This window comes from Proteiniphilum sp. UBA5384, assembly GCF_002410825.1.
GTDB lineage: Bacteria > Bacteroidota > Bacteroidia > Bacteroidales > Dysgonomonadaceae > Proteiniphilum.
In genome coordinates this window covers 40,270-97,940 of record NZ_DHOS01000010.1, presented here as the reverse complement: position 1 = coordinate 97,940, position 57,671 = coordinate 40,270, and the positions used below count along the sequence as shown (strand labels likewise).

Below are 57,671 nucleotides of genomic sequence, written 5' to 3'. Positions count from 1 at the left end.
CGAAGCACAAATAGTCCCGGCTCTTATTTAAAACAAATGAAAAAATTATTTCTCCTCTTATGTATCATCACGGCTTTTGCCGTCCAGGGACAGCCATACGCACGTATAGTGTCATTGGCACCTTCATTTACCCAAAGTCTTTATGATCTGGAAGCGCAGGATAATCTGGTGGGATGCACCAACTATTGTACGGCAGGCAAAAAAGATAATAAAGAGATTGTCTCTTCGGCCATAAAAGCCAACGTAGAAAAGATTATCAGCCTAAAACCAGATCTGGTACTGGCATCTGGACTGACCGATCCCAAAGATATAGAATTACTGAAAAAGGTTGGAATAAAAGTGGAAATCTTCCAGACTCCAAAAACTTTTCAGGAAATATGCAACCAGTTCATCGAATTGGGAGAATGGGTCGGCAAAAAAGAAAAAGCCAATGCAATCGTAATGGAAAGCAAACATACCATTGATAAGATAGCCGAAAAGAATAAACGATATACAAACCGGACAATGTTTTTCCAAATTGGAACAAATCCTATCTTTGCTGTCCTTTCCAATACCTTTATGGACGATTATATGACGCTGCTGGGAGTCCGGAATATAGCAGGCACGCTGACACAAGGCACCGTTACTCGGGAATTTGTTATCGTTAACAATCCCGATTATATTTTTATTGCTACCATGGGTGTCGAAGGAGAAGAAGAAATAAAGGTATGGAACAGATACGCCAGTCTTGAGGCTACTAAAAACAAACATATTTATACCATCGACTCGGATATCGCCTGTCAACCAACCCCTATCACCTTTGCAGAAACAATAAGGATAATGGATCAATTGATGGGAGAATGATTTGATGATGTGTGAATGATGAAAACGATGGAACAAAAACAATGGATTTGGAGCCTTTATGTCCTTCTACTTCTGGTGGGAGTCGTAACTGTGTTCATGTTATCATTGGGAATGGGTGAAATCCCCATACGAATAGGGGATTTGCCCCATATTCTTTCAGAGAAGGATAGTGTGGAATATGGCGTATTGGCATATATCCGTATTCCTCGCACATTACTGGGCTTGACCATAGGTGGAAGCCTTAGCCTGGCAGGTACTATATTACAAGGTATTTACCGGAATCCGCTGGTGGAACCCTATACCCTTGGAATTTCAGGCGGCGCATCATTGGGTATTACCTTTGCCATCGTAGCAGGAATACATCTGATCAATATACTGTTTCTGCCGTTGGCCGGATTTATCGGTGCCTTCGCGACCATCTTCCTCGTGTATACCCTCAGCCTTGGAAAAGGAGGACTCAGCATCAATCGGATGTTGCTTATCGGTGTCATGATCAGTTTCATCGCCTCCTCATTAATGATGTTCCTTATGTCCATCACGTCCACCGACAATGTTCACGGTATTATTTTCTGGATGATGGGATCACTCAATGAACCGAACAATACCCTGATCACAGTAATGGTCATACTGTCGCTATTTTGCCTGATCCTCTCTTATCTGTTCGTGATGCCTCTCAATGCACTGCGCCTGGGTGAAGAAAAAGCGAAACATCTGGGATTTAACGCCAACAGCGTAGTCCGGGTCCTGTTCATCATTACCTCATTGCTTACCGGAGCTTGCATTGCCGTGGCGGGAATCATTGGTTTCGTGGGGCTGGTCATCCCGCATATCGTACGGCTGTGGGTAGGCACGGATTACCGCATTTTGCTTATCACTTCCTTTCTGAGTGGCGGTATATTCCTGATCCTGTGCGACGTGATGGCACGCACAATCATCTCACCCAACGAGCTGCCTATCGGGGTAATTACCGGTATCCTTGGAGGTATTTTGTTTATACTATTGTTAAGTAGATCAAGACGAAAAGAAGTTAGTTGATTTACTGATGATGAATAATATATTCAATTCCGTCGATTTGCAATTCATTGTCCATTTTCAATTTTCAATTAAAAAAGATGATTTCTTTCCTTGACATACAAAATCTCTCCTGCGGGTATAGCAGTGGCTTTCGGGTACACGACATCAATCTGTCGCTTGACGAAGGATCGTTTGCCGGAATCATCGGACCCAACGGATCGGGGAAAACCACGCTGTTCAGGGGGATATCGGGAACATTACCATTAAAAGAGGGGCATATCCTGCTTGATGGAGCTGACCTGTCGAAACTTACCTGGAGGGAGAAAGCACAAAAACTCGCTATCGTCTCGCAATTCTCTGAAACAGCAGAACTATCGGTAGAGGAATATGTGTTAATGGGAAGACTTCCCTACCGTCGGCAGTTCCAATTCTTCGACAGGAAAGAAGATATTGAAATAGCGCATCACTACATGCATCTGACCAACACCTATCGTCTGCGTAATAAGTCGATGACAGAGTTAAGCGGCGGTGAGCAACAAATGGCCAATATCGCCTGTGCCCTATCGCAACACCCGCGCCTGTTACTGCTCGATGAACCAACATCGCATCTTGACATTACCCACCAGATACGGTTTATGAATCTGATCCAACGTCTGAACGAAGAGATGAAACTAAGCGTGATGATGATCATACATGATCTCTCACTCGCCGCCGAATATTGCGACTTCCTGCTGATGATGAAAGAAGGGACACCCTTCTGCCAGGGAACACCCGAAGAAGTAATAACTTATGAACATATAGAAAGTGTATACGATACGGTGGTAATCGTAAAAACCAATCCGGTGTCGGGCAAACCGGTGGTCTTTCCCGTATCCGAACAACGATTGAAGAACGGTAAGAGATAATTACACACTTTAGTTTCAAACTCTTCAGTAGCATACCATTTGGTAACATACTTTTTGATAACAGATTTTTTTATATCTTTATAAAGTATATCTGTATATATTTGTAGTTAGAAATTATACATCATTTTCCTGAGCTCAGGAAAATGAGTTTAAATAAAAAGTAATTAAAGGCAAGTAGCATCAACAAAAAAACATACACAACATGTCACAAAAGAAAAAAAACAAGCGGAATATATATCTGGTAATCTTATTGATTGTCATCGTTGGCCTAACGGTATACTACACACAAAGGGGTAATGGCGATACAGAAATATTTACCGAGTCCGGAGTAATGGATATTCCTTTTAACAAGCAGGGGGAACTCTTCTTTACAAACCAACAGAATAGAGACACACTGACCGTGATCGACATCGAAGTGGCTGACAGCGACCAATTACGTGCCCGTGGATTGATGTATCGGCGCTCCTTACCTGAAAATGCAGGGATGCTGTTTATCCAAACCCGGGCAGAGATGCAAAGCTTCTGGATGAAAAACACCTATATTCCCCTAGATATCCTTTTTGTAAATGCCGGTAAGGAAATTGTAACTATACACGCAAATACCACTCCGTTAAAGGAGTGGAATTATGCATCCACCCAGCCGGCCCTCTATGTAGTGGAAGTAAATGCGGGTTTTGCCGACCGGTACGGCATCAGCATCAACGACAAGATTGAATTCTCCATCGCAAAATAATCACTCACTGCCTAAACACTTATTCACTCTTCAAATATTTCTCCAGCCACTGATCCTGTTCCCACAGCAGGTGCAGTACATTTTCCCTAGCGGCATACCCATGGCTCTCCTTCGGTAGAATTACCAAACGGACAGGCGCACCAAAACTTTTCAGCGCCTGGAAGTAGCGTTCGCTCTGCATCGTATGGGTACCGGAATTATTGTCACTCTCACCATGGATAAGCAGCATGGGTGTTTTCATCTTATCGGCATGCATAAACGGCGACATCGCATTATAGGTCTCGGAGGCCATCCAGTAATTACGCTCTTCCGCCTGAAACCCAAATGGGGTAAGTGTCCGGTTATATGCACCACTACGGGCGATACCCGCGGCAAACAAGTCGGAATGTGTGAGCAGGTTTGCCGTCATAAATGCGCCATAAGAGTGGCCACCTACAGCAACCCGTTTCCGATCGATATACCCCAGTGCATCCACGGCATCTATCGCTGCCTTGGCATTAGCCACCAGCTGTTCCACAAAAGTATCATTGGGTTGTTCGTCCCCCTCTCCCACAATGGGAAAGGCAGCATCATCGAGGATCGCATAACCGCGTGTCACCCAGTAAACGGGGTTTCCATACGACAGGTAGGTGAATGAATTGGGGTTTGCCGTGGATTGCCCCGCGCTGCTCCGATCTTTGTACTCAGTAGGATATGCCCACATGATCATCGGAAGTTTCTCTTTCTTCTCCCTGTCGTAACCGGCGGGCAAATACAAGGTAGCGGTAAGCTCTACGCCATCTTCCCGTGTATAATTAATTACTTTCTTATATACCTTTTCAATACTTTTGAAAGGATTTTCGAAAGTGGTCAAAGGTACCGGTAGACGTTTATTGCGAATATTGCGGATATAATAATTGGGATACTCGGTAGGTGACTCGATCCGGGTGATGACCACTCCTTTTTTACTATCCACAAATGTGATCAATTCTTCTACTTTGTCGGTATACGCGGATTGATAGATCCGTTTCTTTTTCAGCGTCTTTAAATCCAGCTCGTCGATGAACGGAAACTGCCCTTCTGCCGTAAATCCGTCTCCAAAGAAGTAAATCGAATTTCCATCCATTTGCAACGTATAGGTTCCCATTGCATTCTTTGCTGTTTGCGGAAAACCAGGATCGTCATAGACATTCTGGTAGTTGCGGTCGACAAGGATACGGGGCTCCCGGGTGTTATCAGACGGATTAAAAACATACATCTTCTGATTCCGGGTATTCCACCATTGATCATGGAGGATGGCGTATTCATCATTTCCCCAAGTAATGCCGGCGTAACGGTTGACAGTTTTCACTAACGAACGGGGAGTACCGGAGAAGGGAGCATCGAGTTGGAATACCTCATCACGGAAATCAACTTTTACCTTCGGATCGCCTTTGTCGAGCGCCTCCACCCAACAGAGGGTCGACGGCTTGTCGGAGCGCCAGTAGATATTCCGTTTTCCCTCCTGTGTGGCCATAAATCCTATCGGAAGGTTATCCAGCAATGGCTGTTCGTTGAATTTCATCAGGAAATCCCCATCGGCAGTATAGATCTCTGTCATGCTCGGGAAACTATAATAAGGCACAGTATAGGAAAACGGGCGGGAGAGCATTGTCAGCAAGAGGTATTTTCCATCCGGTGAAAACGATTGCTCTGTGTACATTCCGGTCTCTTTCCATCGTACTTTCGATCCGTCGAACCCGATCTTATAAAGTTCCGAGGTTATCAGCATTTCGAAATTAGCCTCATCGACCGGATTTTTCAATAGATCCTGATAGGTGCGGTTTTGCGATATCTGGCCGTCACTGACCGACACAATCGGTCCTTCCGGCAAAGCCTTTTGGGTATCGACCAGGCCGGGGTGGCCTTCGGGAAGCATCCTTACAAGCAATCCCGACCCATCGGTAAACCAACTGTAGGGAAATCCGGCATTGGCATTCACAATACCCTTCGTCACTCTCCTTGCCTGCAAGTCCCTCAGGTCAACAATCCATAGCTCAACCCCCTTTTCCACCGTATTGGTAAAAGCCAATTTTGTATCATCAGGCGAAAAAGAGAGGTATGCGATACGAGGATCAGAAGGTAAGCCTTCTATTTGCCTCACAGTTGCATCATTTGTCTTTTTATAGCGTATATTATTGATATAGGTTACCGTGCTCGATATGTTGGCATCGGGATTGATACGCAGTCCGGCCAACCGCACTTCAGGTTGGTTCAGATCCGACAATGTTTTAAAGGTATTCCGGTAAAGGAACAGTATCTGCTCCCCTTTGCTGTCCATATTGACGGATGGCGCTCTCTCGATATCGACCAGTTCCAAGATCTCAGCCGGCGGTACCTGATAAGTGATATTTTCCTGCGATTCAACAAACCGAGTTGTCATAAGCAAAACCAATAAAATGATAGAAACTCGTTTCATGATGGATATATTTCTTTTTGAAAAACGGAAGCCGAGGCCTGCGCGGTAGGCATTACAACCATATCGTTAATATTCACATGCGACGGGCGGGAAACGGCAAACCAAATGCATTCCGCGATATCATCGGCCACTAAACACTCATATCCTTCATACACTTTATCCGCACGATGCTTATCCCCATGAAAACGGACAACGGAGAATTCTGTTTCCACCGCCCCCGGACAGATCTGGGTAACTTTTATATTATATGGGAGCAAATCAAAACGCATCCCTTTTGTCAAAGCATCTACGGCATGTTTGGTAGCACAATATACATTTCCGTTGGGATAGGCCTCTTTTCCGGCGATGGATCCGATATTGATGATATGTCCCTTCTTACGGACAACCATACTTTGCGAAACAAAGCGGGTAACAAATAATAAACCCTTTAAATTGGTATCAATCATCCGGTTCCAGTCCACGCTATCACCCTGTTGAAACGGCTCCATACCCGCAGCAAGCCCGGCATTATTCACCAATACATCAATATCCTGCCATTCCGGGGGCAAATTTTCCAAAGAATTATTTACTTCTTCTTCATTCCGCACATCGAAACAGAGAGTAAAAACAGAAGAACCACCTCGTTCCAGTTTATGCTTCAATACATTCAATCTATCCTGCCGCCTGCCGGTAATTATCACAGCGAAACCCTCTTCGGCCAGTTTCAGAGCTGTAGCCTCTCCTATTCCGGAAGTGGCACCCGTAACCAATGCTATTTTTTCCATACAATTCAATTTCAGGACCAAGAACCAAGAGCTAAACACCCCAGAACATTTTTCTTTGTCCACAAATGGGATGAAAAACAGTTGGACTTATAATTTAATCGCAACACTTAAAAGAATTATCAAAAATACTGTAAAAAACCCATATCCCCTCATTTTAATAAACAAAATCTCGTTTCTATAAACAAAAAACTATATCTTTACGTTAATCTAAAAATAAGATCCTATAACAAAAACATCACCTATGGAGGAACATTTTATTACGGTGAAAACATTTACTTATCCCGCCGACATACCCATCGTACAATCATTTATGGAAATGAGGGGTATTGAGATCTATATGAAAAATCTCACCTCCAACAGGATAGCTTACACTATTGGGGATATAGAAATGCAGGTTAAAAGCTCCGACTATGAAAATGCCAAAGAGGCACTGATTGAAGGCGGATTTTCTAAACCGGAAGATTTCCTATAATTTCAATAATCTTCATGTAGAGGTTTAATTTGAGAGTAAGAATAATGGAGCAATGAGGTTGAGTAAAAAATTGTATTTCCTATGTCAATAGAGCTAGAAAAAAAAGAAACACGCCACAAATACATCCTGATTGGATTTCTTATCCTGTTGGGATTGATCATTTTCAGGTATACACGTCCCTATATGAGTGGATTCCTGGGGGCAGCCACCTTATATGTGCTTGTGAAAGGGCAACAGAAATACCTGACACAGAAGCTCAATTTCAAAAAGGCGATCAGTGCATTGCTAATCGTATTGGAAGTTCTTTTCTTTATTCTTCTTCCCCTCACAGGACTCACTTTTCTGGTCATCGACACTGTTTCAGAAATCTCCATCAATCCCGAGGCTATCCTGAGACAGTTTAATGAATTTGTCGATAACCTGGAAGAACGATTGGGTTTTAATATATTCACGCCTGAAAATCTGGCAGCACTGCCGAGGGCAGGATCTAATATATTACAGGTATTGGGGAACGGTGTCTATTCATTTGTGATCAATGTTATTGTGATCCTCTTCGTACTTTATTACATGCTTTTCAATAGCAATGATTTTGAAACAGCCATCCGGGAAATCCTTCCCTTCAAAGAGGAAAACAAACAAATCCTGGCGGAGGAAACGCGTATGATCATTCAGGCAAACGCTGTTGGGATACCGCTTATGGCTATTATCCAAGGATTCTTCGCCTATTTGGGTTATCTCTTTTTCGGGATAGACAGTGCGGTTCTATATGCCATTCTTACCGCTTTCGCCACTATCCTACCTATTGTAGGCACCATGATTGTATGGGTGCCATTAGGAATTTCACTGCTGATTGGAGGTGATTACGTGAACGGTGTCGCATTACTTGTCTATGGCATGTTTATTATCGGAGGCGTGGACAATGTAGCCCGCTTCCTGTTGCAAAAAAAACTGGCCGATATCCACCCGTTGATCACTGTTTTTGGAGTGCTAATAGGAATTCCCATGTTCGGTTTTTGGGGTGTCATCTTCGGACCACTCATACTCTCGCTGTTCATTTTATTTTTCAACATGTTCCGTCACGAATATGTACCGGGATCAAAAGCTGAACCGCGTGTTACCACACGTATAAAAGCGAACAAAATGGAAATACCCCTTATTGAACCGGAGGAAAACGAATCGAATAAACACCGAATAAACACCGAATAACTATCAAACATCCATCGAACACATTTTGGCATTATTTTTGCATTATCTTTCAAACGATCCTCTAAGTGAACGTTTTCGTTAAGTCAGATGAATAGAGGAACAAAAGATAACTAAAAAAAATTTTTTATTCGATTTAAAATAAAAGATTATATTTGTAGTCGATACACAGCAAAAATAAGAAGGAGTTAATAGATGGATAGTAACTTTTCACAACGAGTCAGAGACATCATGGCATATAGCCGTGAAGAAGCAGGAAGACTCCAGAATAATTATATAGGACCGGAACACCTTATGCTCGGCATACTCCGGGATGGCGACGGATTAGCTATCCAGGTGCTTCAGGACTTTGATATCGATCTGCATGTGTTGAAAGATTATATCGATTCGCACGTGCGTGCCACCCAAGAGCATTATGATGGAGCCAATGAACTGGTAATCAATAAAAATACGGAAAAAGCTTTAAAAATGAGTATACTGGAAGCGCGTCTCACCAAGAGTCAGGAGACCGATTCCGAGCATTTATTATTGGCGTTACTGAAAGAAAAAAGCACATTGATCAATGATATTCTCACGCAGTTTCAGCTCGATTATTCGAGTGCTTTTCTTTATATAAAGAGCATCCTCGACAACCGGACAGAAGATGAAGATATGCAATTTCCTGCTGGAGGTCCCAACTTTACCGACGACGAAGATGAAGATGCGAACGAGAAATATCCGTTCAATCCGGGAGGTGGGCAAAGTTCATCCTCTCAGCAGACAAAAACCAGCGGATCAGATACCCCCGTACTCGATAATTTTGGGACAGATATCACCCGTGCCGCATTGGAAAACCGTCTTGATCCGGTAGTAGGACGAGAAAAAGAGATCGAACGCATTGCACAGATACTCAGCCGCCGTAAGAAAAATAATCCGGTACTTATTGGTGATCCGGGTGTAGGTAAATCAGCTATTGTAGACGGACTTGCCCTGCGCATCACGCAGAAGAAAGTATCCCGTGCCCTGTTCGACAAACGGGTGATTGCTCTTGATATGGCATCGATCGTAGCAGGCACCAAATACCGCGGTCAGTTCGAAGAGCGTATCAAGGCAATCTTGAATGAATTGTCGAAGAATCCGAATATCATCCTCTTCATCGATGAGATACATACTATCGTAGGTGCAGGCGGTGCTGCCGGATCACTGGATGCAGCCAATATGTTGAAACCGGCACTGGCAAGAGGTGAGATACAATGTATCGGAGCCACTACACTGGATGAATACCGGAAAAATATTGAGAAAGACGGTGCACTGGAACGCCGTTTCCAGAAAGTGATCGTAGATCCTACCACCCCTGAAGAGACATTGCAGATTCTGCGTAATATCAAAGAGCGGTATGAAGAGCATCACAATGTACGGTATACCGATGAAGCGCTGGATGCGTGCGTGAAGCTGACGGACCGTTATGTTTCAGACCGTACTTTTCCTGACAAGGCGATTGACGCACTCGATGAAGCCGGTGCCCGGGTACATATCTCCAATATAGTGATTCCGAAGACCATTGAACAACTCGAAGAGGAGTTAAAGGAGGTAGAACAGCAGAAGACCGATGCGGTAAAAGCGCAGAAATATGAATTAGCAGCCAGTTACCGCGATAAACAACGCCAGCTATTACTGGCGCTTGAAGCGGAAGAAGAACGCTGGCAAAAGGAGATCAAGGAAAAGCCGGAGATCGTTGATGAAGAGAAAATCGCCGAAGTGGTCGCCATGATCTCAGGTGTTCCCGTACAACGTATTGCACAGGCTGAAGGGCAGCGGTTGCTGGAAATGCGTGATGAGCTGAAGAGCAAAGTAATCGGGCAGGACGAAGCGGTGGACAAGATCGTCAAAGCTATCCAGCGTAACCGGGTAGGACTAAAAGATCCCAACAAACCCATCGGCACCTTTATGTTCCTCGGCCCGACAGGGGTAGGTAAAACGCATCTCGCCAAGAAACTGGCAGAATTCCTGTTCGATTCGTCCGAAAACCTTATCCGCATCGATATGAGCGAATACATGGAAAAATTCAATGTATCGCGACTGGTGGGAGCACCTCCGGGATATGTGGGCTACGAAGAGGGCGGACAGCTCACCGAAAAAGTACGCCGCAGACCCTACTCGGTCGTGTTACTCGACGAGATCGAAAAAGCACATCCCGATGTATTCAATATTCTGCTTCAAATACTGGACGAGGGACATGTGACCGACAGCCTCGGACGGAAGATCGATTTCAAGAATACAATCCTGATCATGACTTCCAATATCGGTACACGGCAGTTAAAGGATTTCGGACGTGGTATCGGGTTCAATACGAACCATGATGTGACAGATGCAGAATACTCACGTAACATTATCCAGAAAGCGCTGAACAAAGCGTTTGCACCCGAGTTTCTGAACCGTGTGGATGACATCGTGATGTTCGACCAGTTGAGTAAAGAATCGATTTACAAGATCATCGATCTCGAATTGAAAGGCCTTTACAAACGGATCGGAGACCTGGGATATAATGTCATCCTCACTGAACCGGCAAAAGAATTCATTGCCAATAAGGGATATGACGTACAATTTGGAGCACGTCCATTAAAGCGGGCCATCCAGAAATATATCGAAGACGAAATGGCAGAAATGATCATCCGTACCGGTATGAAAGAAGGCGACACCGTCCTGGTAGATTTTGACAATGAAAAGCAGAACGTGGTAATGAAAATCGAAGAAAAAGAATCTGTGTGATAAATCATATGTTTTCAACCATTATACACACCCCAAAAAAACATCAAAAATTTTGGGGTGTTATTTTAATATATTCACCTGAATTGTTATAGAGATGGCATCTATCGATGTGAGTTGGGGAAACTTTGTGGAAAAAGGGGATGAGTCCTCTTTTTCCATCATTTATAATACTCATGCGGATGATTTATATTCCTATGGAATCAACCTGGGTTTTCAGGAAGAAATGTGTAAGGATGCCATACAAGACACATTTTATAAACTCTATGTATCCAAGGATAATCTAATTCATATAAAAAATATTACCGGCTATATTTTCAAATCATTTAAGCACCGTCTTATTGACCTTTCCAGAAAAAATATACGGAAAGAGACTCTTGAATCTGTTGCTGACTCCTTTACAGTGCAGGTAACTGTACTTGACAACATAATCGACAGCGAGAAGGCTGAAATTTTACGAAAAAAGGTTGCTTCACTCCTTAACGAACTAACACCCAATCAGCGGGAAGTTGTCTATCTGAAATATATGATAGGACTGGAACATAAGGAAATAGCCGATCTATTGGATATACGAGAAGAGTCCGCCAGAAAATTACTGTACAGAACAATGGAAAAACTACGACAAACAATATCCGAAAAAGATTTTCCGGATGCTTTAAGCATGTTATTGACCCTGGTTCCCTTTCAGAGATTTTTCTAATAAAAGATAAAAGAATGTACTTTTCCGCCAAACTGTTTCAATTCAGTAGATTTTATGGTGATTTCGGATGAAATTATTATCTTTCCACCCATAAAGATGTTAAATTTTTAATTTTTTCATTTATTTATGTCCACGTCGGCGAAGTAAATCCGTCATTATTATAAAAGGAGTTATTGTGGACAATATAGAGGTCAATAAAAACCAATCTTTTAAACCCGATCATGACTTTCTTCTCGATGAAGATTTCATTCAATGGAGGCTTTTCCGGACGGAAGAGTTGGATAAATATTGGATGAATATCATAAAAGAAAGACCATACCTTGAAAAAGCATTTCGCGAAGCAATCAGCCAATTCAGAGCCATACAGATCAATCAGGATCAACTACCGCAAGAAGATAAGAAAGAGATTTACAAAACCGTTCTGTTAAACATACATCGTTATAAGAGACAAAAACTATTACGGAGAATCGGATCGGTTGCAGCAGTGTTGATAATAGTTTTTTTATCTACCTTATTAACTCTCCATCAGAAAAATAGTCATCCGGTCAGGACCACTTCGGAGAAGGAAGTCATCATAGGGCAAACGCTTCCCGAAGAAGAGATCTATCTTTTATCCGGAGAAGAAAAAATCAATATATCCCAGAAGTCCCATATTGGGCTCACCGGTGATGGCAAAGCGCTGGTGACTGATAGTACGGATTCAACAAAAGAATTGTCGCTGGTCACCACACAACTGAATAAACTGGTTGTTCCATATGGTAAAAGAGCAAACCTGACGCTTCCGGATGGAACGGAAGTCTGGTTGAATTCAGGGACCCAGCTCGATTTCCCCACAAAGTTTACGGGAAGCAGCAGAGAGATATATGTAAATGGTGAGATTTTCATTGATGTGGCACATAATCCGCAACAACCGTTTGTCGTACATGCGCACGATATGGATATTTATGTACATGGTACCTCTTTCAATATTTCTGCATACCATGATGATAACCAAAGAACCGTAGTATTGGTCGAGGGAAGAGTGAAAGTAGAAACATCCGGAAATCATACAGCCGAGTTATTACCCAATGAAAAAATTGAGATAACAGAAAACGGGATGACAAAAGAACATGTGGATGTATCGGAATACATTAGTTGGACAAAGGGTGTATTGGAATTTGATGAAACAACCATCTCCGAGATACTCAAAAAAATAGGACGATACTATAATGTGCAGTTTGAGAGCAGTCCCGACATAAAAATGAATGATAAGACCTGTTCCGGCAAATTGTTTCTTTCGAACAACCTGGATAGCGTAATGACTTCTGTTTCAGTAATTTCATCCACTGTGTATCAAAGGGAAAACAATATCATCCATATTACAAAAAAATAGAGAAAAGCCTATGGGAGGAAACAAGCGAAATAAAAATCGGACAGTGCGGCCACACTGTCCGATAGAAACGAAAAATAATCTACAACTAACTCTTAATTAATTATGTAAACTAAAATTCATTACAAATGTATGAAAGAAAAAATTAAATACAACTTGATTGCAGATAAAAAATGCAACAGTCCCCTCAAAATCATGAAGATTTCAATTCTACTTTCTTTCCTCTGTTTGTTTTCTCTTGCAGCGGAAAATATACATTCCCAACAGTTAAAACTCTCGTTGGAACTGAAGAATGTGACCATTAGAGAGGCTATTTCGGAAATTGAGAAGACGAGTGATTACGTTTTTCTTATCACAGATGAGGCACGACTTGAACTCAATAAGAAAACCAGTTTACATGCAAAAAAAGAATCCATCCATGCGATTTTAGGAACAATCCTGAAAAACACGGACTTAAGGTATAAGATAGTAGAACGACAAGTGTCGTTGTATAAAATTGCGTCAGCCAATAGTGTTACGGATATAGAACAAGTACCTGTTCCAACAGCAAAGACAATGATAAGGGGCGTGGTTGTGGATAGCGACCAACTACCATTACCGGGCGTGAATATTGTATTGAAATCCAATAAATCTACAGGGACGACTTCTGATGCCAATGGCAATTTTGCCTTGGGAGTATATTTTTCTGAAAACGAATCATTGATATTTTCTTTTATCGGAATGAAAAATAAGGAGGTTCCCTTATCCTCGTTCCGGCAAGGACCGGTTATCGTTATACTGGAAGCAGATGACAAGGAGTTGGGAGAAGTAGTGGTCACCGGAGTCTTTAATAAGTCAAGGGAAAGTTATACCGGTGCGGCTAAAACCATCACCTCCAAAGAGATTCAGGAAGTGGGGAACCGCAATATCCTCACCTCTATCCGCAATATCGACCCCAGTTTCAATATAATGCAAGACATCTCCTTGGGATCAAACCCCAACGCGCTTCCTTCAATCACTATCCGCGGCAATTCAAGTCTGAATACCAGTGTGCGTGATTTGCAGGATGATAACCGGAACTTAGGGGCAGCCAATCTCCCGCTGTTTATCATGGACGGATTCGAAATTTCCCTACAGCGGTTTATGGATATGGATGAGAACCAGATTGAATCGTACACGCTGTTAAAAGACAACAGCGCCACTTCGTTATATGGTTCACGAGGCGCCAATGGCGTGGTAGTACTCACTACCAAGAGACCAGAAACAGGCAAGTTGCGGATCACATACCGTGGAAATCTGAGTATCGAGGCACCCGACCTTACCTCATACAATTTGATGAACGCACAAGAGAAATTAGCCTTTGAGAAGGCAGCGGGATTATACAAATCTATAAGTGCCTTGATAGAAAAAGAGTTACTCGATTTGTATAATGAACGGAAATTGGATGCTGAACGGGGTGTGGACACCTATTGGTTGAAATATCCGGTACGCACGGGTATAGGACACAAGCACAGCCTCCGTCTGGAGGGAGGGGACGAATCGATCCTCTATGCTGCGGGATTGTCGTATGACAATATTGCCGGTGCGATGAAAGGATCCGACAGGAATACGTTCAACGGAAATGTGTTGTTACAGTACCGTGTCAACAATTTCACCTTCCTGAACAATTTGGAAATAACTTCCAATAAAGCGTTCAACTCGCCATACGGCAACTTCTATACATATGCAGCTGCCAACTCCTATTGGACACCTTATAACGAGGACGGAAGTCCAAAGAAGGTATTGGAAGACTATTACTATACGAATATTCAAAGAAGAAACCGCATCTATAATCCACTCTACAATGCATCGCTTCCCCAAAGGAATGAGAGCAGGTATCAGCTGGTGACCAATAATTTTTCGGTTGAGTGGTATATTGTACCTGAACTTATCTTCCGGGGACGGCTTAGTGTCTCATCCGAGAACAACCGCTCCGATGTGTATGTCTCTGCCAAGGACACCCGGTTTGAGAATTTTACCGGTGACGATGTTGCGCGGAAAGGAACGTATGATTATGGTACCGGCAACAGTTTTTCCTATGATGCCGATTTAACGATGAACTATACCAATACATTTGCGGACAAACACCAATTATTTGCCGGATTGGGATATAACATCGCGGAATCAACCGGTGAATCCTATATGATCAATGCCGAAGGGATAAGTAATATCAATATGGACTTCTTAGGAATGGCCGGTTATTACAGGAAAGGCGGATCACCGGGTGGCAGTGAGAGTATCACGCGACGTGTGGGAGGAATGGGCACAGTGAACTATACATACGACAATCGCTATTTTGCCGATTTCTCGGGTAGGGTGGAAGGTTCATCCCGATTTGGCGCCGATAGCAGGTATGCCCCTTTCTGGTCCGCCGGATTAGGATGGAACCTGCACCGCGAATCTTTCCTTCTTGACAACAAGGCGTTAGACATAGCCCGGCTACGGTTCTCGTACGGGACCTCCGGTTCACAAAACTTCAGCCCCTACCAAGCATTGACCACCTTTGGAACCAATACTGAAAGTAACTATAGGGGTTGGTACGGTGTTTATTTGCGGGGAATAGGTAACCGTGACTTGGGATGGCAAACCACCCGCCAGTACAATATAGGGGCCGATGTGGAGATATTCGACCGGCGCATCCGATTGAATGTGGACCTCTATAATAAATATACAATCGACATGTTGACTGACATCAATATGCCTTCGGCCGGAGGATTCGATACCTACAGGGCCAATGTGGGCAATGTGGCAAATACGGGAGTAGAACTCACCCTCAATGCTTTTATTATACGTGATCAGGCTAGGGGATTGACCTGGTCTGTAGGGGGATCTTTGATGCATAACAAGAATGAACTCAAGAAGATTTCCAACTCGTTGCAATTCCTGAATGAAGAGTTGCGGAAGCAGTCCAATGTAAACCCCAGTTTCATGTTCGAGGAGGGTCAATCAATCAATACCATTTATGCCGTACAATCGAAAGGGATAGACCCAAGTAACGGCAAAGAGATTTTTATCAAAGCAGATGGTACCGAGACCTATACTTGGGATCCAAAGGACAAGACAGCTGTGGGGATAAACGAACCGAAATTTTTCGGGAACCTCAACAGCACACTCCGTTACAAAGGATTCACTTTCAATACGGTATTTGGCTACAGGTACGGTGGACAGATGTATAACCATACATTGGTAAGCAAGGTTGAGAACATATATCCGTTCAACAATGCTGATAAACGTGCTTATTATGAAAGATGGAAAGAGCCCGGTGATGTAGTTTTCTTCAGAAGCCTTGTCGATTATTATTCCGTGACAAATGCCACAAGTCGCTTTGTAATGGATGAAAATACGCTGGAGTGCCGCTCCATATCGTTAGGATACGAAGTGCCGGTAGGCTGGTTGAAAAAACAAAACCTGCCTATCCAATACCTCTCCGTGACGGGATACGGTGAAGACCTGTTCCAAGCCTCTTCGATAAAGGTGGAGAGAGGATTAAACTATCCCTACGCAAGGAAGTTTTCAATGGCTGTAACGGTAAGATTTTAATTCAAAAAAAACAATCATATGAAAATAAAAATATATATCGCAGTATTCATGGCGGTTGCTCTGACTGGTTGCAACGACTGGTTGGATGTGAATCCCCGGCAGGAGATGAAAGAAAACCAACTTTTTTCTATCGAAGATGGATTTAAAAGTTCGTTGACCGGAGTGTATATACAACTTGCAAATCCTTCCCTTTATGGCAGGAATACAAGTATATACCTTCCGGACATGCTTTCCCGGAATTGGATATTCCCCCCTTTAACATCTAACCGGCTAACAGATTACGCCTTGGGCAACTATAATTTCACAGACTCTGGCGTGGAAGCATTGATTGAAGTTATATGGAAAAGCTATTACCAAAGTATCGCGCAACTAAATAATATCCTGACCGCATTGGAGGAAAATGAAATCAATTTTTCCTATGACAATGACAAGCTGATCAAAGGTGAGGCACTCGGATTACGCGCTTTCCTCCACTTTGAAGTGTTGCGTTATTTTGGGGAGGTGCCGTCGAAAGCGTCACCCGGTAATCGCGCTATCCCCTACGTGACCCAAATGACCAAGGATGCCAATCTATTAGTCTCCACAACATGGGAAGAGGTGATAAAATCTATTGAGGAGGACCTCAATAAAGCAGAAAAGCTCTTAGGAGAGTCTGACCCCATCCTTACCTATCCGAATACACGGTTAAACAACCCACAATCTTATACGGAAAATATTCCTGAGGATGAATGGCATTTTTACCGTCAAAACCGGTTTAACTATTATGCCGTATTGGGAGCAAAAGCCCGTTTTTATCAGTGGATTGGCAACAAGAGTGAGGCATCTAAATATGCCAAACAGGTAATTGATGCGGTGAATGAAGATGAGACCCCGAAATTCAGGTTAAACACGGATCCGGACTACTCCGGTAGCGCCCCTCTTACTGCGAGTTTGGTATTCCCATCAGAACACCTCTTCAGCATACACAACCCGCAACACCAAAGAATTGTAGAACCTTTGTTTAAGGAGGAAAATGCCACATTGACACAAAGTATGGCAAAATTGCGTGAAGCTTACGAAAACAGCACGAATCCCAGCGACATCCGTTTTGCCGACCGCAGGTACTGGGAACAAAAAAGCTATCAACATTCTGCTACTGTCGTCCACTTCTATAAATATATCGGGAACGATTTGGGAAACAGCCCCGGCAATATAGTACCGATAATGCGCCTTTCGGAAATGTACTTTATACTGGTAGAGAGCCTTCCGCTTCAGGAAGCAATACCCTATTTTGAAAAATACCGGATCGCCAGGGGGTTGGAGAATTATATGACTGGTGAACTGACAAATGAGGTTGCGGTGAAAAGCCGGTTGGAGAAAGAATACCGGAAAGAGTTTTTTGGAGAAGGACAGATGTTTTTCTTTTACAAGCGGTTTAATTACACTTCAGTTTCATGGCCGGATGCTTACATGTTTCCTGCCAACCCTTATAAACTACCTATACCCAAAAGTCAATCGGTTTTCGAATAATATTATTAAACAGAAGAATAATGAAAAATATAGTATCATTTACCCTATTTCTCCTTATCCTCTCAGGGATATCGTGCAAAGAGAATGTTGCGTTGGAATATGAGAATGACCCGGCTATCTATTTTGTGCATGACGAGTACGGTCAACGGGATAGTATCAGCCACAGCTTCTTCATTGTGCCGGGAGATGGTCCCGACACGGTCTATATAGAAATTCATACCATGGGTATGACTTCCAATGTCGACCGCCCTTTCGTGCTGGAACAAAGCAATATAGGAAAACCGGATGCCGCCGTTGCGGGAGTCCATTATGTGCCTTTCGATAATGCCCAGGTAGCGAAATATTTCGTGATACCGGCCAACCAGGTGATGATAAGGCTGCCAATCATCCTGCTACGGGATGAAAGCCTTAAGACCGGCAAGGTACGGCTGGAATTGAAATTCGCGTCCAATGAATATTTTCGTCCGGGAATACCGGGATGGACTCATTTTTTGGTGACAACCACTGCCGAAGCAGTTAAGCCGACAATTTGGGATTCATATTGGAAGAGTTATTTCGGCCTCAGTTGGGGATCGGTGAAAATGAAATTTATTATTGATGTAACCGGATTTACCGACTGGGAAAGCCGTATTGATGATTATGCATATAAAGCCTATTTAGTGGACAAGGTGCTTGCTGCATTTCAGAAATACAATGAAGAAAACCCTAACAATCCACTGAAGGAAGCAGATGATAAAGAGGTCTCATTTACGAACTGATCACAATGTATCACAAAACAACATAATTTCACATTTATGAAGATAACACATTTACTATATAGCTTACTATTGACCATCCTCTCTTTTTCCTGTGTGAATGATCTGGGAAACTACGACTACCTGCCGGCCGAAGAGGTAATGGGGATTGGCATTTCAGGGATTAAAGACACCACGGTGGTGATCGGAGATGAATTAGTGATAAAACCGATTCTAAAGAATATGGACGACGAGAGCCGCTATGAATACCTTTGGTATGCAGTGAGGCAATTGGCGGGTGGTTTTTTACCTACACGGGATACGCTGGCGCAAACCAGGGACCTCTCGGCTGTAATCCAAATGGAAGCAAACGATTATTACCTTGTATATATTATCCGGGATCCGGCAACCGATCTGTTTGTCAGCGAACAGGTTGAAATGAAGGTGCAGGGATCTAAAATAGGTGCCGGTTGGTACATATTGAAAGAGATTGACAACGAAACCGACTTTGATTATATCAATCCGAATGAAGATCCCATCTTGGAAATCCCGAATGTGTTGAGAACACAGGCGACACGCCAGGATTTTATCGATGCCCCGGCTACTGTGGGCGATCTGCAACTAAAGGGAAAACCGAGACAGATATCGTATCAGGGAGGAAGATACATGCATGAATTTTTTCGGCAAGATGGTAGCATAGCGCAGACCCTGAGCGGTCAAGCAATCCATATAATCAGTGACCAAGAAATCAAGACATTCAACGCCAGCAATTTTTACCTGTTTAAAGATATAAATAATTTTTTTTACGGGATGCCGGAAACAGTACAACCTCAAAAAATATATGGTGATGCTTTTGGCGATGTATATTTTCTCAATGCGGGGAAATTATACACCATATACGGTATGTCGGGGAATATAGGGAAATTTGGCTATTACAAGACTGCTGACGATATCCCCAATTATAAGTTGTTCGGCGAAATAGTTCCTGCAATCATGGGAGCTATGGTTTTTGATATGGAAACCAATAGTTTCTTAGTAGGAACTTCTTCGGGTAACACATTGAATTTCCTCGAAGACCAAGGTGCCGCCCTCTCCCCATCGAGGAATATGAACTACAAGTTGGCGCATCTTCTTCAAAGAGGAGCCTTTTTTATTGACTGCTACGTAATATTGCAAGATAAAAATGATCCACAACAATACTATTTGGCCTATGGCCAAAGCTATATGGGTGAGGCCTCTAATCCTTTCGTCTCTTTTCGAGAAATCCCCAAAAGTGCCCAAATGCCCACTGCCGATGTGTTTGGTTTACCGGGAGCCGGCAGGTCAATCTATTTTGCGAAAGGAAATATCTTGAATGTCTATATTGATGCGGAGAATCCGGAGAAAAGAGAGATAGAGGTCTATAGATTCCCTGACGGTGAAACTATAAGCTATATCACCCGGCCAAACAGTAATACATTGGCCATCCTCACCAATAGTAGCAACGGCTGGAAGCTGTATGGCTTTAAGCCTGTAGGAAGTTCATGGGAAATCGAAACTGAAGAACCCACATTCGTCTATACCGGAGAAGGGCGTGGACATAGCGTGATATTACGATAAAAAATAATATATTGAAAATAAATAGTTTTAATCATATGAAAAAATCATTTTTAATATTGTTTCTCTTCATCTTTGGCACAATATTGTTGCAAGCAGAAAATCCGGTTATCATTAAAGGTAAATGGGAAAGAAGCGGGAAAGAGGTCAATCTCTATAAAGTTATTTCCGGCAGGTTGGAACCTGTTTCAACTTATAACCTCGATGAAGAACGGGATTTCGGATTTATCTTCACGCCGAAATATGAGGGATTTTATGCGATCGGCAACGGATATCCCGGCGCCAAGAACAATAAATTCCTGTTCTATTTCGAACCGGGAGATCAACTCAATATTGAGGTCAACGACTCCACCTACCGGCTTGTAGGTGAAAACACGGCAGAGAACAAGATGATGACCGAATGGTACTATTGGTCCTTTCCAATGTATTCTATGGCCGTCTATTTCGACTGGATGGTTAATGCTACCGCGACCTATGTTGATTTCTTTCCATTGTTGGAAGAAGCGATCGCCAATCCTTTTGTAATACGTCCAACAGTCAACCAACATTTCAACGAATTATTCAAACGGTTCACAGAAGTGGATTTTTTAAGTACCGCAATGCATTTTTTGCATACGCCCAGAACTGCACACCCACATGTGGATGAATATCCCGATTTTTATAAAAACATAGATATATCCTCTCTTGCGCATGATGACTTCTTAATGCGCTATCCGTCAGGATCCAGTTTGCTGATATCATTGATTTATCATAACGAACGGGTCAATGGTCAAACAGAGAATCCTATACCGCTAACCGATGTCTTGGCTATGATAAAGGACAACAGCCTGAAAGGTGAATATCTTTTATCAAAAGCAACTAATATAAAGACTTACCTGGGTTACAAAGAGTTGATCGATCCTTATGAAGCATTTCTCGTTACAGACGACCAAAAAAATAGGGCTGCGGATATAATGGAGAAATTGGCAAAAGTCGAGACCGAAAGTGGAAATGTTGTCAATTTCACCCATAAGGATGTGGATGGAAATGACGTATCATTGTCTGATTTCAAAGGTAAAGTGGTCTTGGTGGATGTCTGGGCCACCTGGTGCGGTCCCTGCATAGCCCAAATACCCCATTTGAAGACCCTTGAGAAAAAATATGAGGGAAAGGATGTGGTCTTTATGGGCGTATCGGTGGATGAACAAAAGGATTATGAGAAATGGAAAGAATTCCTCAAAAAAGAAGAACTGCATGGTGTACAATTATTTGCAGGAGGATTCAAGAGTGATATCGCCAAGTTTTACAACATCAACGCCATTCCCCGGTTCATGCTTTTCGACAAGACCGGCAACCTCGTGTCAAAAGACGCTCCCCGGCCGTCTGATGCCGAGTTGAGCATATTAATCGACAATGAACTAAAGAAATAGGCCGATGAAGGTACTTAAATCTATTTTGTATATAATTCTTACCTACTCTACTTTTCAATTATATGCAAATCCGGTGGGGGACAACGCGCAAAACAGCGTTGTCTCCTCAACGGATATCGCTCATCCGTCAGTACCGAGGGTCGTCATCCCATTTGAAATGGAAAACGACGCCATTATTGTAACACTGACGCTGAACGAATCCGACCGCCCCCTGCGCTTCCTCTTTGATACGGGAGCCGACGGCATGGCGATAACCCAAGCGTTGGCCGATTCGTTGGAATTGACCATCAGCCACCAACAGAATGCCTCCATCGTGGGAACCAGCCGCAATATCTCCATATCGGGGGGCAACACGGTGCATCTCGATACCTTGTCGCTACCCGGCCAGAACATGGCGATATTTGAAGATATGGGTCTCCAGGACGGAATTATTGGACTAAACTTAGCCAAGGCATTTATTGTAAAGGTGGATTTTCTCCAATCCCGGATTCTTTTATACGACAGGAGAAGTTATACGCCCGACGAGGAGGAAGAGGTTGTCCCCATTCTCTATACAGGTGGTATCATCAAGATACCTTCGGAATTAGACTTGTTGGGAAAAGGTGCCATTACGGGCGATTTTGTATTCGACACCGGGGCGGGATTCCACGTGGTGGTATTCAGCCCGTTCGTGCGGAAAAACAGGCTTCTGCTGAGTGGATTCAAATACGAATCGCAAACCAGCTTATCGAGTTTGGGCCATGTCACCGCGGTATATCACGGGAAAGCGGTCGATTTCTCTTTCGGAGGCATACACTTCAGCGACAAACCCATCGCCTTGCAAGCCTCCTCCGGCAACGACAATTGGGATGCCGGAGCTGCCGGATCCATCGGCATACAATTGATTAAAAATTACAACTTTACCATTGATCTGTGGAATGAAAAATTATATATGAAACGAGCATTAAAATGATTTCTCTCAAGTCCATGACTAAATGGAAGTTCCATACGACACCCTTAAAAATAAAAGTTTTAGTCGTATGAAAGAGATTCAGCATTAAAAATAGATGGATCTTGCTTGTATTGATATTTAGGGTAATTTGACTCCTAATTTAAAGCATTTTTTACAATAATAGTCAACTGTAAAAAACGATAGGTTCAGTTTTAATTATTTAGTTTATAACATTTAAATTTGTAAAAGTATGAAAACGAAATCAACTTTTAAAATTAGACTGGCATCTGTATTAATTTTGTTATTTTTCTTAGGGAATGTTAATGCCATAGACGGTAGAAAGTTTTTGCACCATATTTAAATCAATTGCGGGTGTAGGAGTTATAGTTCCAGATCAATATCGCTGGTATTGGAACGAAAGTGATAGTTACTTAGTAATGAGCTGTCCAAGAGGACTTGTAGCTGACTGTCTGCGGGAAGTATGTAGTTACCCCTCTGAATCTTGTCCCTGCACGAGAAATTATTAATGAGTACCTTTTCTTCCCACCACTTCGGGTGGGAAGAAAAATAGAAGTGCCGCCACTTCGAGCAGAAGTTTGTAAATCTTGATTTACCGCATGCGAATAAATCGCCTACGGTTATGAGAATGTCACCCATTTGGGTGAAGAGGTAGATAAACGGATATTTAATAAATAATTTTATCAGAATACCTAATTAAATTCAGTAAATAAAATTTCAATCTGAGCCTATCGTTATTAGATAAAGTACTAATTAAAAAATCGACACATGAAAAAAATATACTATTATCTTATCTTGTCAATATTATCCGTAAGCTGTATAAGTAATACTAAAACGTTTAAAAACGAGGATGATAGATGGGCGTTTGTGGATAAATCATTGGGTTTGGATAGAAATGATTTAGGCATTCTGGACTCTATAAAAAATAATACAGATAACATCACACTGCTCACTTTAATTTATGATGAATGTGATATGTGTTCGCTATTATTAGAGAGCGAGAAATATAAAAACTTACCTATAGAGAAAATTGAATTAGATATTGCTAAAAACAGTGCTGCGAAGATAATATCTCAGGCTCTATATACAACCGGATTCCCAACATCTTATCTCTTCAACGGAAGAGATCAACTACATTCAATATTGCCCGGAGGAAAATCTTTTAGAACTCAAATTGATTCTGTTTTAAATGATAACCAACCGATTGCTGAAGTAAAGGTGCCAACTGTAGATATAAACTCTACCACAAAGATGTTTTCTTTCTCACTAAATTCTATCTACGCAATCAAAGAAAGAGATTTTGCTAAGGCAAAGGAAAACCTGCGACAATCACTTAAAGAAGGCTCATATTTCTTTAACAACTATATGCTCTCACTAATATATTTAACAGAGGAGAGAGTTGACTCTACAGAGTACTTTCAAAAGAGAGCTTCATGGCATGCCAACCATGGTTCATCTCCATATATTTATGAGAACCTTATTAATAACCTAAACCTTAATGCAATGGTTCGTTATAAAACAAAATAAATGTCTGATTGAATTTTTGTATCTGGATGCCAAGCAGTTCTGCGGTTTGACCACTTGCCAGGCACGCAGTGAGAATAAGCTGAATTTTCATTTTAATGCCGCATTGACCGCTGTCAATTTAGCCCGGTTTGAATGGTTGAGCACACGGGAATCAAAAGATGAACCGTTTTCAATGTCAAATTATAAAACAATGTATAACAACGAATTATTACTTAATAGATTTATTTGCAGGTTCGGTATCAACCCGAACTCAAAGAAAAATAAAAAAATAATCACCGAACTTGGACATTGGGGCAGAATTGCGGCTTAATAAACTAAGTTTTTATAACGAACTATTGTTAATGCAAAATGAATAGATTAATATTGTGTATTTTACTTGTATTTATTGGAACTTATCAATTAAGTGCGCAACAAATTCAAGTACAAGGCATTGTGACAGATTCAAAGACGAGTAAAGGAATAGCGTATGCAACAATATCTTTTGAACAATACCCGTCTGACGAAGTCATAAAAACTTTGGCGGCAGACGAAAGTGGTAACTTTAAAGTAAATATGCCATTTGGTAGTTTTTTTGTGAATATATCAGCTGTTGGTTATGAAAAAAGGAGACAATTGATAACTCCTGCTCAAAGTGTGGTTATTGATAAAGAACTCTTTGGTATCGACATGAAGGAAATAGCATTAAACGAACAAGCTGTAGAACTTGCCGAAATAATAATTAAACCTTTGGTGGAAACCTCAGTAGATGAGATAATTTATAATTTAGATCAGGATCCGGACAGAGAACACGCTACACTGCATGAAATATTAGAAAAAGTGCCTATGGTTGGCAGGACTCCGGACAATAAATTATTTGTGGAAATGCCCGGAGTTAAATTTTTAGTTGTTCGAAACGGGAAAGAAGATGCGCTGTTTTCATCAGAAATGGATCTCGATCAAATTTTAAAAGCTATTCCTGCTAAAGCTTTTGGTAAAGTGAAATTGATGTTGGCTCCACCTCAACGATATGGGGGGTATAAGTATGTGCTGAGTATTGAAACAGATACTAAAAATAGACTTTGGGGAGTAGTAGGAGACGAGGAACTACATATAGATACCAATTCCGGTGCTCATCATGTTGGTACAGGCTTATTGGGAAACTTGGAAAAAATACGTTTTTATATTGGTGGAGGATATTCGGGAGTGAAAGCTCCTAAGCAAAAACAGTTTTTAGAACAAGTCCAGCTTCAAGAAGATGGATTTACTTTGTTGCAGGAAAATCTTAATAGGAAATCAGCTAAGAATGGATTAGGATCATTTACGATGAGTTACGACCTTGGAAAACAACATTTTTTGAGTGCGAAAATGATATATTCTAATGGGAAAGGTAAAATCAATGAGAATATGAGTAATACCCGGATTGCGGAAAACCATACAGAGATGTATCATGTTGCAACCCGTCAAAAGAGTAATAATGTAAATATTAATTATGAAATAAACTATCAGTATGATTTCACAGGTAGAGAGCGGGTACTCAATCTTGCTTTTAATCAGAATTATAAACCTGTCTCTTCAACTTCTTTAGCTGATGTCAGTGGTGTATATAATATCTCAGATTTACCCTTTTCAACAGAATATGACAGTAAGATTAATGAGCAAACATTGCAAATCCATTATTATGACCCGTTATCATCGGCATTTCGTCTTGAAACCGGTGCCAGTTATGTTTATCGAAACTATTATACATCTACAGACTATTTTTCCATAGTAGAACCGATAAAATCACAAGGGAGTACTTTGATGGATCGTAAAAGACATTTGATAAATGCCTATTCGGTATTGAGATATAGCCAAAAAAGATATAGCGGATCTGTATCACTTAGAGCTGATTACATCAATGACGGAGAAGGAACTCGCATAAGAGATCTTAATGGCGATGAGGAGTATATATCAGAAACAGGATTGGATTTAATACCAAGCGCTGATTTTTCTGTGCTTTTTCCCGGAAAAGTAGTATCAAGATTATCTCTGGGATATTTAATGATGCGAAACAATCCGAATTTAAATATGCTTTCTTCTAATAGAAACTATTCTAATCCCAAATTGATAGTAACAGGAAATCCAAGTCTTAGAAAAGAAACTTTACATAGATTTAGTCTGGGTGGTATGGTTAAATCACTCCCCGTAACTCTTTCATATATTTACTCAGGAAATGCAATAAGTTCTTATTGGTTTAAAGAGGAAGATGATGTAATAGTACAGAGCTATAGAAACTATGGGAAATCGGAGTCATTCTCTTTAAGCTTATCTCCCCATTATTATAAGCCTCCAATTATAATTCATACCATGTTAAGTGCTTCATATAGTAAGAGTAAAACAGGAATGGAAAATGAAATATCTGAAAAGATCAATCTGAAGGCTTCAGTGATGCCGGGATACATCTTTAAGAGCAAATTAAATGTGTCGATGGGAATACATTATGTATATACTCATAATACGGGATACAGTGGTTCCAAAATTCCACCGTTTAGTGTTTCTATAGGTGGAAGTCAATCATTTTTTAAGGATCGTATGGAGGTTAGTTTGTCTTTGCCTAATATTGTTAACTTTAAGAAAAAAACTCATTATCACGTAAATGCAAGCGATTTTATCCTGAATCAAACTGTTGAAAAACGGACGTTGCCATTAGAAATAGTGATGCGCCTGAGAGTCGGCTCATTCAAGGTAAAACCGATTAGACAGGTGAGAAAAGGGGCGATAATAGATGATATAAAGACAGAAGAATAAAATGAATAAAAGACTATCCATTCCTCTACTTATATTGAGTTGTTTTCAATTCGTGGTGGCTCAATCATCACAGAGAGGGAATATCACAGGAAAAATCATTGATGCCGGGAGCCGTCTCCCCATCCCTTCCGCCACGGTGAGTATCCTCCACGAAAAAGACAGTACGCTGGTTATTGGATTGTCTTCCGGGAAAGATGGCTCTTTTTCGGCCTCCGTGGGATCCGGCACCTATATAACCCGGATTTCTTTTATGGGTTATCAGGACGTGTTTGAAAACATCTCTGTCACAAAAGCAACGCCAACGGTCAATCTGGATACCATCTTCCTTCACGAAAGCCCTATCCTGCTGGATGAAACCATTGTCACCGCAAGGATTCCCGAGATCGTGATAAAGGGTGACACATTAGAATATAATACCGGCGCATACAGGGTAACCGAAATGGCGGTCATTGAAGACCTGCTGAAGCAGATGACCGGCGTGGAGATAGATATGGACGGTACCATCAAGGTAAACGGGAAAGTGATTAGAAAGATACTGGTCGATGGGAAAGAGTTTTTTAGTGATAACCCCCAAGTAGCCTCCAAAAATCTACCGGCCAAGATGGTGGACAAGATTCAAGTGTTTGACAAGAAATCGGAAACGGAAGAGCTGACCGGATTTGACGACGGAAAGGAGGAGATGGTGATGAACCTTACCGTCAAACCGGAAATAAAAGGGGGCGCTTTCGGAAATGTCGCGGCCGGTTATGGCAACAAAGAACGGTATGAGACCAATGCCATGGTCAATTATATGAGAAACCAGGACCGGATGACCTTTCTCGGTGGATTGAACAATACCAATAGTGTTGCCAATCCTTCTGATATAGCGATCAGGACCAATATGGGGATAGGTGTTGGCGCAGCAATGGGAGGAATGGGGAATGCAGGAGGTGGCGTCACCTCTTCCGAAGGTGCGGGATTCAGTTTCACTAAAGAACCTTCTAAAAAATTTCACATCTCCGGTAGCCTACTCTACGGTGGGAGTCATACTGAATCTACTTCAAGGACCTACACCCAAAACTTTTTGAAGCAAGGAGACACCTTTGAAGCGGATAGTGCCCGGTCTGACACCTACAACGATAACGTGAATGTTAATCTGCATGCCGTATGGAAACCCGACTCTGCCACGATGATCATGTTCCGTCCCAACATATCGTTTCAGGGGAGTGACAGAGAAACGATCAATCATTTTGCCACTACCCGGCAAGACGGGAGTACCATCAACCATGGGAACTCTACCTATACCTCCGACGGAAAGGGGAACAATTTCGGTGGGGAAATCTATATCAGCCGCCGTCTGAAGAAAAAAGGCAGAAGTATCTCCATTGTATTGAACAGCCATGTCAACGATACAGACAATAAGGATATAAACCGATCCAATACCTATTACCAGGAAATGGGCAACGATGATTTCATCGACCAGCGTATTACCCACAAAAACAACAGCTTGAACTGGGGGAGCCGTATCTCTTATGTGGAACCGATAGGAAAACAGAAATTTCTCCAGTTCACCTACAACTTTAGTCAAAATTCATCTGAATCGGACAAAGACACCCGCACACGGGATGAGGAAGGAGCGTACACCGTTCTCGACAAACAATACAGTAAGTTCCACAAAAACAATGCTTCTAACCAGAGTGTCGGAATCGCTTTCCGTGCAGACAAAGGAAAATTTGACTATACGATCGGATTTAATGTACATCCTTCCAATGCCAAAAGGAAAACTTTTGTAGGCGATTCACTGATCAACGATATCAGTCAAAATGTGACCAACTATTCACCCAATGCGCTATTCAACTATAAGTGGTCACCGCAGAAGAATATGCAGTTCATGTACAACGGAAGAAGTCAGCAGCCATCGGTAGAGCAACTCTCACCGGTAAGAGATATCACCAATCCGCTGAATATCACTTACGGTAATCCCGACCTAAAGCCCTCTTTCCATCACAACATCAATCTGAGATTTCAGAATATGCAATTTGAGACTGGTCGCACTTATATGCTGAATTCCACCTACAATTATACGACCAACTCCATCGTTTCCGCCCGTTTTACCGATCCTGAAACAGGAAAGAAAGAGAACACCTATAAGAATGTGAATGGAAATTGGAATGGCAATATCAATTTCATCGCTTCACAACCGGTGATCAATAAAAAATTCTCTCTTTCAAGCAGTACATCCGGAAACTATGCCAGAAACAACGGATTTTCCAATTTTGAAGAAAATATCAGTCGGCAGATGAGTTTTTCAGAAACACTGAGTATCAATTATAAAGGAGATAAATTCAATTTATTTCTACGCGGAAACATCTCATACAACAAAGTGAGAAATAGCCTTGAAGGGCAACAAGACAGGGAATTTATGAACTACGGCACATCGTCATATAGTATCATTCGCCTGCCTTTCGATTTGAGTATCCAGAATGACATCCAATATGCCACCAATTCAGGTTATTATGCCGGTTTTAAGCAGAATGAGGTGCTATGGAACGCTTCTTTGGAGAAAACATTGTTGAAACAGAAAAATGGCATGATCCGGTTAAAGATATACGATATCCTGCAACAGCGGAGCAATATCCACAGAAGTGTATCGTCAAACTTCATTCGTGATACCACCACCAATTCGCTTACCAGTTACTTTATGGTCCACTTCACCTACCGCTTCAATGTATTCAAGGGAGGTGCATCTCCTGAAAATGCACCATTGGGAGGAGTTTACAGGATGATGTAAAAAGTGGATATTCCATTTATTTTAATTATTACCTAAACAGGTTATGCGAAATAACAATAAAAAAAACCACACAAACAAATATTCATGCGGTTTTTTTCAATTTTCTACTCCCTATTCTTTTATGGTTCGGGATTTATATCAAACTACTGCTAATTCGTATCTTCTTAATTCCATCCGGGATTCTGGTGTCCTTCCAAGGCTTTATTAGCCTGCATTTCGCTTAATGGGATCGGCCAAAGCAAGGCATGTTCCTGAATTGCACCAACCCTGGTACTGCCATCAGGCTTATTTTGAATGACCGCCGTAGCGAGCGGACTCCATTTTAACCTGCCGGACTGTTCCCCATCTGCTTCCGGATATAAACGGGTACGGCGGATATCATCCCAGACCTTGAATTCTAATGGAAATTCATGAAAACGTTCAGTCAGGATGGATTGTATCAACGCATCGCCACTTGCAGTTTCATCAGCCAGTCCGGCGCGTTTGCGTACCTGGTTAAGATATTCTCTGGCATCACCTTCATTTCCTGTCCGCGCAAGACCTTCAGCCGCAATCAACAGTACCTCAGCATAACGAAATGTTGGCATATTATAATCACCGTTACGGCCATTCTTCAAAGATCCTTCATCGAACCACGCCCAGTTCCCAACATTGTTCAATGTGTGTGCAACACCTGTATCATCTGTATAATTACGGAAAAAGAATTGTTTTTCCATATTACGGATATCTGAAGAGTGATAGCTGTTAATCAACATACTACAAGGCAGATAGGCATTATACAACACATCTCCTCCCGGGCTGAAAACATTTTTATCCTCTGCATTAGTCCATTGAAAAGCATCCGTACCGATAGAACGTACAGCATAAGAATTGCCCACACCTAAATTGGTCTGATCGTATTCCTTGGCAAAGATAATTTCATTCGACGATTTTGTTGTTTTAATAATATTGAATGCAGAATTAAGATCAGCGGTAGTCCCATCAGGATGGATCAATGCATGCTGTCCCCCGTTGATCACATCGATAGCCATATTGGCAGCTTTGGTATAGTACTCATTTCCCCCATTGACCGGTGCTCCGGCCCACTGCAGGTATACCTGTGCCAATAAGGTCTGTGCCATCGGCTTGGTAGCGTAACCTCCATTATCGTAAAAAGCCTTGTTGGGTAATGCGTCGCTTTCCACAACACTGAGCAGGTCGGCTTCTATATTTTTATATACTTGCTCTGCGGGTACACGTTCCTGATATATTCCTTCCAACGAGGTATAGGGAAAGTCAATATAGGGCACATCTCCAAACTCTTTCACTAAATAGAAATAAGCATACGCCCGGAAAAATTTACCTTGTGCCGTAAAATTCGCTATCTGCTCAGCAGTCAGCACATCAGTCATTGTGGGGATATTGGCAATCACAAAATTGGCACGAGAAACACCGATATAAAATTCGGTCCAGATCTTCTGCGCAGTAGCATCGAACGATTCTATGTTAAAGTTGCCGCCTTCAGAGGCATTGGTAAATGTCCTGTCTTTACGTTTATCGACAAATAACCCGGACATAATACCACCCCACATAGTGGCTTTAGGAGTCCAGCCACCGTCCACATCAATATTATTCAGATATGGAACACCACCAAAATAAAGCGCATTTACAGCAGTTTGGGCATCCGCTTCAGTTTTCCAGAATTGGCCGGCAGTTTTCTCATCTTTCGGCTTTTCTTCCAAGAAACTCTCGCATGAACTGGTCACTAATGATAGTGATAAGATGCTGAGAATGATTATATATATTTTATGTAATTTCATAGGATAATTTTTTTAATTGTTATGTCATGAATTAAAATGTCACATTAAGACCAAACGTAAATGTTCTCGGGCGCGGATAAGTAAAGAACTGGCGGTTGGTACCCCATTTATTATCTCCCAGACGGGAAGAGTTATCCGGATCGTATCCCAAATAGTCAGACGAAGTAATCAAGAAAGCATTGTTCACACTTCCGTACAGGCGTAATGCAGAGAGTCCTATCTTCCTGAGAATTTCCGGACTGAAAGTGTATCCCAATTGGATCAGGTTCCCACGGAGGTAAGAACCATTCGCCACCCAGGTATCATCGGCATTGGCATTATTACCCATACCGAAATTGGACAACCGTATGGCTTGCGCCTTCCCAGTGGGATTAAGCTGTGGATGCCATGCCTCCTGCCAAAGACGGTTGAGACCACTGGTAAGGAAACGCCCTTCGGTAGAATGGAAGTACTCCTGCATAATATCTGCTCCCAAGGAAAATTGTAGGTCGACAGTCAAGTCTAAATTCTTATAATTAAAAGTATTGATGAAAGACCCCATCCAATCGGGTAAACCGTTACCCAGGATTTCACGCTGCTTATAGGTCACTTTCTCCCCAATAGTGGAAGGCACATTCATTGTTTCAGCATCCCAGTTCTCGGGAACGCCGTCATAAATACCGACACGTTTATAGCCGTAAAAAGTGGAAAGTTCTTCTCCTTCACGGATCAGCATGTCATAACCGACAAAGCCGTCAAGGAGGATCTGACGTTTACCGGTAACCGGGTCAACAGCAGAACTTTCATCCAGTTTTTCCACACGATTCTTATTAAAACTTATATTAAACGTACTGCTCCATGAGAAGTCGTTCGTCTGCACCGGATAAGCATTGATCAGTAAATCCAGTCCGCGGTTGGAAACCTCTCCAATATTATCTCTAATGGAAGAAAAACCGGTAGATCTCGGCAAGGGACGGTTCAGCAACAGGTCAGTCGTATATTTATAGTAATAGGATGCCTCCAGGTTAAGCCTGTTATTGAATAATCCTAATTCAAGCCCGATATCCCATTGATTAGTCCTTTCCCATTTTAAGTCCGGATTGGGCATTCTACTTGTATAAGAGACTGTCTTTAAACCTCCTCCGATAATGGTAGTCGATTGACCTATAGTCGGCAATGACTCATAGGTTCCTATTTCAGAATTGCCTGTAACACCATAAGAGGTATGTGGTTTTAATTTACTGATCACCGGATGGTCCCTCAGGAAATCTTCGTTTGACATCATCCATCCTAAACCGACAGAAGGAAAGAAAGAATATTTGTTGTTTTCTCCGAATTTTGAAGAACCATCCCAACGACCGGTTACAGTAAACAAATACTTACTATCATAAGAATATACTCCGCGCAGGAAATAAGAATTCATTGCCCATCTGTCGTGTTCATTGCCTACAGAAGGCCGATCCTCCCCTTTTCCAAGATTATAATAACCATAGAAATCGTCAGTGAAATTGGTACCAATAGCATTGAACTTGGTGAAAGTACTTTCTTGCCACGAAATACCTGCCAGGGCATTAATATAATGCTTTCCAATATCTTTTTTATAGGTAAGGAATGTCTCTTCCTGCCAATAGAGCGCATTTTCATTTATCCCTTCAGCCCGTCCCGTAGAGCTTTGATTAATCAACGGTCGCGGTGTAAATGGTGTGTAGTTTACATTACGATTGTTTTGGTAATCGATACCGAACTGAGTTTTTAACTCCAGATTTTCGGTAAGATGAAAAGTAAGGGCTGCATTCCCAAATATCTGTGTTCTATACTGATTAGCCACCATCCGCTTCAACAATTCAACCGGATTACCTACACCCTCCGGGCTGAATCCCTGCATCTCTTCAGGATCGGGATTATCTTTATCCCTGTAGATAGAACCCGTTTTAACATCATTGGTTTGCATATACACACCGCCCAACTCTACCGGGATAAATGGAGACATCTCTACCATCGTACGCAGGGCACCCTGTCCATATGGATTATCGGAAGTTCTGTTTCCCCATGTATGGTTCACCAATAAATTCACAGCGGTTGACAACCACTTGGTAGGTTTGTCATCATATGCCAATTTGGCATTTAGGCGTTTCATATAAGAGTTATACAAGACACCCTGTTGATCGGTATAGTTTAAGAAAGCTCCTACCGATGAAGTACCGTCTCCCCGTTGAATACTGAGCTGGTGGTTATGGGAAACAGCAGTGCGGGATGCTTCTCTCTGCCAGTCTGTATTGTATTTGGGGAATCCATCGGCATTGAACAAACGTTCATCGGTGAAAATCTTTGACAGGTCTGTATCGAAGTTCATTCCCTGAAAGTCGTTTGCATTTTGCAAACCCTGTTTAAATGTTGCCATCCATTCATTGGAATCCATTACATCCATATATCTTGCCATAGAACTGACAGACAGGGAACCATCATAAGAAATACGTGCATGCGACCCTGTATTTCCACCGCGCTTAGTAGTTACCAATACTACTCCATTAGCGCCACGGGCTCCATAAATAGCAGCAGACGAAGCGTCTTTCAATACTTCTATTGATTCAATATCGTTCGGGTTCAGAAACTGGAAATTTGACATCACCACTCCATCGACTACATACAATGGATTGGCGGAAGCATTGATGGTAGAAATACCACGGATGATCACACGCATTTCTCCTCCCGGCTGTCCTGTGTTGGAGAAAATATTCACTCCCGCAGCTTTTCCTTTTAATCCTTCCAATGCATTGAATGACTGGTTTTTGATAATATCAGAACCTTTAGCTGTGGAGATAGACCCCGTTACATCCGATTTACGGATGGCGCCATACCCTACAACCACCAACTCATCCAGTGATTGTGTATCTTCTTTCAACACAACAGTAAACGTATTTTTCCCGGTAGTATTAATATCCTGTTCCACGTAACCGATATAAGAAATACGAATAGTAGCGTTTTCATTCTCTATCAATAATGAGAAGTGACCATCTATATCGGTGACTGTTCCGTTCGTGGTACCATTCTCTATAATATTCGCACCAATTACAGGTTCACCCTGCTCATCGGTGACTGTCCCGGTAATCTGCTTTCTCTGCTGGAGAACGCTGATCTCTTTCTTTACTGTTCCCGTCTCTTGTTCGACTTCCTTTTTATCAATAAAAATATATTTTCCGGAGATCCGGTAAACGAGAGAAGAATTTTCCATCAATTGATCAAGTATTTCATGGATATCCTTATTTTCCAAGTCCATATCATAAAGGATAGTCCGATCCACATCGCTGCTTTTATAGAAAAAAACATAATCAGATTGATGTTCAATCATGGAAACTATTTCATCAAAAGTTACCCGTTCGACTTTCACCGATAATTTTTCATTTTGGATATCACCGGCAGCAAAACTATTGCCAATACCCGATAACAAAAAAAAGACAATAACGGTAAGAATGAAAGGTCTCTTTCGCCATATAAATCTATGGGAATCTGTTAATTTATTCATATATTTGTATGTTTTTATGACTATTTCGTTAAGCGAGGACATAATCCGAGCTTACTCCGATTATGTCGAGCGTAGAAATAGTGCGTTTTTAATGAATTAAAAAATTGTGTTTTATTGTTGCTCGAAAAACAATAGAGGTGTTTTAATGAACTGAAAACGAATTGAACCGGGATGCTGTTGGCGCAGTGTCCTGGCTTTTTTGTTGCATCTTACTTTTTCTTTTCCATAGGCATTTATTTTTATATGTTATTAATTCACTTAAAATTACACAACTCATCTCTTTTCTATGAGAATCGTATCTGCATGGAATTGCAGCCGGAATTGACCTTTGAAATTAAGGACATCCATCACTTCCCGGATATCTTGATAAGCAAAAAACTTTCCCGTATATTTTTCTTGCCTGTCCGCTTCATCCGGTATAAAAATGGTAACCCCATAAATTTTTTCGAATCGCCGGGTTATTTCTTCCAATGGTGCATCCCTGAAAGAATAAATTCCTTCCATCCATGAGGTAACATCCCGGGCATTTACTTCCGATAAAGTCATTCGCAGGAATTCTTTATCAAAATAAACCTGCTGATCAGGCTCCATCATCACTTCATTTTTCAGGTTATTTTCACCATCATAGATATCCAGTTTCACTTTGCCCGTTACAAGTGTCGTGACGGTATAGGGGTCTGAAGAATACCCGGATACATTGAATTCGGTTCCCAAAACACTGATCGACTGCTTATCGGTATGAACGACAAAAGTACGTGCTTTATCTTCCGTTATATTAAAGTAGGCCTCTCCATCCAAATAGACCTCCCGGTTGGCTGTGTTGAACTTTTCGGGATATCGCAATGAAGAAGAAACATTCAGCCTGACTACGGAACCATCCGCCAATATAACGGTTTTTGATTGGCTTCCTATACCAGTAGTGACTTCAATCCACTCTACACTGCCGTCTCCTGTCCGGAAGAATTGAATGCCCGCTATAACCAGTATAACCGCCACGGCCGCTGCTCCCAGGAACTTCACTATACCGGGGAAATGCCTGTTGGACGCTGTGGGTAACAGGGTGCCTGATGATCGCTTTTTAAGTTTTACCACCAGGCGATCCCAACTCTCTAGCACCTCTGTTTCATCGGGGTTCAATCCTCCCCGACGCAGATCATAGATATGTTTTAGCTGTAAGAAAAGAGTTTTGTTTTCCGACGACGCCCGATACCATTGTAAAAAAACCTGCATATCTTCCTCCGTTTGATTTCCACGGAGTACACGTATTATAATTTGCGAAACATCGTTATTCATTGATTAGTTTTTTATATATTCCGCCAAACCATTCTCTCACTAAAAAAAATGTCATGGTCCTTTAATCTTTTAGTGTAAAAAATAATTACTGTTATAATATAGACGACTATTAAATGAAAACTACGTATTTTTTTGAAAAAAATTATACAAAATTCCCATGTTATCGGGTCATTCTTTGTTTTTTGAGTGATGAATAATTCTACAATAATAGAATGAGCAGAAAAATAATCAGGTTGTTCCTGAGGAATTTCAGCGCTTTGTAAATATGGGTTTCTACCGTTCTCACCGATATGTCCAGTTCTTCTGCAATCACAGCATGCTTTTGTCCTTCGATGTACGCTTTTTTAAAAATATCCCTGCTTTTAGATGGCAGTTTTTCAATCGAAGCATAAATAGCTTCCACTTTTTCTTTGTTCTGCCATTGATCCATCGATGATTCATAGTACTTCAACTCATCAATTTTAAGTTGCCGGGTAAAACTATTCATCAAAGTATCCTTTACCTGTATATGTTTCAAATGGTCATAGCAAGCATTTTGTACCATAGATAGAAGATAATTCCGTATATTTTCTTCTACAACAATTGTCAACTTCTTATCCCATATCTTTAGAAAAATATCATGTACAATATCCTCTGCGGTATAGATATCTACAAATTGTCGGGCAAAAAAAATCAGTTCTCCGGCATATTGCAGGTAAAAAGTGCGAAAATGTTGCGAAAAAATACTTTCTTCTTTTAACTTTTCCATTTCGATATGTAACTTCAGGATTACAATCATTTACAGCCTTCTAAATGTGGAGCTCACCGCCGGACTGAGTTGAATAACCATATCCATTGAAATAAACAACCAGCCAAAGAGTTTGTTTATTTTAACAACATCCTTTATGTTGACGGAAGTACAGAAAACTCGCCAACACATCTGGAGACACTCCAGGTGTCAAGGTCACAATCTATTGATTACTTCCGTCCTGAACAAAGCATACCGAGATGTGATATTTAATTTTTTATCTTTGGACAGAATATGGTATCTTTGCTGCCATATTCAGACAGAGACTGACCTGTCTCTACAATTTTTAAAGAGGCTCTTCAATGGAATATTTGCGGATAGACCCTGACGATACAACCCACTGGGACAATGTTTGGGAGTTATATGAAGAAAGTTTCCCTTTAGCGGAAAGGAGAAAAAAGGAAGATCATTTGCGTGCTTACGCCGATAAACGCTTCTTTCCATTATCGGCATGGGAGGGGGATCAATTGATAGGATTGATGTTTTTCTGGGAATGGGATTCGTATCGTTACCTGGAATATCTGGCGGTTAATCCGGTACTGAGAGGACAAAGTTTCGGCTCGCAAATGTTAAGATTCCTGCGTGATTCAGCACACACCATCATCCTTGAGATAGATCCCCTTATCAATGAGTTGTCGGTACGCCGGTTGCAATTCTACGAACGGGCAGGCTATACACTTACTCCCTACAGGTTTATGCACTTACCTTACCGTCTTGAAGCGGAGCCTCAGGAATTGCTGATATTGAGCTATCCCAACAGGATTACCCAAGAGCAACATAATAACTTTGTCCGGTTTCTCAATGAAGAGGTAATCAGGTACTGTGAGCTGCCAATATAAATTGCATATTATCCTCACACCCAAGCACCGATTTCATAAGAATAAGCAATTGACCTACCATCAATTGTTCCCTTTGGGAGCGAGGCCGTATCGGATAGACAATCGCAAGGAGGGTCTCTTTATCCTCCATCTTGATATAGCCGCCTAATCCCCAGGCAGCCATCCGCGCATCAGTCCTGAATTTAAGTATACCTTTTTTCCTATCAGAATAGGAAATGATCCATTGCCGGTCGACCCGTTGCAGTACTTCATCGAAAGGCTGCCGTGTATGCCCTTTAAAATGGAACCTTTCCGTCCTTTGACCGGAAAAAGAAGGCGGATCGACATCGTCTGACTCCATATAATCAAGTCTCTTTGCCACAAAAAGAGTAATAATTGCCGGAGGGATCATCCCGACAATAAAAAACACTATTCCCACCTGCCAGAGAACCGGTCGGAAATCCCATAGAAGGTAAACTACCAAAAGAATACCTGCGAAGAATGTCAGAAAAATAGACACCCAATATAAATACAACCTGACCGTGAATTTCATATGATTCTAATAAATTAAAAATGAAAAGTGCAAAATTAGGTTCCACACCTTTCCACCTAGCCGCTCAATCACTTAGACATTTTACTCAATGCAACTGAGGAATGACCAGTTCCTCGGTAATATAGATATGGGTGAAGCCCATTTCTTTCAGAAGTGAGGTGATGGCTAACTTCGCCTCGTCCGTTGCCTGCCTGTAAATTCCCTGATCAATGGCATCCCGGATCATCACATTCTTCTCACGTGTAAGCGCCTCGTTATAATCAGATATTTTAATCGGATTAAACGCATTTTCGCTTTCGTTGTATACCTGTATCGATTTTTCATCGATCACCGTATCCAGTATTCTGGGTTTCGGCATGGAAATATGCACAATGGTATCGCTGTCCACGTTCACTTTTATCCTGCTGAAATCTACGCCTGCCTTGATATATCCATTATATTTCAACAGGAAATACTTATCCGTCAGCGGCACATTGATATTCAGAAATTTGCGATAATCCTTATAACTGATCACTCCCGTATAGTTGTACCTTACCAACGCCAGTTCTTGTATATACGAGATGCGATTCATCACCGAAGAACTGTCATAGCCTCTCTCCTTCCCAACCTTTTTGTTAGCCGTCATAAGCATGATGGACAAAATAACAGAAAGGACAAAGAAAAAGACCGTCAATATATTTATCCTTATTTTTGTATGCACTATTTATTTCTCATTTGTTGGATGGCCATACTATTGCACAAATATAATAATTAAGTGATTATGACAACCATTTTCCCGGTTTATTTTTGAACCCAACTTATTATTGCGTTAAAATATAAGGAAATCCCGAAATTTTAGTTATGTTTGCCCATGAAGTTACGATAAAGGGGGTACATCACATCAGGGGAGAGGTCTTTTACTATGAAATATACTTTCATTATACTTTTATGGGTTGTTTTTCCTGTGTCTGTTTTCAGCATGGAAAGCAAGATGGATTCCCTGTTGAAAATAATGGATAAAGTGGTTTTGGAGCGATCCAAATATACAGAGATAAGAGAATCGAACATTTTTACTTCTCTCATTCGAAGTACATGGAACTAAAAGTATATTTCTACTATATCAAAAAACATCATGATATATTAAATCCTCACTGCACAAAGATAAAGGTGGAAAATAAACTTCAATTATATTTCAGAATAACAAAATATTGACAAATAACAAAATAACTATACCGGTAAACCAATTTGAACTCTATTTTCCATCATGTAGCTCTCTGACTATGTTAAAAATATCAATGCTACAAAGTTTTATTTATATTTGTCAGTCTAAAATCGGCAACAAATGGAATCATTTTCTGACATACAAAACTTTAATCTGTTATTCAATGAATACCACGGCCGTTTCGTTTGTTTTGCGATGGGTTACATAAAAGACAGGCAAAAGGCAGAAGATTTTGTATCGGAGGCTTTTGCTGCGTTTTGGGAGAATTACCACCAATTGTCAGCAGAAACCAAACCACCCGCCTATATCATGACTATTATTAAAAATAAATGCCTCAACTGGCTGCAACATCAACAGATAGAACAACGGGTAACTTCGGAACTAAAAAATCATTCTGAATGGCTGCTGAAAACAAAGATCAGCACATTGGAGGCGTGTGATCCCGATTTTCTGTTCTCCAATGAGATACAACGGATCATCACCTCTACCCTGAATCAATTGCCCAGGAAAACGCGAACAATATTCCGAATGAGCCGCGACGAAGGACTTCCCTACAATGTGATTGCTAAAAGATTGAATCTTAGCCAAAAATCCATAGAATACCACATTTCGAAAACTCTTGACCAACTCCGTAATTCATTGAAAGATTTCTTATAATAAACGGCGGCTGGAAAATAAAATTTAATTTATACACATACAATCAGAAAGAGCTGAATAGAGTAACCAGTATAGGTACACTGAGATCGAGCACAAATCCATGAAAGACAGAAATAACAGCAAATTCCTTTCCCGAAAATTTTAATATAATGGGAAGTGTGGTATCCATTGTAGTAGCACCCCCAACCGAAATTGGAGCCAGTCTCCCAAAATATTTCACAAAAAGAGGAGCAAACAATAGAGCCATTATTTCACGGAGTATATTCGAAAGTAATGCAATAGTACCCAGTTCCGCTCCCTTATACTCTGTTATAAAAATACTCGACAATGAATAATAACCAAAACCGCTACCCACCACCATGGCCTCAATTGCTGAGCGACCGGGAAGTATAAGACTTATTATTGCACATCCCAATAATGTACCAACAATGGTTGCTACCGGCAATAAATAAAACTGCGGATTGATCATGGCGAAACGCTTCAGGGTATCCGAATCATTCCCCAAACTCAATCCCACAAAAAACATCAAACAACACAGCGCATAAAAACCGATGTCCGTATCAACAATTGAAAGCCGGATAATTTCAAAATAACCGGACAATATACCCAGAACAAAAAAAGAGACAATGACAATACTACTCTTCATGAAATCTCTTTTTCTTACCATTAACACGTTTCCAGAGCAGTAATGCCGCTAAAGCACTACCGAGAACTGCAGCCAGGGAAATGAACAATGCTTCAATCCCGAGATTAGTCAGCCCCGAGATTATTTGATGATTAGCTCCCACCTCCAATCCAAGGATAAACAGAAGAAGCCAAATCAGTAAAGTAATAATTTTTGAAATAATCCTGAATTCTTTTTTTCGCAGCAAGAACCCAAAAACACTTCCTAGTACCATGAAACCAATTGCAATAAACATATTAAAAAGGATTGTGAAACACCGTTGGACTGTCTAAAACACCTACGACGCTTTTGTGTAATCAAAAGTAAATAAATAAACGGATATGGCAAAATCCATATAATTTTAAAAAAAAATACATTCTTTTAGGGTAATTACATTCTGAAATGTTATACAATATAGACGAACAAATTTAAACGAATGGACAAGGATTTATTACATCGCTTTTTTAAAGGTAATACAAATATTGACGAGGAAAAACAGATCAGACATTGGATTGAAATCTCTGAAGAAAACAAAATGGCTTTTAAATACGAACGTAAAATCTATGACACGCTACTCACTACATCTCCCATAACACCGGTATCAGAGCAAAAACGCCAAATCATTCCATGGCGGAAAATTGGTACAGCGGCTGCGGCGGTGTTGCTCCTCCTCGTCAGCACATTGTATATACATACTTTAGTAAATCCCACACCAGAATATAATACATTGATTGTTCCCGCAGGACAACATATTCACCTGATCCTTGCTGATAATACAGACATCTGGCTGAACGCCAATAGTACCTTCCGCTATCCTTCCGAATTTTCGGGAAAACACCGAACTGTATATTTAGACGGTGAAGCATTCTTCGATGTAAGTAAAGATGAGAAAAATCCCTTTCTTGTAAAAACAACAGCAGGAGATATCAAGGTTACCGGCACATCGTTCAATGTAGAGGCTTATTCAAAACAGGGTAGTTTCGAGACCAGCCTGTTTGAAGGAAGCGTGGAAATCCACAAGGATAAATTAAAACTGGCCACTTTACGACCAAACGAAAAAGGAGTACTTACCACAGACAATAAAATTAGCATTACATCGATTTCGGATAACGATAAATATTTATGGCGCAAAGGATTGGTCTCATTCAATGATAAGAAGTTGGAAGAGATATTCCTGACTCTCGAAAAATATTTTGCAGTAGAAATCCAGATCGACACAGAACACCTATCCCACCATACGTATACCGGCAAATTCCGGCAGTCTGATGGAATAGATTATGCTTTAAGGGTATTACAGAAAAATATCCGGTTCTCTTATGAAAGAGATGAGGAAACAGAAATCATCCACATAAAATGACCTCAACAAAAAATAAAAATGCCTATGATGAATCAGAAAAAAGAGAATTGATCAGAAGAAAACAAGAACCGGCAAGCGCTGCAACGCTCACCGGCCAGATGTTTCGTCGACACAACCTGAATTTATTTATGTATCAACTTAAAACAATTACAAATGTATGAAGAAAAACAATCGAATGGGCAACCAATTAACCAAAAAAGTACCCATCAAACATTTTTCATTGATTATGCGAGTAACTATTTTTCTATTATTTGCCGGCATTTTCTGTGTCATGGCAGAAACAGGGCATACACAAAATGCCAGAGTTACTATCAATAAACGTAATGCTACTCTCAAGGAAGTTTTAAATGAAATTGAACATCAAACCAATTATCTTTTTATCTACAGTAACGAAATAAATACTACTGAGACAGTATCTATAAGAGCAAACAAAATACCTGTATCTGAAACACTTAATATCATATTGAAGAATAAAGACATCAGTTATTCAATGGAAGGTGACCATATTATCCTGTCTACCGGTAAACCGGAAGATAACCAGGAGAATATTTTCTCCACCGATATTCAACAAAGAAAGAAAAAAATAAGCGGGAGTGTTGTTGACACTAACAGCATTCCTATTATCGGGGCTAATATTGTCGAAATAAGTAAAAATGTAAATGGAACTATAACAGACGCGGAAGGAAATTTTTCATTAGAAGTGGAAGAAAATGCGGTCCTACGTATTTCTTATATCGGCTATTTACCTCAGGATATCAGTGCAGCAGGAAAAACAACCATTTCTATTATTTTAGAGGAAGACACAAAAACATTAGAAGAATTGATAGTCACGGCCTTAGGCGTAAAGCGAGAGGAGAAATCGTTGGGCTATGCGGTACAAAATGTCTCCGGTTCTTCTCTTCAAACAGTGAAAGGGGTGGATATGACTGCTTCATTGACCGGGAAAGTGGCAGGCCTTACCATCAAAAATTCAACAGAGTTCAATGCACAGGCAGGCATTGAAATGCGTGGAGAAACACCTCTTTTGGTAATTAACGGAGTACCTTACGGAAATATGAAACTGCGCGATATCCCTGCAGATGAGATTGAAGATATCACTACGCTTAAAGGAGCCACTGCAGCCGCATTATATGGTTCACGGGGATCAGCCGGGGCTATCATGATTACCACTAAACGCGGAAAGGAAAAAGGACTATCCATTGAATTCAATAGTAACACTATGTTCAGGGCTGGATGGGTGGCCATTCCCAAAGCCCAATCATCGTACGGACACGGACTTAACGGTGAAATTGCAGACGATTATGTATGGGGACCGAAATTAGATGTCGGGAACACGGCCCTTCAATGGAATCCGGTCACCAAACAAGAGGAGGAGATGCCTCTTGTCTCGAGCGGAAAAAATAATTTCCGCAACTTTCTGGAATCCGGATTAATAACCAATAACAGCATCAGCATTACCCATACGGGGGAGAATGGGTTCTTCAGGACCAACCTCAATTATGTGTATAATAAGGGCCAATATCCCAACCAAAAGTTAGATATAATCAATTATACATTAAGCGGTGAGATGAAGTTAGGTAATAAGTTCTCCGTGGAAAGCCAAATGGGATATATGCGTTCCACCGCTCCACAAACATGGGGCGGCGGTTATGGCAATCAAGGATATATTTACCAGATACTGATGTGGACAGGACCCGATTACGATATCCGTCAGTACCGTGATTATTGGGCAACACCCCATGAAAAGCAAAACTGGCTGTATTCCGCATGGTATGATAACCCTTATCTGATCGCTTATGAGAAATTATATGGACAGGAAGAGAACAAATTAAATGCCAGCCTCACTCTGAACTATAATATTCTAAAGGATTTAAAACTCGTCTTCAGAAATGGTTATGATTTTTATAAGAATGAAGATGACCTCAGAAACCCTGCCGGTATATATTCCACACGAGGTCCCTCCATCAGTGGCGCATATTGGGATTGGAGCGGCAAAGGCATGTATGGGCTGAACCAAAGATGGGGTTACAGTATCAACAGCGACCTGATGCTCTCTTACTATAAAACGGTGGGAAAATTCGATTTCGACCTATTAGGCGGTGGCAGTATTTATTATTATAAGGACAGGAACCAAGGGGCGAGAACAATGAATGGACTGGCGGTACCCGGTTGGTACTCTTTAGCGAATGCGGTTCCGTCTACTGCTGTCGGTGTAAATTCCATACAGAATATATACGGGACTTATGCAAAACAGGTGAACAGTATATACGGAAAACTATCTGTTGCGTGGAATAATGCTGTATATCTCGATATAACCGGACGCAATGACTGGAGCTCAACCCAACCGAAAGAAGAGCGCTCTTATTTTTACCCTTCGGTTGCTGGAAGTCTGGTATTATCCGAATTTTTCAATGCACCTTCATGGCTCGGGATGTGGAAGGCAAGAGGATCATGGACGATTGCTAAATCTCCACTTGGAGTGTATGACAATAACTTGCCTTACAGTATTTCCAACTCTTGGGGATATCTTGCAGCAGCCTATCCATCTAATTTAATGGGAGCCAATTTATTACCGTCTAAAACCCGTACATGGGAAATCGGGTCTGCAGCCTATTTTTTCGGTAAAAGGTTGTACCTCGATTTCGCATATTTTGATAAATTGTATCACAACCGGCAGATTCAACAGGATATCGCTCCTTCATCAGGTTTTAGTACCACTTTAATTAATACGGCAGAAACCTATGCCCGCAGGGGAGTTGAAATCACCGTCTCGGGTAATATTATCAGCAATAAGGATTTTACTTGGAATTCACTGTTGAACTATTCGTACCAACATCGTTATTATGTGGATATAGATCCCGTTTATTCCAAAAAGGACCAATGGACGAAGCCCGGAAAACGACTGGATTACTATGCTGAAACGGAAAAAGCGCTAAGGGATCCGCAAGGAAATATCATCCATTCTGCCGATGGGAATGTATGGTTGAGTGACTATAATCAATTGTATGGATACAAAGATCCTGATTTCACTTTTGGTTTTATCAATACGCTGACTTACCATGATTGGACATTGAATATAAGTATCGACGGCCGCATAGGTGGTTTGATGGACAATTATATCTATGGAAAAATGTTCGATACCGGATCTGCACCTGAGACTGACACTCAATATCGTTACGATGAAGTAATGAACGGGGCTAAATATATCGGCAAAGGAGTGAAAGTAATCAACGGGTCGGCGTCTTACGATACCGAAGGCAATATCATTGAAGATACCCGCCAATACGCACCCAACGATATTCCGGTAAGCTATCAGGAATATATGCGGCTTTGGGGGAATTCATGGGAAAACCGTATTCATAAACAGACGTTTATAAAATTACGGGAATTGTCGGTTATTTATAATCTACCGCTAAACCTGACCCATAAAACATTTATAAATAATGCTTCCGTGGCGCTGACAGGACAAAATCTTTTCTTGTGGACAAAAGACTTCAAATATTCCGATCCGGACATCGGCTCGGAAGATATGAATGCTCCATCCCAACGGATGATAGGGTTCAATATTAAAATCGGATTTTAATTCAACCGGCGAAATTGAGACATACATTAAAACAGAAAATTATGAGTGAAAATTTATTTAATATAATAGTAGCATTATTTGCCGTTCTACTTACAGGTTGCGATAATTTCGAAGAGATCAATACCAACCCGGATAAACCTTCGGAGTCAATGGCTCCATGGCTTGCTACAACATTGATAAAGGAAATCACCTCTACGCCCACTGCAGAGACAAAAGGATTTACCGAACCATACCAATATGGGAAATATATACTCTTCACTGAACGTAAAGAAGGCTCTCAGTATAATAATCTGGGAAGAGCCAGTTTTTCAAATCATCTTACGGTACTGAAGAATGTGGAGCCGATGAACGAATATGCTGCTGACTTGGGCAAAGAACTTGCGAACTCTTACCAGGCACTTGGACACTTTATCCGGGCATGGCAGTTTTTCCAATTATCCATGCGTGTGGGTGATATTCCTTATTCGGAAGCCATTCAAGGGAATCAGGGTATTATCAAACCCAAATACGACTCACAAAAAGAAGTTTTCAAAGGAATTTTGGATGAATTGGACCAGGCAAACGACCTGTTTTCGAAAGGTGCCGATATATCAGGCGATTTCATTTATGGCGGTAACGTAGATAAATGGTGTAGGCTTACAAACAGTTTTGAACTATATGTACTGATGAACCTATATAAAAAAACGTCGGACAACGATCTGAATGTCGTAAATAAATTCAAAGAAGTTGCCCAACGACCCTTGATGAGAGATTATAACGATAATTTCGCCATTACTTACAATGGGGCGAAAGGCTACTGTTATCCTTGGAGTAATACGGCTACGGACCTGAATGCTTTTACCCAATACACAATGTTATCGACCACATACATCGATCTCCTGAAGGGAAATCGGGACAGACGTCTGTTTTATGTGGCCGAACCGGCAGAATCGTTGTTGGCTAACGGGAAAATAGAATCAGATTTCGACGCCTATATCGGTGTTGAACCATCGGACGAATACAGCGTTACTATCGATAAAAAAAGTAACAGGGAATACAGCGACCTGAATAAACGTTATATAGATCTGGCCACTGCCGAACCTGTGGGATTGTTCTGTCATTGGGATGTAGAATTTATTCTGGCGGAAGCGACCGTGAGAGGATGGATTGATGATGATGCCCAAACTCACTATTCCAACGGGATCAAGAGTTCTATGAATTTTTATGTTCATTTTGTGCCTACAGAATATACTCATGGAGTAACAATGGATGAGGTTTACATCAATTCCTATCCTTCTTCAGTAGCACTTGGTGGTACCATGGAGAACATGATCAAACAAATCATTCAGCAAAAATATATGGCCGGTTTTTTTCATAACCGGTATTTGGCGTGGTTTGAATTCGTTCGCACGGGATATCCCGAATTTGTGCTGAACCCCAGCTCAAATATGAATCCTACCGATAACACCAAATTTCCGACGCGGTGGCAATACCCTCAAAATGAGATTGATTACAACACAGACAATCTCAATGAAGCTATTCAACGTCAATACAACGGACTGGATAATTTTAATGGAATCATGTGGTTATTAAAAGATTAAAGATTATGACACACAAAAAATGGATTCTTACATTAACGATTGGAGCAATCGTTTTTACAGCAAATGCCCAAAAACTTTCCTTTAAAAAAGACGGCACTTTTAAAATCGTACAGTTTACCGATATGCATTATATGCACGGTAATCCGAAATCAGATACGACTTTGACGCTTATTCCCAGAATACTGGATACAGAAAAACCTGATATGGTCATCTTTACAGGAGATATCATTACCGGAAGACCGGTGCGGGAAGGATGGGATGCTGTAACCAAATTTGTCATTGATCGTAAAATCCCCTTCGCCGTGACATTGGGTAACCACGATCATGAACAGGGTATAACAAGGGAGGAGATTGCTGATATTGTTACTTCCTACCCTTTCAACATCAACAGGTTGTCAGATGTCAGCCCAGGCAGAGTAATGGATAATATATTGCCTGTATACTGTAGTCAAAAGCCACTCAAGGAAGCGGCCCTGATCTACTGTTTTGATACCGGAGCCTATTCCACAATAGACGGCGTAAAAGGTTATGCCTGGATAACAGACAAACAGATACAATGGTACAAAGAGCAAAGTATTTACTATACGATCAAAAATAATTTCCATCCGCTACCTGCTTTGGCCTATTTTCATATCGCCTTACCAGAATACCGGTTGGCATTCAACGATGAAAAAAATATACGCTATGGAGAGAGAAGGGAAGACGAATGTCCTCCCGAACTCAACTCGGGTATGTTCTTGATGATGCAGGAAATGGGCGATGTAATGGCTACGTTTGTTGGACACGACCATGTAAACGACTATATAGTGAATTATTATGGTATCGCGCTGGCTTACGGACATTTCAGCGGTTGGAAAACCACTTACACTCCCCAAATTAACGGTGTTCGTGTAGTGGTTCTTAAAGAAGGAAAACGGGAATTCGACACATGGCTCCACCAACTTGATGGGACTATCCGCGACAAAGTATCTTTCCCGGCAGAATTTACCATTTTTTCCAAATAAATACCGGATTTTAATTGAGACTTCAAACCTTACTGTTAATATTCCATATACCAACAAGAAAAATAGAATAATCGTATGAAAAATATAAAAAAATACAAAAATATCTATGTATTGTTTTTGTTGTTCGTTGTCGCGTGTAATAATGACGACAACAAGGTTCAGATAAACCCTTATGACCCTCAAATACCCGTTACTTTTGATTCGTTTCTTCCGGATTCAGGTGGTATAGCATCAAAAATGGTACTTCTTGGAAAAAATTTTGGAAACGATCCCTCCCTCGTTAAGGTTTATTTTAATAATAAAAAAGCAACGGTGGTAGGTGTAGCCGAAGACCTTATATACGTTGTAGTCCCCCGGCAACCGGGTGATCTGAGTGATATCTCGGTTGTGATAGGAAATGATAGTGTTATCTGCAAATCCAAACAGTTCAAGTATATTCTATCAGCCAGTGTCTCCCCTTTTGCCGGGATTGTAGATGCTGACGGGAAAGGAGGATTTAAAGACGGTACAATAGGTGAAGCGATGTTTGAGTCTCCCCGTTTCATTCATTGTGATTGGGAAAATAACCTCTTCGTAACGGATAATGAGAAACGGGTAAGGCTGATATCTCCACAAACGGACCAGGTTATAACACTGGCAGACCATATAGCCCGCCCCGTGGGAGGATGTACATCTATTGACGGTAAGCGTGTGTATATTTCCGCGTATGTCTGGAGAACAAGTACAACAGACCGGAATGTATATTGTTTTGACCCTGACAGACAATGGAATGCATATGTCATTCCAACAAATATACCCCGGGATAAAGTAGATTGGGTTTCACAATTGGCCATCGATGAGGATGAAATACTCTATTTCGGGGCAGAGAACGGCAGTCTGTTTAAAGTCGACACAAAAACGGGAGAATGGGGTTACCTTGCGGAAGGTGTGATCCGTAGCGGGGATTATGTGTATGTAGCTTATTCTCAAAAAGACAGAAGAGTATATATAGCCACAAGAGATGAAAGTAAAATCTATTATTTTGACTTGAGGACCAATGAGTTTAAATTCTTAGCAGGTTCTACCAAAGGGCACAATGATGGTCCCGGTGCCGAAGCACAATTCAATACTCCAACACAGATAGCCGTAGATCTTGATGGTAACCTGATCGTCGCCGACCGTAATAATCATGTGATACGTATGGTTCGCCCCGATGGATATACAAGCACCATCGCGGGTATACCTGGACAGACCGGATATATGAATGGCGCTCCTGAGAAATCGCTGTTCAGTAGCCCTTATGGTGTATGCGTAAGTCCTGTAGATGGAGCGATATATGTATGTGATATGAATAATTATAGAATCAGGAAAATTATAATTGAATAATATATGAGAAAGATATATATTTTATATGTGTTCCTTTTCTGTCTTGGCACATATAGCATTTCAGCCCAAAGCGTAGAGCGGGAGTTACAGGTATCGGGAGTTATCCTGGATGAAACCGGAGAACCTTTGCCGGGAGCCAATGTATATATAAAGAATGAACCGGGAGTGGGAGTTGTATCCGATTTAGAAGGTAAATTTTCCATAAAAACCACCAAGAATAGTATTGTAGTTATCTCTTTCATTGACTTTGAAAAAGAAGAGATATTGGTGACGGAGAGCGTTTCAAATCTAAAAATCCAGTTGAAAGAAAGTGGAGGGACAGCACTGGACGAAGTGGTAGTAGTAGGCCATGGCCAACAACGCAAAGTAAGTGTCGTAGGTTCCATATCCTCTGTAGATGTAAATGAATTGAAAACCCCCTCCTCTTCCATCACCAATGCACTGGCCGGAAAAGTGGCCGGTATCGTTTCCGTGCAGCGAAGCGGTGAACCGGGGAATGATTTTTCTCAATTCTGGATTCGCGGTATCAGTACCTTTGGCGCTAACCAGAGTGCGCTTATCTTAATTGACGGGATCGAACGTTCGGGTATAGACCAGATCGACCCGGAAGATATCGAAAGCTTTTCTGTACTCAAAGATGCTTCTGCCACAGCTGTGTACGGGGTGCGGGGAGCAAATGGCGTTGTATTGATTACCACCAAAAAAGGGTCGTCAGGAAAACTATCCATTAAATTTAAAAACTATGCGACGATATCCCATTCCCCCAGGATGCCCGATTACCTGGAAGCTTATGATTACGCGGTATTGGCCAATGAAGCCCGTGCCATGCGGGGGCAGACTCCCATATATGATGATGTGGAATTACACATTATCAGAAAAGGAGTCGACCCCGATTTATATCCCAACGTGGACTGGCAAAAAGAGATTTTAAAAAAATATACAACGAACCGCAATCATTATCTGAGCGTATCCGGGGGAGGTGACGTGGCCAGATATTTCTTAAGTGCCAGCACCTATTCGTCCGATGCGTTATACAAAGAAAGTGGGTTGAACGATTATAATACCAATGTAAAATACAATAAACATTCATTCCGCTCCAATCTGGATATCAACGTGACCAAATCCACGACCATTTCATTAGGCGTGGACGGATATTTGACCAACCAGAATCGCCCGGGAATGGGTAGCACCTCCTACATCTGGAGTTCTCAAGCCAATCTTACACCGCTGACAGTCCCTGTACAATACTCTACCGGGCAATTGCCCACCTACGGAAAGTCATTGTCGGAAGTTTCACCGGCCGTATTGCTTAACCATACCGGTTATGTGAGCGACAAGAATACCGGTGTGCAATCGAATCTTTCCCTCACGCAGGATTTTTCACAATGGGTTAAGGGTCTTTCCGCCAGAGTGCTTTACTCTTTCGACACATATACCAATCATGTGGTTACCCGTAGTAAAATGCCGGACCTCTACTATGCCAACAAACGTAAAGTGAACGGGGAGCTGGACCTGGAACTGAAATATGACAATGAACCCCTTAAAGTAACAACAGATGCTTTATCCAGGCAAAAGACTTATCTGGAAAGTTCTCTCATTTATGACAGGACGTTCAATGAGAAACATCGTGTAGGAGGACTGATCCATTATTTTCATCAGGAATTTACCGAGAGCGACCGGGATGGAACAGATGCCATCCCGGAACGGAATCAGGGAATATCGGGCAGGGTGACTTACTCTTTATACGACACTTATCTGATAGAAGCAAATTTCGGATATACCGGATCAGAGAACTTTAAAAGAGGTGAACAGTTTGGCTTCTTCCCATCAATTGCTTTGGGATGGATACCTACATCTTATGATTGGATTAAAAACAACATTCCATTCGTTTCTTTCCTGAAATTCCGCTACTCATTTGGTACAGCCGGAAATGACAAAATATCCAATTACAGGTTTCCCTATTTCACTTTTGTGGAATATGCTTCAGCAGGATGGGGCGGAAAGTATGGAATTACCGAAACAAAATTGGGCGCCGATAATCTTAGATGGGAGAAAGCCATTAAAAGCAATATCGGTATCGAAGCGACGTTCAAAGATAAGTTATCCTTTGTGGTTGATATTTTCAGGGACCGCCGGGAAGGTATCTTTCAGGAAAGGACCAATTTGCCGGCTACAGTAGGAAATATTTCCCAACCTTGGGGGAATGTAGGCACCATGAAAAGTAATGGAGTGGATGCAACCTCTTCTTACACCTACACTTTCAACAAAACCAGCTGGTTAACCTTACGTGGCAATTTCACTTATGCCAGAAATATGATCGACTACTGGGAAGAACCCCCGTTTAAATACCCATATAAAGCCAAAACAGGACATATTTACGGTTCTCATACAGGATTGATTTCTTTAGGCCTATTCAAAGATGAAAATGAAATATTAAGCAGTCCAAAGCAGTTTGGAGAGGTTTTGCCCGGAGATATCAAGTATAAGGATGTCAATGGGGACGGGAAAATAGATACGGAGGATTATATCTATTTTGACTACTCCGATGTGCCACAAATAACATACGGCATTGCAGGAGAAATAGGCTATAAAAACTGGACATTCAGTATATTTTTCCAGGGAGCTGCCATGTCGAAATTCATGTATAACGGTAACTACTTCCCTTATAGTGGAGGAAATGTAGGAAATGTGCTGACTATCGCCAATAATCCGGACAATCGATGGATATCGGCTGATTATTCGGGAAATCCGACCACGGAAAATCCCAATGCACGTTTTCCACGTCTCAGTTATGGAAGCTTCCGTAATAATGAACAACCCTCTACTTTCTGGTTGGCAAGTAATGACTATTTACGGTTGAAAAATGTGGAATTGGCTTATCGCTTAAAATCCGATTTTTTTCAGAAAATAGCACTGGAGACTGTGGATATATCGATTATCGGGGAAAACCTGTGGGTCTGGGACAGCGTCAAATTATGGGATCCTGAACAAGCCTCATACAATGGGCGCGCATATCCTATCCAACGGAGATATACCTTGAATTTGGTCATGAATTTTTAATAATTAGCATATGAAAAAATATATCATTGCCATAGTAGCGGGAATCATTATTTTTTGTAATTCCTGTGAATATTTGAATGTAGATCCTTATTTCATGGATGTTTTCAGTGCCGATTCGGTATTTGCCAGAAAAGCTTTTGTGGAAGCCTATCTATGGAATACGGCTACCTATATCTTACCCGAAGCGGGATCTCATGCTGAAACGGCAAAGTATCCTTATTTCACAGGTGCCGATGACGCGTTTTGGACATACAAACGAAGCACCTTTCCGCATAATTATTTTTCTGCCAATGAATTGGATGCATCGTCTTCCTATTTCCAAAATTGGATTCACTTCTACCGGGGAATACGTAAAACCAATACCATCCTGACCCGTATCAACGAATGCGAGGATGCCACAACACTCGAAAAAAGAGAAATCATTGGAATGACCCTTTTCCTAAGAGGATATTTTTATTTCAAGTTATTGGAGCAATACGGGCCAGTGGTCATCACTCCGGACATGCCACAAGGATATGATCAGACTTTAGAGGAGTTGGCATTACCACGAAGCACCTATGACGAGTGTGTGGAATATATCTGCAAAGACTTGACTGACGCAGCGGCCATCTTACCCGAGGAACAGATTACCTCTTATTGGATGCGGCCTACCAAAGGCACTGCTTTAAGTCTTATTTCACGTCTTCGTTTATATGCTGCCAGCCCCCTATACAATGGGAATAACCAATTTTACTCGAATTGGACCAATCTAGACGGGAAGCATTTCATCAGCCAGACTGCCGACAACAAAAAGTGGGCTGAAGCTGCTGTAGCCGCCTATCAGGTAATCCAACTGGGAGAAAAAGGTTTATATGGATTACACACAAAACCTTTGAAAGAAAATTCACCTAAACTGGCGCCTAATGTACCTACCGGACATTTTCCGGACGGTGCCGGAGATATTGACGCATACCATTCATACAGTGATATGTTCAATGGTGAAACCATTATGTATAAGAATGAAGAATGTATCTGGGGGGATAATTCGGAATCGGTTTCGCTTTACAGGGTTGAAAGAGGAACGCATCCATTATTTGTTTCGGGATGGAATGGGCTGAATGCCTCTCAAAAATTAGTGGATGCCTACTATATGAGAGACGGGGGTACTATCACTAAAACCATATTACCGGAGTATCAATATTCCGAAACTGGCTATACGCAGAATGATGAAAAATTCTCCGACTATGTCCTGCAAGCCGGAACTTTTAACATGTACGCAAACCGGGAATATCGTTTTTATGCCACGATTATGTTTAGTGGGGCTAAATTCTACGGGTTAAGCACTACGGCAGGTACGGCCTATTCTAATTTCTTGGTCAATTATTCTGCTGATGGTAACGCAGGTGCCATAGTCGGTTCCGATCCGGACGACCGGTTATTGACGGGATATACTTTCCGGAAATATACCCATACGGACGATAATTATTATTTCGGCAGTGTGTCCAATAAGGCCTTTGCCCGCATTCGTTATGCTGAAATACTTTTGAATTATGTGGAAGCGTTGAACGAACTTACCGACTCGTACACTATTGATGACATTACGGTAAGCCGGGATACGGAAACAATAAAAAAATATTTCAACATGATACGTTATCGTGCCGGATTGCCGGGATTAACCGATGATGAAGTATCCAATCGTGATACACTCAGGGAAATTATTCTTAAGGAGCGTTTTATCGAATTCGCCTTGGAAGGCAGGAGGTATCACGACCAACGGAGGTGGAAAAGATTGGAAAACGACTATCAGCCTTTTGAGGGGATGAATGTAGAAGCGTTACGATCAGAACCGGATATGTTCTTCAAAAGAACGCGAGTTATTCATGCAAACATCAGGCGGAATTACGATCGTCGTTTGTACTTTTTCCCTATTCCCACTTCCGATATCGATAAAAATCCTAATCTTATTCAAAATCCGGGATGGTAAGTAATTAAACTATAATATGTATGAATTATGAGCAAACAAAGTATAATATGGTCAATTGTGTCTGGCATGTTACTCTCTTTTTCTTCATGCCAGGACGAATATTATGAAAAAGAAATATATAAAAAGATCGTGTATATAGTACACAGCGAAAATAAGATAAACCCATTTACGCATCCATTCAAAGGTGCGCCCACGGAAGGTTTTATTTCGTTGTATTGCAGCGGTTCCCTGATGCCTGACGCAGATATTGAGATCGAAATCGGGCTTGATGATGAGTTGATCGCTAAATATAATTATATAGAGTTTGAAGAGGATGAAAGCAGGTATGTAAAGGCTCTAAAAGCAGAGCATTATAACATTCCTTCTTTCCATGTGAAGATAAGAAAAGGTGAACCTTTCGGGACAATGCCCATATTCGTTACTTCCGAAGGGTTGTCTCCTGACAGTATGTATGTAATTCCACTCAAAATTAAAAGCATATCACCCAATTACGAAATTAGTAAAGACTTATCATCCATTTTGTATGCTATAAAATTGGAGAATGCTTATTCAGGACTTTATCGCATGACCGGCAGCTTACAGGAGGAAGGAGGGGCCAGTATGCCTCAACAGGTGTTTAAAGATAAAACACTCCTGCCCCTCAACGAGTTTACATGCCGGATGTTTCTGGGGACTGAGAATGAACTTGCAGAAAACATACCTTTAAGGTCTTTACAGTTTACGGTACAAAGCGACCATTCTATAATGATAACTGAAAATAATAATGTGAGGGATTTAGGAGGAAGTAATTATGATCCTGAAACGGAAAGTTTTATTTTAAATTATAGCTATATAATCTCAGAAAAACGTTACGAAATAAGAGAAAAACTAATCCGCTTAAAAGAATAATACTCTTTTTATATGAAATGCTCCTTGGTAAACGTCGCTATCAACTCTTGAATCTTTTATGCCTTTTTTGCGCAAATAAAGATTGTGTTTATTAAATATTTAATACCTTTACCAGATATTCTTATCTACCATAATCTCGGTGCGCTTCTTTCCGACCCTACCAAGGAAACGGGAAGAAGTGCATTCTTTCGCTATCTGCTTCACTGTGTGGAGTGAGGGATTGAAGAAAATAAATTTCAACATACACTAGAATAATTAAATTAAATTATCAATGACTTCCAGAAGACAATTTTTAAAAACAATGGGCGGTGTTACATTACTCACCATTGTTCCCAGGAGTGTACTTGGGAAGGGCATGATTGCCCCAAGCGATCAACTGACTAAAGGAATCATCGGCGTGGGAGGAATGGGACGAGGTCATATCCCTTACAACAACACACGAGTGGTGGCCATGTGTGACGTAGACACAACGCATCTCTCAAAGGCTGCGTCCATGGTAAAGGAAAAAATCAACCTTTATCATGATTTCCGGGACTTGATTCTCGACAAAAACGTGGATATTGTTCATATCGCCACTCCACCCCACTGGCACGGCATTATGTCAGTAGAAGCGGCAAAGGCCGGAAAAGATATTTTCTGTGAAAAACCAATGACCCGCACTATCGGAGAAGGAAAACGGGTGAAGGAAGCAATAGCACAGCATGGCAATATCTTCCGCCTTAACACATGGTTCCGGTTCAAAGATCCTTTCTACGGATTGGGAACGCCGATGAAACCCCTCAAGAAACTGGTCGACAGCGGTCTGTTGGGATGGCCGTTGAAGGTGACCATAAGCAAACATACCGGCTTCGACTGGAAATTCTACTGGGTAGGAAAAACACACCTGGAACCGCAACCGATTCCTCAGGAACTCGATTATGATATGTGGCTGGGACCGGCTCCCTACAAGCCCTATAATGCACACCGCGTACATCAGACGTTCCGCGGATACTGGGATTACGATGGAGGAGGCTTGGGCGATATGGGGCAACATTATATCGACCCTGTGCAATATATGTTGGGCAAAGACAATACCAGTCCTGTAAAAGTGGAAGTAGATGCACCCCAACAGCACCCCGACGCGGTAGGTACATGGCGATCCATCACGTATACTTACGAAGACGGTTGCCAGATAATCCTCTGGGGAGGTGATTACGGGAAACCGAATACACCCTATATTGCCGGACCGAATGGGAATGTATATAAGAATTTTGTATGCGATATTCCGGACTGGGAAAAGAAGTTGGCCGATTTCCCCGATCCTCAGGCTCAAAACACCGATTTTCTTGAATGCATTCGCAACAGGCAGAAATTTGCGCTGAATGAAATCAATGGTTTCCGTTCCTCCACAATCGTAAATATGGGTACGGTGGCACTCCAACTCAACAGGACACTCGAATTTGATCCTGTCAACGAAATCTTTGTCAACGACGAAGAAGCCAACCGGTTGCTGGATCAACCTACCCGTGCACCGTGGACTATTTAATGTGCCAATTTTCCGAGGAAGAGCACATAGCCAAACTTGTTTGAACTTTGTCGAGTGACGACAGAAAAT

Annotated in this window: 42 protein-coding genes; 30 read left to right on the top strand and 12 right to left on the bottom strand. The window is 41.4% G+C overall.

Translation table 11 applies throughout. The annotated features are described in order from the left end of the window. Nucleotides 1-36 precede the first annotated feature (36 nt). From B4G81_RS03320 to B4G81_RS03305, 4 genes are all read left to right on the top strand, one after another. Nucleotides 37-843 (top strand): ABC transporter substrate-binding protein, encoded by an 807-nt coding sequence (locus B4G81_RS03320; RefSeq protein WP_294080084.1) that lies wholly within the window; start codon nucleotides 37-39, stop codon nucleotides 841-843. A 27-nt stretch (nucleotides 844-870) separates the two neighbouring features. Next, complete coding sequence (locus B4G81_RS03315; protein ID WP_294080082.1) at nucleotides 871-1,878, top strand: FecCD family ABC transporter permease; 1,008 nt, start codon at nucleotides 871-873, stop codon at nucleotides 1,876-1,878. A gap of 77 nt (nucleotides 1,879-1,955) precedes the next feature. Next, nucleotides 1,956-2,762, top strand: coding sequence for an ABC transporter ATP-binding protein (locus B4G81_RS03310; protein WP_294080080.1), 807 nt, complete (start codon nucleotides 1,956-1,958; stop codon nucleotides 2,760-2,762). Nucleotides 2,763-2,964: 202 nt separating this feature from the next. Next, complete coding sequence (locus tag B4G81_RS03305) at nucleotides 2,965-3,495, top strand: DUF192 domain-containing protein (RefSeq protein WP_294080077.1); 531 nt, start codon at nucleotides 2,965-2,967, stop codon at nucleotides 3,493-3,495. 19 nt (nucleotides 3,496-3,514) lie between these two features. On the opposite strand, the gene B4G81_RS03300 is transcribed toward B4G81_RS03305, so the two are convergent. Both B4G81_RS03300 and B4G81_RS03295 read right to left on the bottom strand, forming a co-directional pair. Then, the gene (locus B4G81_RS03300; RefSeq protein ID WP_294080068.1) at nucleotides 3,515-5,932 is read right to left on the bottom strand and encodes a prolyl oligopeptidase family serine peptidase; all 2,418 of its coding nucleotides are present in this window, start codon (nucleotides 5,930-5,932) and stop codon (nucleotides 3,515-3,517) included. Beyond that, complete coding sequence (locus B4G81_RS03295) at nucleotides 5,929-6,696, bottom strand: SDR family oxidoreductase (RefSeq protein WP_294080065.1); 768 nt, start codon at nucleotides 6,694-6,696, stop codon at nucleotides 5,929-5,931. The genes B4G81_RS03300 and B4G81_RS03295 overlap by 4 nt, the downstream gene beginning before the upstream one ends. Before the next feature lie 241 nt (nucleotides 6,697-6,937). On the opposite strand from B4G81_RS03295, the gene B4G81_RS03290 reads away from it, so the two are divergent. The 14 genes from B4G81_RS03290 to B4G81_RS03225 all read left to right on the top strand — a co-directional run bounded on the left by B4G81_RS03290 (nucleotide 6,938) and on the right by B4G81_RS03225 (nucleotide 30,003). Next, complete coding sequence (locus tag B4G81_RS03290) at nucleotides 6,938-7,168, top strand: hypothetical protein (protein WP_294080059.1); 231 nt, start codon at nucleotides 6,938-6,940, stop codon at nucleotides 7,166-7,168. 81 nt (nucleotides 7,169-7,249) lie between these two features. Beyond that, entirely contained in the window at nucleotides 7,250-8,374 is a 1,125-nt protein-coding gene (locus tag B4G81_RS03285; RefSeq protein ID WP_294080053.1) for an AI-2E family transporter, read from the top strand. 192 nt (nucleotides 8,375-8,566) lie between these two features. After that, a complete protein-coding gene (locus tag B4G81_RS03280) occupies nucleotides 8,567-11,119 on the top strand; it encodes an ATP-dependent Clp protease ATP-binding subunit (RefSeq protein ID WP_294080051.1) in 2,553 nt (850 codons plus the stop codon). Nucleotides 11,120-11,213: 94 nt separating this feature from the next. Continuing rightward, nucleotides 11,214-11,816, top strand: coding sequence for an RNA polymerase sigma factor (locus tag B4G81_RS03275; RefSeq protein ID WP_294080049.1), 603 nt, complete (start codon nucleotides 11,214-11,216; stop codon nucleotides 11,814-11,816). Between the two features lie 175 nt (nucleotides 11,817-11,991). Then, nucleotides 11,992-13,188, top strand: a complete 1,197-nt coding sequence (locus B4G81_RS03270; RefSeq protein WP_294080048.1) for a FecR family protein — start codon at nucleotides 11,992-11,994, stop codon at nucleotides 13,186-13,188. 192 nt (nucleotides 13,189-13,380) lie between these two features. Then, on the top strand, nucleotides 13,381-16,743 hold the full coding sequence (locus B4G81_RS03265; protein ID WP_294080046.1) for a SusC/RagA family TonB-linked outer membrane protein: 3,363 nt from the start codon (nucleotides 13,381-13,383) through the stop codon (nucleotides 16,741-16,743). Nucleotides 16,744-16,761: 18 nt separating this feature from the next. Continuing rightward, the gene (locus B4G81_RS03260; protein ID WP_294080044.1) at nucleotides 16,762-18,252 is read left to right on the top strand and encodes a RagB/SusD family nutrient uptake outer membrane protein; all 1,491 of its coding nucleotides are present in this window, start codon (nucleotides 16,762-16,764) and stop codon (nucleotides 18,250-18,252) included. Nucleotides 18,253-18,272: 20 nt separating this feature from the next. Next, nucleotides 18,273-19,010 carry a DUF4843 domain-containing protein gene (locus B4G81_RS03255; protein WP_294080041.1) on the top strand — a complete coding sequence of 246 codons (738 nt, stop codon included), beginning with the start codon at nucleotides 18,273-18,275 and terminating at the stop codon, nucleotides 19,008-19,010. Between the two features lie 36 nt (nucleotides 19,011-19,046). Next, the gene (locus tag B4G81_RS03250) at nucleotides 19,047-20,585 is read left to right on the top strand and encodes a PKD-like family lipoprotein (RefSeq protein ID WP_294080038.1); all 1,539 of its coding nucleotides are present in this window, start codon (nucleotides 19,047-19,049) and stop codon (nucleotides 20,583-20,585) included. 35 nt (nucleotides 20,586-20,620) lie between these two features. Beyond that, a complete protein-coding gene (locus B4G81_RS03245) occupies nucleotides 20,621-21,991 on the top strand; it encodes a TlpA family protein disulfide reductase (RefSeq protein ID WP_294080036.1) in 1,371 nt (456 codons plus the stop codon). A 4-nt stretch (nucleotides 21,992-21,995) separates the two neighbouring features. Next, complete coding sequence (locus B4G81_RS03240; protein ID WP_294080034.1) at nucleotides 21,996-22,943, top strand: retropepsin-like aspartic protease; 948 nt, start codon at nucleotides 21,996-21,998, stop codon at nucleotides 22,941-22,943. Between the two features lie 765 nt (nucleotides 22,944-23,708). Beyond that, complete coding sequence (locus tag B4G81_RS03235) at nucleotides 23,709-24,467, top strand: hypothetical protein (RefSeq protein ID WP_294080032.1); 759 nt, start codon at nucleotides 23,709-23,711, stop codon at nucleotides 24,465-24,467. A 348-nt stretch (nucleotides 24,468-24,815) separates the two neighbouring features. Beyond that, complete coding sequence (locus B4G81_RS03230) at nucleotides 24,816-27,233, top strand: outer membrane beta-barrel protein (protein ID WP_294080030.1); 2,418 nt, start codon at nucleotides 24,816-24,818, stop codon at nucleotides 27,231-27,233. Between the two features lies 1 nt (nucleotide 27,234). Further along, a complete protein-coding gene (locus B4G81_RS03225; protein WP_294080029.1) occupies nucleotides 27,235-30,003 on the top strand; it encodes an outer membrane beta-barrel protein in 2,769 nt (922 codons plus the stop codon). A 164-nt stretch (nucleotides 30,004-30,167) separates the two neighbouring features. Here the strand turns inward: B4G81_RS03225 and B4G81_RS03220 are convergent, their stop codons facing one another. From B4G81_RS03220 to B4G81_RS03205, 4 genes are all read right to left on the bottom strand, one after another. After that, the gene (locus B4G81_RS03220; RefSeq protein ID WP_294080028.1) at nucleotides 30,168-31,802 is read right to left on the bottom strand and encodes a RagB/SusD family nutrient uptake outer membrane protein; all 1,635 of its coding nucleotides are present in this window, start codon (nucleotides 31,800-31,802) and stop codon (nucleotides 30,168-30,170) included. A gap of 31 nt (nucleotides 31,803-31,833) precedes the next feature. Beyond that, nucleotides 31,834-35,304 carry a SusC/RagA family TonB-linked outer membrane protein gene (locus B4G81_RS03215; protein WP_294080025.1) on the bottom strand — a complete coding sequence of 1,157 codons (3,471 nt, stop codon included), beginning with the start codon at nucleotides 35,302-35,304 and terminating at the stop codon, nucleotides 31,834-31,836. Nucleotides 35,305-35,577: 273 nt separating this feature from the next. Continuing rightward, nucleotides 35,578-36,597, bottom strand: coding sequence for a FecR family protein (locus B4G81_RS03210; RefSeq protein WP_294080023.1), 1,020 nt, complete (start codon nucleotides 36,595-36,597; stop codon nucleotides 35,578-35,580). Nucleotides 36,598-36,796: 199 nt separating this feature from the next. Beyond that, complete coding sequence (locus tag B4G81_RS03205; protein ID WP_294080021.1) at nucleotides 36,797-37,345, bottom strand: RNA polymerase sigma-70 factor; 549 nt, start codon at nucleotides 37,343-37,345, stop codon at nucleotides 36,797-36,799. Between the two features lie 341 nt (nucleotides 37,346-37,686). Here B4G81_RS03205 and B4G81_RS03200 point away from each other — a divergent pair, with 341 nt between their 5' ends. After that, the gene (locus B4G81_RS03200; protein ID WP_294080019.1) at nucleotides 37,687-38,223 is read left to right on the top strand and encodes a GNAT family N-acetyltransferase; all 537 of its coding nucleotides are present in this window, start codon (nucleotides 37,687-37,689) and stop codon (nucleotides 38,221-38,223) included. On the opposite strand, the gene B4G81_RS03195 is transcribed toward B4G81_RS03200, so the two are convergent. The 3 genes from B4G81_RS03195 to B4G81_RS03185 form a co-directional block, all read right to left on the bottom strand. Beyond that, the gene (locus B4G81_RS03195) at nucleotides 38,198-38,755 is read right to left on the bottom strand and encodes a hypothetical protein (protein ID WP_294080017.1); all 558 of its coding nucleotides are present in this window, start codon (nucleotides 38,753-38,755) and stop codon (nucleotides 38,198-38,200) included. The genes B4G81_RS03200 and B4G81_RS03195 overlap by 26 nt on opposite strands. A gap of 85 nt (nucleotides 38,756-38,840) precedes the next feature. Continuing rightward, nucleotides 38,841-39,455, bottom strand: coding sequence for a DUF4230 domain-containing protein (locus B4G81_RS03190; RefSeq protein WP_294080015.1), 615 nt, complete (start codon nucleotides 39,453-39,455; stop codon nucleotides 38,841-38,843). Between the two features lie 134 nt (nucleotides 39,456-39,589). Continuing rightward, nucleotides 39,590-39,817, bottom strand: a complete 228-nt coding sequence (locus B4G81_RS03185; RefSeq protein WP_294080013.1) for a hypothetical protein — start codon at nucleotides 39,815-39,817, stop codon at nucleotides 39,590-39,592. A 259-nt stretch (nucleotides 39,818-40,076) separates the two neighbouring features. Here B4G81_RS03185 and B4G81_RS03180 point away from each other — a divergent pair, with 259 nt between their 5' ends. Next, a complete protein-coding gene (locus B4G81_RS03180; RefSeq protein WP_294080011.1) occupies nucleotides 40,077-40,613 on the top strand; it encodes an RNA polymerase sigma-70 factor in 537 nt (178 codons plus the stop codon). A gap of 43 nt (nucleotides 40,614-40,656) precedes the next feature. Here the strand turns inward: B4G81_RS03180 and B4G81_RS03175 are convergent, their stop codons facing one another. Together B4G81_RS03175 and B4G81_RS03170 are read right to left on the bottom strand one after the other, a co-directional pair. Then, nucleotides 40,657-41,259 carry a lysine exporter LysO family protein gene (locus B4G81_RS03175; RefSeq protein ID WP_294080009.1) on the bottom strand — a complete coding sequence of 201 codons (603 nt, stop codon included), beginning with the start codon at nucleotides 41,257-41,259 and terminating at the stop codon, nucleotides 40,657-40,659. After that, the gene (locus B4G81_RS03170) at nucleotides 41,249-41,533 is read right to left on the bottom strand and encodes a LysO family transporter (protein ID WP_294080007.1); all 285 of its coding nucleotides are present in this window, start codon (nucleotides 41,531-41,533) and stop codon (nucleotides 41,249-41,251) included. The genes B4G81_RS03175 and B4G81_RS03170 overlap by 11 nt, the downstream gene beginning before the upstream one ends. 180 nt (nucleotides 41,534-41,713) lie before the next feature. Here B4G81_RS03170 and B4G81_RS03165 point away from each other — a divergent pair, with 180 nt between their 5' ends. The 9 genes from B4G81_RS03165 (at nucleotide 41,714) to B4G81_RS03125 (ending at nucleotide 56,077) form a co-directional block, all read left to right on the top strand. After that, nucleotides 41,714-42,634: a FecR family protein gene (locus B4G81_RS03165; protein WP_294080005.1), complete on the top strand. Its 921-nt coding sequence runs from the start codon at nucleotides 41,714-41,716 to the stop codon at nucleotides 42,632-42,634. Beyond that, nucleotides 42,631-42,795, top strand: coding sequence for a hypothetical protein (locus B4G81_RS03160; RefSeq protein ID WP_294080003.1), 165 nt, complete (start codon nucleotides 42,631-42,633; stop codon nucleotides 42,793-42,795). The genes B4G81_RS03165 and B4G81_RS03160 overlap by 4 nt, the downstream gene beginning before the upstream one ends. After that, nucleotides 42,792-46,217: a SusC/RagA family TonB-linked outer membrane protein gene (locus B4G81_RS03155; protein ID WP_294080001.1), complete on the top strand. Its 3,426-nt coding sequence runs from the start codon at nucleotides 42,792-42,794 to the stop codon at nucleotides 46,215-46,217. Before B4G81_RS03160 ends, B4G81_RS03155 begins: the two co-directional genes overlap by 4 nt. A 41-nt stretch (nucleotides 46,218-46,258) precedes the next feature. Next, nucleotides 46,259-47,797 carry a SusD/RagB family nutrient-binding outer membrane lipoprotein gene (locus B4G81_RS03150; protein WP_294079999.1) on the top strand — a complete coding sequence of 513 codons (1,539 nt, stop codon included), beginning with the start codon at nucleotides 46,259-46,261 and terminating at the stop codon, nucleotides 47,795-47,797. 5 nt (nucleotides 47,798-47,802) lie between these two features. Beyond that, nucleotides 47,803-48,801 carry a metallophosphoesterase family protein gene (locus B4G81_RS03145; protein WP_294079997.1) on the top strand — a complete coding sequence of 333 codons (999 nt, stop codon included), beginning with the start codon at nucleotides 47,803-47,805 and terminating at the stop codon, nucleotides 48,799-48,801. Between the two features lie 75 nt (nucleotides 48,802-48,876). Then, nucleotides 48,877-50,166, top strand: a complete 1,290-nt coding sequence (locus B4G81_RS03140) for an IPT/TIG domain-containing protein (RefSeq protein WP_294079995.1) — start codon at nucleotides 48,877-48,879, stop codon at nucleotides 50,164-50,166. A 3-nt stretch (nucleotides 50,167-50,169) separates the two neighbouring features. Further along, nucleotides 50,170-53,226, top strand: coding sequence for a SusC/RagA family TonB-linked outer membrane protein (locus B4G81_RS03135; protein ID WP_294079993.1), 3,057 nt, complete (start codon nucleotides 50,170-50,172; stop codon nucleotides 53,224-53,226). 10 nt (nucleotides 53,227-53,236) lie between these two features. Then, nucleotides 53,237-55,189: a RagB/SusD family nutrient uptake outer membrane protein gene (locus B4G81_RS03130; protein WP_294079991.1), complete on the top strand. Its 1,953-nt coding sequence runs from the start codon at nucleotides 53,237-53,239 to the stop codon at nucleotides 55,187-55,189. A gap of 27 nt (nucleotides 55,190-55,216) precedes the next feature. Then, on the top strand, nucleotides 55,217-56,077 hold the full coding sequence (locus tag B4G81_RS03125; protein WP_294079989.1) for a BT_3044 domain-containing protein: 861 nt from the start codon (nucleotides 55,217-55,219) through the stop codon (nucleotides 56,075-56,077). A gap of 108 nt (nucleotides 56,078-56,185) precedes the next feature. Here the strand turns inward: B4G81_RS03125 and B4G81_RS03120 are convergent, their stop codons facing one another. Then, on the bottom strand, nucleotides 56,186-56,320 hold the full coding sequence (locus B4G81_RS03120) for a hypothetical protein (RefSeq protein ID WP_294079988.1): 135 nt from the start codon (nucleotides 56,318-56,320) through the stop codon (nucleotides 56,186-56,188). Nucleotides 56,321-56,348: 28 nt separating this feature from the next. On the opposite strand from B4G81_RS03120, the gene B4G81_RS03115 reads away from it, so the two are divergent. After that, nucleotides 56,349-57,602, top strand: a complete 1,254-nt coding sequence (locus tag B4G81_RS03115) for a Gfo/Idh/MocA family oxidoreductase (protein ID WP_294079986.1) — start codon at nucleotides 56,349-56,351, stop codon at nucleotides 57,600-57,602. The last annotated feature ends 69 nt before the right edge of the window (nucleotides 57,603-57,671 follow it).

Bases quoted from the DNA above. Each gene is read 5' to 3' on its own strand.
- B4G81_RS03175 (WP_294080009.1), bottom strand. From the start codon at position 41,259: ATGAAGAGTAGTATTGTCATTGTCTCTTTTTTTGTTCTGGGTATATTG.
- B4G81_RS03205 (WP_294080021.1), bottom strand. From the start codon at position 37,345: ATGGAAAAGTTAAAAGAAGAAAGTATTTTTTCGCAACATTTTCGCACT.
- B4G81_RS03285 (WP_294080053.1), top strand. From the start codon at position 7,250: ATGTCAATAGAGCTAGAAAAAAAAGAAACACGCCACAAATACATCCTG.
- B4G81_RS03250 (WP_294080038.1), top strand. From the start codon at position 19,047: ATGAAGATAACACATTTACTATATAGCTTACTATTGACCATCCTCTCT.
- B4G81_RS03160 (WP_294080003.1), top strand. From the start codon at position 42,631: ATGACCTCAACAAAAAATAAAAATGCCTATGATGAATCAGAAAAAAGA.
- B4G81_RS03195 (WP_294080017.1), bottom strand. From the start codon at position 38,755: ATGAAATTCACGGTCAGGTTGTATTTATATTGGGTGTCTATTTTTCTG.
- B4G81_RS03310 (WP_294080080.1), top strand. From the start codon at position 1,956: ATGATTTCTTTCCTTGACATACAAAATCTCTCCTGCGGGTATAGCAGT.
- B4G81_RS03220 (WP_294080028.1), bottom strand. From the start codon at position 31,802: ATGAAATTACATAAAATATATATAATCATTCTCAGCATCTTATCACTA.
- B4G81_RS03200 (WP_294080019.1), top strand. From the start codon at position 37,687: ATGGAATATTTGCGGATAGACCCTGACGATACAACCCACTGGGACAAT.
- B4G81_RS03150 (WP_294079999.1), top strand. From the start codon at position 46,259: ATGAGTGAAAATTTATTTAATATAATAGTAGCATTATTTGCCGTTCTA.
- B4G81_RS03155 (WP_294080001.1), top strand. From the start codon at position 42,792: ATGAAGAAAAACAATCGAATGGGCAACCAATTAACCAAAAAAGTACCC.
- B4G81_RS03140 (WP_294079995.1), top strand. From the start codon at position 48,877: ATGAAAAATATAAAAAAATACAAAAATATCTATGTATTGTTTTTGTTG.
- B4G81_RS03185 (WP_294080013.1), bottom strand. From the start codon at position 39,817: ATGAGAGAAGTAAAAATGTTCGATTCTCTTATCTCTGTATATTTGGAT.
- B4G81_RS03255 (WP_294080041.1), top strand. From the start codon at position 18,273: ATGAAAAATATAGTATCATTTACCCTATTTCTCCTTATCCTCTCAGGG.
- B4G81_RS03135 (WP_294079993.1), top strand. From the start codon at position 50,170: ATGAGAAAGATATATATTTTATATGTGTTCCTTTTCTGTCTTGGCACA.
- B4G81_RS03210 (WP_294080023.1), bottom strand. From the start codon at position 36,597: ATGAATAACGATGTTTCGCAAATTATAATACGTGTACTCCGTGGAAAT.
- B4G81_RS03295 (WP_294080065.1), bottom strand. From the start codon at position 6,696: ATGGAAAAAATAGCATTGGTTACGGGTGCCACTTCCGGAATAGGAGAG.
- B4G81_RS03265 (WP_294080046.1), top strand. From the start codon at position 13,381: ATGAAGATTTCAATTCTACTTTCTTTCCTCTGTTTGTTTTCTCTTGCA.
- B4G81_RS03290 (WP_294080059.1), top strand. From the start codon at position 6,938: ATGGAGGAACATTTTATTACGGTGAAAACATTTACTTATCCCGCCGAC.
- B4G81_RS03260 (WP_294080044.1), top strand. From the start codon at position 16,762: ATGAAAATAAAAATATATATCGCAGTATTCATGGCGGTTGCTCTGACT.
- B4G81_RS03320 (WP_294080084.1), top strand. From the start codon at position 37: ATGAAAAAATTATTTCTCCTCTTATGTATCATCACGGCTTTTGCCGTC.
- B4G81_RS03215 (WP_294080025.1), bottom strand. From the start codon at position 35,304: ATGAATAAATTAACAGATTCCCATAGATTTATATGGCGAAAGAGACCT.
- B4G81_RS03275 (WP_294080049.1), top strand. From the start codon at position 11,214: ATGGCATCTATCGATGTGAGTTGGGGAAACTTTGTGGAAAAAGGGGAT.
- B4G81_RS03170 (WP_294080007.1), bottom strand. From the start codon at position 41,533: ATGTTTATTGCAATTGGTTTCATGGTACTAGGAAGTGTTTTTGGGTTC.
- B4G81_RS03240 (WP_294080034.1), top strand. From the start codon at position 21,996: ATGAAGGTACTTAAATCTATTTTGTATATAATTCTTACCTACTCTACT.
- B4G81_RS03130 (WP_294079991.1), top strand. From the start codon at position 53,237: ATGAAAAAATATATCATTGCCATAGTAGCGGGAATCATTATTTTTTGT.
- B4G81_RS03230 (WP_294080030.1), top strand. From the start codon at position 24,816: ATGAATAGATTAATATTGTGTATTTTACTTGTATTTATTGGAACTTAT.
- B4G81_RS03245 (WP_294080036.1), top strand. From the start codon at position 20,621: ATGAAAAAATCATTTTTAATATTGTTTCTCTTCATCTTTGGCACAATA.
- B4G81_RS03300 (WP_294080068.1), bottom strand. From the start codon at position 5,932: ATGAAACGAGTTTCTATCATTTTATTGGTTTTGCTTATGACAACTCGG.
- B4G81_RS03120 (WP_294079988.1), bottom strand. From the start codon at position 56,320: ATGTTGAAATTTATTTTCTTCAATCCCTCACTCCACACAGTGAAGCAG.
- B4G81_RS03165 (WP_294080005.1), top strand. From the start codon at position 41,714: ATGGACAAGGATTTATTACATCGCTTTTTTAAAGGTAATACAAATATT.
- B4G81_RS03305 (WP_294080077.1), top strand. From the start codon at position 2,965: ATGTCACAAAAGAAAAAAAACAAGCGGAATATATATCTGGTAATCTTA.
- B4G81_RS03125 (WP_294079989.1), top strand. From the start codon at position 55,217: ATGAGCAAACAAAGTATAATATGGTCAATTGTGTCTGGCATGTTACTC.
- B4G81_RS03280 (WP_294080051.1), top strand. From the start codon at position 8,567: ATGGATAGTAACTTTTCACAACGAGTCAGAGACATCATGGCATATAGC.
- B4G81_RS03180 (WP_294080011.1), top strand. From the start codon at position 40,077: ATGGAATCATTTTCTGACATACAAAACTTTAATCTGTTATTCAATGAA.
- B4G81_RS03225 (WP_294080029.1), top strand. From the start codon at position 27,235: ATGAATAAAAGACTATCCATTCCTCTACTTATATTGAGTTGTTTTCAA.
- B4G81_RS03145 (WP_294079997.1), top strand. From the start codon at position 47,803: ATGACACACAAAAAATGGATTCTTACATTAACGATTGGAGCAATCGTT.
- B4G81_RS03115 (WP_294079986.1), top strand. From the start codon at position 56,349: ATGACTTCCAGAAGACAATTTTTAAAAACAATGGGCGGTGTTACATTA.
- B4G81_RS03235 (WP_294080032.1), top strand. From the start codon at position 23,709: ATGAAAAAAATATACTATTATCTTATCTTGTCAATATTATCCGTAAGC.
- B4G81_RS03315 (WP_294080082.1), top strand. From the start codon at position 871: ATGGAACAAAAACAATGGATTTGGAGCCTTTATGTCCTTCTACTTCTG.